This is a genomic window from Streptomyces gossypii, assembly GCF_025165795.1.
Taxonomy (GTDB): Bacteria; Actinomycetota; Actinomycetes; order Streptomycetales; family Streptomycetaceae; genus Streptomyces; species Streptomyces gossypii.
Genome location: NZ_JAJAGO010000003.1, coordinates 113,856 through 171,526, shown reverse-complemented (window position 1 = coordinate 171,526; position 57,671 = coordinate 113,856). Strand labels below are relative to the sequence as shown.

Annotated in this window: 40 protein-coding genes and 3 pseudogenes (1 of these 43 only partly in view); 17 read left to right on the top strand and 26 right to left on the bottom strand. The window is 69.2% G+C overall.

Annotated elements, in window-relative coordinates; genetic code table 11:
- Nucleotides 1-36 precede the first annotated feature (36 nt).
- From LHJ74_RS07210 to LHJ74_RS07185, 6 genes and pseudogenes are all read left to right on the top strand, one after another.
- On the top strand, nt 37-1,317 hold the full coding sequence (locus LHJ74_RS07210; RefSeq protein WP_260216708.1) for a M14 family zinc carboxypeptidase: 1,281 nt from the start codon (nt 37-39) through the stop codon (nt 1,315-1,317).
- A 42-nt stretch (nt 1,318-1,359) separates the two neighbouring features.
- Nucleotides 1,360-2,139, top strand: a pseudogene (locus tag LHJ74_RS07205) (aminotransferase class I/II-fold pyridoxal phosphate-dependent enzyme); the annotation flags it as partial.
- A 247-nt stretch (nt 2,140-2,386) separates the two neighbouring features.
- Entirely contained in the window at nt 2,387-2,578 is a 192-nt protein-coding gene (locus LHJ74_RS07200) for a hypothetical protein (protein WP_260216707.1), read from the top strand.
- A 248-nt stretch (nt 2,579-2,826) separates the two neighbouring features.
- Nucleotides 2,827-4,080 (top strand): N-6 DNA methylase, encoded by a 1,254-nt coding sequence (locus LHJ74_RS07195; RefSeq protein ID WP_260216706.1) that lies wholly within the window; start codon nt 2,827-2,829, stop codon nt 4,078-4,080.
- Nucleotides 4,080-5,393: a restriction endonuclease subunit S gene (locus LHJ74_RS07190; RefSeq protein ID WP_260216705.1), complete on the top strand. Its 1,314-nt coding sequence runs from the start codon at nt 4,080-4,082 to the stop codon at nt 5,391-5,393. The genes LHJ74_RS07195 and LHJ74_RS07190 overlap by 1 nt, the downstream gene beginning before the upstream one ends.
- 13 nt (nt 5,394-5,406) lie before the next feature.
- Entirely contained in the window at nt 5,407-6,573 is a 1,167-nt protein-coding gene (locus LHJ74_RS07185) for a pyridoxal phosphate-dependent aminotransferase (RefSeq protein WP_260216704.1), read from the top strand.
- A gap of 374 nt (nt 6,574-6,947) precedes the next feature.
- On the opposite strand, the gene LHJ74_RS07180 is transcribed toward LHJ74_RS07185, so the two are convergent.
- From LHJ74_RS07180 to LHJ74_RS07165, 4 genes are all read right to left on the bottom strand, one after another.
- The gene (locus LHJ74_RS07180; protein WP_260216703.1) at nt 6,948-7,679 is read right to left on the bottom strand and encodes a M48 family metallopeptidase; all 732 of its coding nucleotides are present in this window, start codon (nt 7,677-7,679) and stop codon (nt 6,948-6,950) included.
- Between the two features lie 48 nt (nt 7,680-7,727).
- Nucleotides 7,728-10,985 (bottom strand): type I restriction endonuclease subunit R, encoded by a 3,258-nt coding sequence (locus LHJ74_RS07175; RefSeq protein WP_260216702.1) that lies wholly within the window; start codon nt 10,983-10,985, stop codon nt 7,728-7,730.
- Between the two features lie 715 nt (nt 10,986-11,700).
- Entirely contained in the window at nt 11,701-12,921 is a 1,221-nt protein-coding gene (locus LHJ74_RS07170) for a restriction endonuclease subunit S (protein WP_260216701.1), read from the bottom strand.
- The gene (locus LHJ74_RS07165; RefSeq protein ID WP_260216700.1) at nt 12,914-15,361 is read right to left on the bottom strand and encodes a type I restriction-modification system subunit M; all 2,448 of its coding nucleotides are present in this window, start codon (nt 15,359-15,361) and stop codon (nt 12,914-12,916) included. The genes LHJ74_RS07170 and LHJ74_RS07165 overlap by 8 nt, the downstream gene beginning before the upstream one ends.
- A 115-nt stretch (nt 15,362-15,476) precedes the next feature.
- On the opposite strand from LHJ74_RS07165, the gene LHJ74_RS07160 reads away from it, so the two are divergent.
- From LHJ74_RS07160 to LHJ74_RS07150, 3 genes and pseudogenes are all read left to right on the top strand, one after another.
- Entirely contained in the window at nt 15,477-17,567 is a 2,091-nt protein-coding gene (locus tag LHJ74_RS07160; protein ID WP_260216699.1) for a 3'-5' exonuclease, read from the top strand.
- Nucleotides 17,568-17,584: 17 nt separating this feature from the next.
- The gene (locus LHJ74_RS07155; protein WP_260216698.1) at nt 17,585-19,402 is read left to right on the top strand and encodes an ATP-dependent nuclease; all 1,818 of its coding nucleotides are present in this window, start codon (nt 17,585-17,587) and stop codon (nt 19,400-19,402) included.
- A 309-nt stretch (nt 19,403-19,711) separates the two neighbouring features.
- Nucleotides 19,712-20,233, top strand: a pseudogene (locus tag LHJ74_RS07150) (glutamate--tRNA ligase family protein); the annotation flags it as partial.
- Between the two features lie 453 nt (nt 20,234-20,686).
- Here LHJ74_RS07150 and LHJ74_RS07145 read toward each other — a convergent pair.
- Nucleotides 20,687-22,129 (bottom strand): recombinase family protein, encoded by a 1,443-nt coding sequence (locus LHJ74_RS07145; protein ID WP_260216697.1) that lies wholly within the window; start codon nt 22,127-22,129, stop codon nt 20,687-20,689.
- 23 nt (nt 22,130-22,152) lie between these two features.
- On the opposite strand from LHJ74_RS07145, the pseudogene LHJ74_RS07140 reads away from it, so the two are divergent.
- A pseudogene (locus LHJ74_RS07140) lies at nt 22,153-22,605 on the top strand (aminotransferase class I/II-fold pyridoxal phosphate-dependent enzyme); the annotation flags it as partial.
- Nucleotides 22,606-22,689: 84 nt separating this feature from the next.
- On the opposite strand, the gene LHJ74_RS07135 reads toward LHJ74_RS07140, so the two are convergent.
- Together LHJ74_RS07135 and clpB are read right to left on the bottom strand one after the other, a co-directional pair.
- Nucleotides 22,690-23,262 carry a YbjN domain-containing protein gene (locus LHJ74_RS07135; protein ID WP_260216696.1) on the bottom strand — a complete coding sequence of 191 codons (573 nt, stop codon included), beginning with the start codon at nt 23,260-23,262 and terminating at the stop codon, nt 22,690-22,692.
- Nucleotides 23,263-23,604: 342 nt separating this feature from the next.
- Complete coding sequence (gene clpB, locus LHJ74_RS07130; RefSeq protein WP_260217360.1) at nt 23,605-26,250, bottom strand: ATP-dependent chaperone ClpB; 2,646 nt, start codon at nt 26,248-26,250, stop codon at nt 23,605-23,607.
- A gap of 204 nt (nt 26,251-26,454) precedes the next feature.
- Between clpB and LHJ74_RS07125 the strand changes: the two genes are divergently transcribed.
- Complete coding sequence (locus tag LHJ74_RS07125) at nt 26,455-26,895, top strand: pyridoxamine 5'-phosphate oxidase family protein (protein WP_260216695.1); 441 nt, start codon at nt 26,455-26,457, stop codon at nt 26,893-26,895.
- 249 nt (nt 26,896-27,144) lie between these two features.
- Entirely contained in the window at nt 27,145-28,158 is a 1,014-nt protein-coding gene (locus LHJ74_RS07120; protein WP_260216694.1) for a helix-turn-helix transcriptional regulator, read from the top strand.
- Nucleotides 28,159-28,183: 25 nt separating this feature from the next.
- On the opposite strand, the gene LHJ74_RS07115 is transcribed toward LHJ74_RS07120, so the two are convergent.
- From LHJ74_RS07115 to LHJ74_RS07105, 3 genes are read right to left on the bottom strand one after another with little or no spacing between them, the layout of a single operon-like run.
- Nucleotides 28,184-28,618, bottom strand: a complete 435-nt coding sequence (locus LHJ74_RS07115; protein WP_260216693.1) for a YybH family protein — start codon at nt 28,616-28,618, stop codon at nt 28,184-28,186.
- A 38-nt stretch (nt 28,619-28,656) separates the two neighbouring features.
- Nucleotides 28,657-28,965 (bottom strand): hypothetical protein, encoded by a 309-nt coding sequence (locus tag LHJ74_RS07110; protein WP_260216692.1) that lies wholly within the window; start codon nt 28,963-28,965, stop codon nt 28,657-28,659.
- Entirely contained in the window at nt 28,955-30,286 is a 1,332-nt protein-coding gene (locus LHJ74_RS07105; protein ID WP_260217359.1) for an amidohydrolase, read from the bottom strand. Before LHJ74_RS07105 ends, LHJ74_RS07110 begins: the two co-directional genes overlap by 11 nt.
- A 409-nt stretch (nt 30,287-30,695) precedes the next feature.
- Here LHJ74_RS07105 and LHJ74_RS07100 point away from each other — a divergent pair, with 409 nt between their 5' ends.
- The gene (locus tag LHJ74_RS07100) at nt 30,696-30,872 is read left to right on the top strand and encodes a thiazolylpeptide-type bacteriocin (RefSeq protein ID WP_260216691.1); all 177 of its coding nucleotides are present in this window, start codon (nt 30,696-30,698) and stop codon (nt 30,870-30,872) included.
- A gap of 280 nt (nt 30,873-31,152) precedes the next feature.
- Here the strand turns inward: LHJ74_RS07100 and LHJ74_RS07095 are convergent, their stop codons facing one another.
- The 12 genes from LHJ74_RS07095 to LHJ74_RS07040 form a co-directional block, all read right to left on the bottom strand.
- Entirely contained in the window at nt 31,153-33,195 is a 2,043-nt protein-coding gene (locus LHJ74_RS07095) for a TOMM precursor leader peptide-binding protein (protein WP_375546697.1), read from the bottom strand.
- A gap of 131 nt (nt 33,196-33,326) precedes the next feature.
- Nucleotides 33,327-34,082, bottom strand: a complete 756-nt coding sequence (locus LHJ74_RS07090) for an ABC transporter permease (RefSeq protein WP_260216689.1) — start codon at nt 34,080-34,082, stop codon at nt 33,327-33,329.
- A gap of 106 nt (nt 34,083-34,188) precedes the next feature.
- On the bottom strand, nt 34,189-35,112 hold the full coding sequence (locus LHJ74_RS07085) for an ABC transporter ATP-binding protein (protein ID WP_260216688.1): 924 nt from the start codon (nt 35,110-35,112) through the stop codon (nt 34,189-34,191).
- Between the two features lie 19 nt (nt 35,113-35,131).
- The gene (locus tag LHJ74_RS07080; RefSeq protein WP_260216687.1) at nt 35,132-36,292 is read right to left on the bottom strand and encodes a metalloprotease; all 1,161 of its coding nucleotides are present in this window, start codon (nt 36,290-36,292) and stop codon (nt 35,132-35,134) included.
- Complete coding sequence (locus LHJ74_RS07075; RefSeq protein WP_260217358.1) at nt 36,289-37,353, bottom strand: lantibiotic dehydratase C-terminal domain-containing protein; 1,065 nt, start codon at nt 37,351-37,353, stop codon at nt 36,289-36,291. The genes LHJ74_RS07080 and LHJ74_RS07075 overlap by 4 nt, the downstream gene beginning before the upstream one ends.
- 5 nt (nt 37,354-37,358) lie before the next feature.
- Entirely contained in the window at nt 37,359-40,256 is a 2,898-nt protein-coding gene (locus LHJ74_RS07070) for a lantibiotic dehydratase (RefSeq protein WP_375546680.1), read from the bottom strand.
- A gap of 166 nt (nt 40,257-40,422) precedes the next feature.
- On the bottom strand, nt 40,423-42,084 hold the full coding sequence (locus LHJ74_RS07065; protein ID WP_260216686.1) for a nitroreductase family protein: 1,662 nt from the start codon (nt 42,082-42,084) through the stop codon (nt 40,423-40,425).
- Between the two features lie 43 nt (nt 42,085-42,127).
- On the bottom strand, nt 42,128-44,134 hold the full coding sequence (locus LHJ74_RS07060) for a TOMM precursor leader peptide-binding protein (protein WP_260217356.1): 2,007 nt from the start codon (nt 44,132-44,134) through the stop codon (nt 42,128-42,130).
- Between the two features lie 85 nt (nt 44,135-44,219).
- On the bottom strand, nt 44,220-46,553 hold the full coding sequence (locus LHJ74_RS07055; RefSeq protein ID WP_260216685.1) for a TOMM precursor leader peptide-binding protein: 2,334 nt from the start codon (nt 46,551-46,553) through the stop codon (nt 44,220-44,222).
- A 4-nt stretch (nt 46,554-46,557) separates the two neighbouring features.
- Nucleotides 46,558-48,507 carry an AfsR/SARP family transcriptional regulator gene (locus tag LHJ74_RS07050; RefSeq protein ID WP_260216684.1) on the bottom strand — a complete coding sequence of 650 codons (1,950 nt, stop codon included), beginning with the start codon at nt 48,505-48,507 and terminating at the stop codon, nt 46,558-46,560.
- 5 nt (nt 48,508-48,512) lie between these two features.
- Nucleotides 48,513-48,704, bottom strand: coding sequence for a hypothetical protein (locus tag LHJ74_RS07045; protein ID WP_260216683.1), 192 nt, complete (start codon nt 48,702-48,704; stop codon nt 48,513-48,515).
- Between the two features lie 298 nt (nt 48,705-49,002).
- Nucleotides 49,003-49,503: a DUF6196 family protein gene (locus LHJ74_RS07040; RefSeq protein ID WP_260216682.1), complete on the bottom strand. Its 501-nt coding sequence runs from the start codon at nt 49,501-49,503 to the stop codon at nt 49,003-49,005.
- A gap of 118 nt (nt 49,504-49,621) precedes the next feature.
- On the opposite strand from LHJ74_RS07040, the gene LHJ74_RS07035 reads away from it, so the two are divergent.
- Nucleotides 49,622-50,218, top strand: a complete 597-nt coding sequence (locus LHJ74_RS07035; RefSeq protein ID WP_260216681.1) for a hypothetical protein — start codon at nt 49,622-49,624, stop codon at nt 50,216-50,218.
- Between the two features lie 147 nt (nt 50,219-50,365).
- Complete coding sequence (locus LHJ74_RS07030; RefSeq protein WP_260216680.1) at nt 50,366-51,085, top strand: hypothetical protein; 720 nt, start codon at nt 50,366-50,368, stop codon at nt 51,083-51,085.
- A gap of 177 nt (nt 51,086-51,262) precedes the next feature.
- Here LHJ74_RS07030 and LHJ74_RS07025 read toward each other — a convergent pair whose 3' ends face one another.
- Genes LHJ74_RS07025 through dnaK form a run of 4 tightly spaced genes read right to left on the bottom strand, consistent with a single transcriptional unit; the run spans nt 51,263 to nt 55,718 of the window.
- Complete coding sequence (locus tag LHJ74_RS07025) at nt 51,263-51,730, bottom strand: heat shock protein transcriptional repressor HspR (protein WP_260216679.1); 468 nt, start codon at nt 51,728-51,730, stop codon at nt 51,263-51,265.
- Nucleotide 51,731: 1 nt separating this feature from the next.
- The gene (dnaJ, locus tag LHJ74_RS07020; protein ID WP_260216678.1) at nt 51,732-52,955 is read right to left on the bottom strand and encodes a molecular chaperone DnaJ; all 1,224 of its coding nucleotides are present in this window, start codon (nt 52,953-52,955) and stop codon (nt 51,732-51,734) included.
- 52 nt (nt 52,956-53,007) lie between these two features.
- Nucleotides 53,008-53,829 carry a nucleotide exchange factor GrpE gene (gene grpE, locus LHJ74_RS07015; protein ID WP_260216677.1) on the bottom strand — a complete coding sequence of 274 codons (822 nt, stop codon included), beginning with the start codon at nt 53,827-53,829 and terminating at the stop codon, nt 53,008-53,010.
- Nucleotides 53,826-55,718 (bottom strand): molecular chaperone DnaK, encoded by a 1,893-nt coding sequence (gene dnaK, locus LHJ74_RS07010; RefSeq protein ID WP_260216676.1) that lies wholly within the window; start codon nt 55,716-55,718, stop codon nt 53,826-53,828. Before dnaK ends, grpE begins: the two co-directional genes overlap by 4 nt.
- A gap of 265 nt (nt 55,719-55,983) precedes the next feature.
- Between dnaK and LHJ74_RS07005 the strand changes: the two genes are divergently transcribed.
- Both LHJ74_RS07005 and LHJ74_RS07000 read left to right on the top strand, forming a co-directional pair.
- Complete coding sequence (locus LHJ74_RS07005; RefSeq protein WP_260216675.1) at nt 55,984-57,252, top strand: MFS transporter; 1,269 nt, start codon at nt 55,984-55,986, stop codon at nt 57,250-57,252.
- A gap of 71 nt (nt 57,253-57,323) precedes the next feature.
- Nucleotides 57,324-57,671 carry the 5' portion of a helix-turn-helix domain-containing protein gene (locus LHJ74_RS07000; RefSeq protein WP_260216674.1) on the top strand. 246 nt of this gene lie beyond the right edge of the window, so the window shows 348 of its 594 coding nt (coding positions 1-348); it begins with the start codon at nt 57,324-57,326; the stop codon falls past the right edge of the window.

Genomic DNA, 57,671 nt, shown 5'->3' with positions numbered 1-57,671 from the left:
CTGCTGAGCGACATCCCTGCCGAGCGCGGTTCCGCCGTGTTCGACGACTACCCCTCGGTTTCCGAAATCTACGCCACAGCACGGTTGTTGACGATCCGTCACCCGCAGTTGTGCGCCCTGCGCCGGGTGGGAGGTTCGCGTCTGGGTGAGGACCTCCTGCTGCTGTCCGTGGGGCACGGCCGGCGGAACGTCCTGGTGGTCGCCGGACCGCACGCCAACGAACGCGTCGGCGGTGCGACCGCCCTCAGTCTGGCAACCCGCATCGTCGGCGACAGCTCACTGCACGGCGGCGAGCGGGACTCCCGCTGGCACTTCCTGCTCTGCCTCGACCCCGACGGCACGCGAATGAACGAGACCTTCGTGCCCCGCGGGCACACACTCAACGAGGGCTACCGTCCGTTCTTCCGGCCGGTCGGACACGAGCAGCCGGAATGGGCGCCGTCCATTCACACGGGCACCGCCCGGCAATTGCCGGAAAGCCGCGCGCTCATCGAACTGATCGACGAGATCCGCCCCTTTCTCCAGTGCTCCCTGCATGCGAACGACGTGGGCGGAGGCTGGGTCCAGCTGACCCGGGACCTGCCCGGACTCGCCGACCCGTTCAGTAAGGCGGCTGCCGATCTGGGAATCCCGCTGGAGATCGGGAGCATTGACACGATGTTCTGGCGCAGTTCCGGACCAGGAGTATTCGTCATGCCCGAGCCGGGAATACCCGAGCGATTCGCCAGTTTCGAAGAGGACGCCGCGCGCTCCACCTGGTACAGGCCGCACCGGTACGGGGGAATGACCGCCGTCATCGAAGCGCCCATGTGGGCCAGCCACCTGGTGGACGACTCCTCCCCCGCCCACTCCCCACGGCGCGCCATGCGCCACTGCGCCCGCCTGCTGCGCCACCGGAGCCGCCGGGTCGCGGGACTGCTGGAGTCCGTGGGCGAACTGGTGGACGTCGAGCACAGCGCGGTGCTGCGCGGCGCGAGGGCGGCTGTCAGCGTATGCCCGGGACTGGCGGCCGACTGGGACCAGCTGTCCCGCGTGCCCGCCCGCGGCCCCGCACCCGTACACACCGCCGGTCATCTCGTATCGCTGGCGGGTGTGTCCTGGCGCATCCCGCTGCGCGCCGCCGCGATGGCGCTGACCGCCCTCGGCCCGCTCCCCGGCCCGCGCGCCGCGCACCTGCGCCGTGAGCTGGACGGCCTCGTCTCACAGTGGTGCGCGGCATTCGAATCCGAATTCCAGGCCCGCTGGGTCCCGGTCGACGACCAGGTCACCCTGCAGGCCCGCACCGTCCTCGCCCTCTTCGACCGCCTCACGATCTGACACGGCACCGGCCTGTTGAGGAAGACCGGTCGTTCGCCCAGGATGGCGGTCATGACCGCCACGGAACGACCGCTGCTCAACCGCCGGCTCGCGGAATTCGGTACGACGATCTTCGCCGAGATGTCAGCGCTCGCCGTACGCACCGGCGCGCTCAATCTCGGCCAGGGCTTCCCGGACACCGACGGCCCCGAGGAGGTCCGCGAGGCCGCCGTACGTGCCCTGCGGGACGGGCGCGGCAACCAGTACCCGCCCGGCCCGGGCATCCCCGAACTGCGTCAGGCGGTGGCGGCGCACCAGGAGCGCTTCTACGGCCACCTCGGCCTCGGTTACGATCCGGACGGCGAGGTGCTGGTCACCGCCGGGGCGACCGAGGCCATCGCCGCCTCACTGCTGGCCCTGGTGGAGCCGGGCGACGAGGTGATCGCGCTGGAGCCGTACTACGACTCGTACGCCGCCAGCATCGCGATGGCGGGCGGCACCCGGGTGCCCGTCACCCTGCGGCCCGCCGCCGACGGCCGCTACCACCTCGACCTGGACGAGCTGCGCGCCGCCGTCACCGACCGCACCAGGCTCATCCTGCTCAACACCCCGCACAACCCCACCGGCACAGTGCTCAGCCGCGCCGAGCTGGCCGCCGTCGCCGAACTCTGCTCTACCCGGGATCTGCTGGCGGTGACCGACGAGGTCTACGAACACCTGTCCTTCGACGGCGAGCACCTCCCACTCGCCTCCCTCCCCGGCATGCGCGACCGCACCGTGACGATTTCGTCCAGCGGGAAGACTTTTTCGTTCACCGGATGGAAGGTCGGCTGGCTCAAGGCTTGCTGACCTACCCATTCAGATTGCAGAACGCACCTCGCTCGCACCCCTTCACGAGCACACCGCCAGAAACCCCAAACAGCGTGCACTCGCTAACAGGGCGCAACGCGCGGGCGAGTTGCTCAGAAAATCCCAAACAGTGTGCACCAAGCACCGCTTGGCTTACGTCTTCTACTGTCGTCCCTGAAGCCGGGGATCACGCGACTCACTCGCCACCTGGAGATCCCCCTCGACCTCAGGAAGGAACCACGTGCAGCTGAGAGTGATGTACGTGATCATCGCGGTCCTCGCGGCGCTTGTCGTCGCGCTCGCCGGCAGCCTCGTGACCGCCGTCGAGGGAGGGCGCCCCGCTGCCACCCTCAAGACTGGAGCGTTCACCTTCGTCGGCGCCCTGACACTCCTCATCGTCGTCATGAATGCGTTGGGCGTGGTGGGCTCGTGAGTGGCAGGGAGGCCCTACGAGGACGCGTACAGGCCCCGCACCCCTCCTTGCCCGACGAGATGCTCGTGAAAGTGCGCCAACACCTCGCGCAGCTCTCGCGGGTGATGAACACCACCGACGCGACTCGGCTTCTTATCGGCCTGCTGTACCTGAGCCGAGCTCCGCGCGTCACCTCCGACCAAGGTGTACCGACGTGGTCGTGGCTGCTGAGTCAATCGGCGGGGCGAAGCCCGGGAATCCACGCTGCGGTGACCAAGTGCCTGGTCCATCACCTCCCCGCGATCGAGGATCCGGCCGCCGAAGCGGGCGCAGTGAGCCTCGTACCCGTTCCGCCCTCTGGCTCCGAAGGACCCCTGCACGCGCTCATTCAGGCCATCGGATCCACCCAGCTAGTCGGGCCGTTGCTCGACCAGTGCCTGCGGGACCTCTCGTGGGCCCAGGCCGACAGCAGCAACTACTTCACACCCGAGGACATGGCGCGTCTGATGGTCGGCGCGGTCGTCCCCCACGACGGGCACAGGGTGCTTGACCCGGCCTGCGGTTCGGGCGGGCTCCTGGTGGAGAGCCACCGCTACGTCCACGAGCGCGTCGGACTGAACCCGACCATGTCTCTGCGGGGAAGGGAACTGCATGCCCCCACATCGCAGGTGGCCCGCATGAACCTCTGGGTGCGGGGGATCAAGGCCGACGTCCTTCCACCCGGGGACAGCCTGACGCAGCCCGAACCCGAGACTTACGACATCGTCCTGGCCAACCCTTCACTCAACCAGCGGGACTGGACGCAGGAAGGAGGGACGGAGCAGCACGCTGGCCAGCCGGGCCCATCCGTCCCTCTCGATCCCCGGTGGCCGGAGGATGCCCCGCCCCGGAGCTCCGCCGACTTCGCGTGGATCCAGCACATCGCTCACGCACTGGCTCCAGCCGGCCGCGCCGTCTTCCTGATGGCCGACCGTGTGGCCGGAAGCCGACAGGCCATGCCAAGACGGCTTCGCGAACGACTGTTGCGAGGCGATCTCGTTGAGTGCGTGATCGCCCTGCCGCGCCGCGTGTACGGGCACTCCCAGTCCTCCGCCTGCCTGTGGGTGATCAACAAGGCCAAGAGCGCACGGCCCGGATGGGGCGCCCTGGACCGTCGCGGGCAGGTCCTCTTCATCAACGCGCGTCGGGCCTTCGAACAGGTTCCACAGTCGAGAGCGCGGAGACTGGGCGACAAGAACACGGCTCTGATCCTGAGCACGCTCGCAGCCTGGCGTGGTCTCCCCGGGAACGGTGCGACGGCAACGCCGTACAGCGACACCGACGGATGGTCCCGGAACTGCTCCGTGAAGGAAATCGCCAGCCGCGGGTACAGCCTGATGCCGACTTCGTACGCCGTGGAGCCGCCCGGTCCCGAACGGGACACGCGGAGCCGGATCGATCAGCTCAAGCTCGAACTGACCGAGCAGTTCGACCAGATGCGCGCCCTGGAACTCCGCTTGCTGGACGCCTTGGAGGAGATCTGATGGAAGGCGAGGCCGACCGGTTGGAGTCCAGCACGGCGGCTTGGCGGACAACCTCCATCGAGATTGAGGGAGACCAAAAGATCCGCACTACCAGCGGCTTCCTCGACGACAAGTCCGCCGACAAGACTCCCGGAGTCGTCGGTTCAACATTCGTCCGGGACGGCAGGATCCTCGCGATCCCGGCCAACGAGTGCCGGACAGGCGAATCTCCGCCCTCCCGGGCAACCCTCAGGGAGGGCGATCTGGCCGTCGTACTCGTACGACGTGTGGGCGAGTCCGCGTTGGTCACCCCCGAACACGCGGGATACACAGCGACTCGGCCCATCGGCATCATCCGGGCAGAACCGCTTATCGTGCGATGGCTGCACATCTGGCTGCAGACGCCCACGGCGAAGGCCCGGATCGAAGAGGACGTCACGGCACACGTCGAGCCGACCGTCAGCCTTGACACCCTCCGTCAGATGCTGTTCCCACTGCCCCCGCCGGATGTCATCAGCGCCTACCACCGGGCTTTCAGCCTCATCGAGGAGATGATCTCCCTCTACCGGGAGACAGCCCGCAAGTCTGTAGAACTGGCAGACGCACTTCACGACGACTGGGCCTCTTCGCATGGGCCATGGGAAACGCGCTCGCTCGGGAAGGTCGCCAAGCCGAAGACAGGCAAAGGCTCCGAGCGCTCACTCCCTTCGCCGCTCCTGGAACCCTCCGCCGATGTGATTGCTCCCAAAGATTTGTACGACCTCCCCGTCCCTCACGTCCCGAGGTTCCGTCTGAGCGGCCCGGCCGGGGCGGGCGAGTTGCATCCGCCCGGCACCATCATGTTGAGCACTCGCTCCGACGGCACACACACCGCCGTGCTGAGCCGACCGGCGACACCACTCAGAAGCGTCGTTGCCATTCGACCCGCCGAGGACGAAGACCGTTGGTGGCTTCTCCACGAGCTCAGAAGCCGAAGCGGAGACATCGCTGAGTTGGCACAAGGCCAGAACAGCCGGGAGATCTCAGCCCTTGCCCTGAGACGCCTGAAGATCACCTGGCCGGACCGGTTCTCGCGCGCCGAATTCCACAGGGCGGCGGAGCCCCTGCACGAGGCGGCGCAGCTCTTGGTCTCCAAGATCGCGACACTGCACGACCTGCAGAACTCGTTCCTGCGCGACATCTCGGCAAAGGCTGGCATCCTCCGGGAGCCGACCACGAAGTCGGCAGAGCAGAGAACTGCGGCTCCTCACCCTGCCGAGATCCCCGCGCCCAGAGTGAGCAGGACCGGCCATGAGTCAGGATGGCCCCCAGAGTATCGACGAGCACACGAGTGAGGACGGTGGAGACGTGAGCACCAGGCCGCTGCTGAACCGCAGGCTGGGCGGACTCGGGACGACCATCTTCGCGGAGATGTCGGCGCTGGCCTCCGCGACGGGAGCGATCAACCTGGGCCAGGGCTTCCCCGACACCGACGGCCCCGAGGAGATCCGCGAGGCAGCCGTCCGCGCCCTGCGGGAGGGCAAGGGCAACCAGTACCCGCCAGGACCTGGCGTCCCGGAACTGCGCGCCGCGATCGCCGAACACCAGCAGCGCTTCTACGACCTCGCCTTCGACCCCGACACCGAGGTCCTGGTCACCGCGGGCGCCACCGAGGCCATCGCCGCCGCCATGCTGGCGCTCCTGGAGCCGGGTGACGAGGTCATCGCCTTCGAACCCTTCTACGACTCATACACCGCCTGCATCGCCATGGCCGGCGCGAAACGCATTCCGCTCACCCTGCGCGCCCCGTCGTTCCGCCCGGACCTGGACGAGCTACAGGCCAAGATCACTCCACAGACCCGCCTCCTGCTCCTCAACACCCCGCACAACCCGACCGGGATGGTCCTCTCCGCCGAAGAGCAGGACGCCATCGCCGCACTCGCCATAGAGCACGACTTGCTCGTTGTCACCGACGAGGTGTATGAGCACCTTGTCTACGAGGGCACACACCACCCCATCGCGACCCTTCCCGGCATGCGCGAGCGCACCGTCTCCATCTCATCCGCCGGCAAGACCTTCTCCTTCACCGGATGGAAGGTTGGCTGGGTCACGGCAAACGGTCCGCTCGTCTCAGCGGTCCGGACTGCCAAGCAGTACCTGACCTACGTCAGCTCGGGCCCCTTCCAGTACGCGATCGCCGAGGCCCTCCGGCTGCCGGACTCGTTCTTCGACGGCTTCCGCGCGGACCTGCAACGCAAGCGCGACCTGCTCGGCGAGGGGCTGCGCGCGGCCGGGTTCGAGGTCTACCAGCCCCAGGGCACGTACTTCATCACCACAGACATCACCCCCTTCGGCGAGAAGGACGCCTCTGCCTTCTGCCGGGCCCTCCCCCGTCGCTGCGGCGTTGTCGCCGTCCCCAACTCGGTCTTCTACGACGACCCCGACGCCGGCCGCAGCCAGGTTCGCTTCACCTTCTGCAAGAAGGACGACGTTCTCCGCGAGGCCACGAGCCGTCTACAACGCTTGACGTCGTGAACTCACGGCCTCTTCGTCCCGAATGAGGTTCGGGTGGGGTCGACACTGGGTGGTCTGCTGTTTTTTGGCTGGTCAGGGCATAGAGGTGAGAAGGTCTCGGGTGATCCCGGCAGGGCTGGGAAGGCAGATTGGCTCCCAGTTGGGCTCCCAAAGGAATCCCAGCGCCACCTCGACTTGGTCGGCGGCGATGGGTGGCAATCTGTCTTCTGTCGGTGAATAGGCGGCCTCGCCGTGACACCAGTGTCACGGCACGCAAAATCGTGGCCAGCGTGGAGTCGTTGGGGGCCGACTGCGGTGCACCCGCTGGCGACGACCACCGCCGTACGGTCCAGCCGCCAGTAGGCTCGTGTCAGGATACCGAGGAAATACCGCCATTAGGTGGCGAACTTCGGTTCCGGAAGCCACAGATCGGGTCCGATTCGTCGCAACCGGTCGCGACGAGCATCACAGTCAGGCATAGCCCGCTGAACTGTCCGCCAGAATCGTTCGCTGTGATCGGGCACACGTAGATGGGCCAGCTCATGCACGAGCACGTAGTCGATCAAATCGGGCGGAAGCTGCATGGTTGCCCAATGAATATTGAGATCGCCATGGATCGAGCACGATCCCCAGCGATAGCCTAGGGGCCGGACCCGGAGTTCACTGCAAGTCACGTCCAGTCGCTTGGCCCATGGTTGGAGCCGACTGGGCAACCAGCTCGTACCACGCCGCGTGTACCAGGTGATCAAGGCCGTGGATGCATCGTGGAGCACATTCTGTCGGATCTCCAGCCGACCCCGCAGCAACCGCACATCGGTCGGTCCGGTCTCGACGACCATTAGCCGGTGGCTGCGCCCCAAATAGGGAAAGCCCTCTCCGGAGACATAATCACGTGGAGGTCTGCCCTCGCTCAGCGACTCGCGTTCGGCGAGCTTGGTGTACAGCCATTGCCGTCGGCTTCTGACCAGCTTGACCAGTTCGGTTTGCCCGGTCCCCGGGGGGACAGTGACGCTGACGGTCGAGTCGCGCTCGACCGTCAGCCTGATCCCCCGCCGTCGCTCGCTGACCCTCACTTGTACGTCGAGGTCGTCGACGCGCAGGACTTCGACGGCTGCTGAACCTTTCACAGCCACATCCTGACGCCCGTCACCGACATGTCCTACCAGGCTCGGTACTCACGGGCGTGGAATCTCGGTACGTCGGTGTCCGATCACTTCCAGCAGCTGGTCTGCCAGGGAGTCGACCTTGTCGATCGCCACCACATCCCCATTGATCAGCCACTGAACCGTCTGGTGCCGGAAGTCCTCCTGGTCTACCGGGCTCCGCCAGAAATCACGCCGATGGGTCACCTGCTGGGCGATCCGGCAGACGCCTGTGCTTATGTCGCACAACCACTGGTCGGTCTCCGGATCGACCACTCCATCCCGGGCTGTCTCCTCCAGTAGGACACCGTAGAGCGCCCTTTCGACAGGGCTGAGCGGGTCATCGGGGGCGGGGCGGTCATCTCGCAACTCGGCCACGAGGTCGGCGAGGAGCGTGGCCTGCTGTTCCCAGTTCTCGGCGTAGTCGCGCAGAATCTCTTCGAGGCGCTGGCTGAGTTGCTTGTAAAAGCGTGGATCCTTACCGCGGTTAATCTCGATGTGGTCCCGTACGGCATGCTCCATCTCCGACGCACGGGTTCGCGCACCAGGCAGTGCCGCTACCTTCTCCTCGAAGTCGTCCGCCGTCAGTGACACCGGCGGTAGCTTCTGGTCAATGCCGAGTGACAGCAGGTGATCGTCCAGCAGTTGCCGGACCTTCGCGCCGTACACGCTGGGGTCGAAGTCACCACCGTCGACTCGGAACCTGCGCTTGGCCCGCATTGCGATCTCCGCATAGAGGGTGGCGTCCTTCAGAAAGGGACGCACCGTCGGCTCAGGCAGGATGACGTCAATGGTGATGAGGAATCGCTTGAGCTCGGCCTCGAACCTGTCGAACCGGGCTCCGTCGTTCAACAGAAGCACACAGTCCTCCAGGGTTGCCCCAGAGGGGGTCACACCATGGTCGCTGAAGATCGCTTGGAGCCGACGACGCATTGGACCCAACTTGGCGACTTCCTCGTGGAGGTCGACAAGTACTCCATCGACATCGTCGGCGGCGTACGCTTTGAGCGCTTCGGTCAGATGGTTAGCGACCCCGAAGTAGTCAACAATATAGCCACACTTCTTGTCCTTTGTCGGCCGGTTGACGCGGGCCACCGCCTGCAACAGCTCGGCCTGCTTGAGTGAGCGGTCGATGTAGAGCACCTGCTCGATCGGCGCGTCGAAGCCGGTCAGCAGCATTGACTTGACGATCAGGAATGCGACCGGGTGGTCCTCCGGGCCGATTTCCGCCGGGAAGGGCTTCGTGAAGTCGTCGACCCTGCGTTCCTGTGGCTTCTGCGCGGTCCATTCAATAAAGCGCTCCTCGTCGTCGTCGGTGCCCGGAGAGATGACGGGTACGAAATCCATAGCATTGAGCAGATCGAGATTCCGATGTGCGTTGACCTGTGCGATCTGCCGGGCCGTCAGCTGGTCCTGCGGAGTGTCGAGCAACCGCGCCGGGACTTCTTCGGCCTGGCGGACCAGTTCCTCCCTCGCAGCGAGCAGAGCCTCCCGGTATCGCAGTGTCGCCTCCCGGCTGTTCGCCACCAGCTGGGCCTTGAACCCGCCGGGGATTACGGTCGTGACGTAGTGCCTGAGCAGGTGCCTGGCCTTGGCCGCGATCAGCTCTTCCGATTCGATTACATCGCCCTTGGTGGCGTACCGGCGCTGCAGGGCTTCGCGATCCTCCTCGCTCTGGTCAGCGAACAAGTCCTCGAAGACCTCGTCGAGGTCACGTCCGTCCCTGACCGCGCCCTTGACGGTGTTGCCCTCATAGAAGATCCGCACGACCGCGCCGTCGGCCTCGGCGTCGGCCAGCCGGTATGTGTCGATGATGCTGCCGAAGATCTGGGATGTCCTCTTCTGCTTGCCCATGATGATCGGGGTTCCGGTGAAGCCGATCCTGGCGCAGTTGGGCAGCGCCTCCAGCAGGTTCATGTGCAGGGTGGAGCCGTGCGACCGGTGCGCCTCGTCAATGAGGACCACGATCGCGGTGCCGTCGTTGAGCTCCCCGAGCGAGGGGACGGCCTCGCCCAGCTCGCCATCGGTGGACCGTGCCGTCACATCCTGCTGCTTCTGGATCATCACGGCGACGATGCCCGGGCCGTGGGCCGCCAGCAGCCGCTTGGCCTGCTTGACCCGCTTGGCCTCCTCGACTTCTTCACCAGTAAGCCGGAGCGTTTCCGACAACTGTTTCTGTAGCTGTGTCCGGTCGGTGACCAGCACGACCTTGACCGCGGACAGTTCCGGGATCGACCGCATGCGGCGGACGAGGAACGTCATAGTGAGGCTCTTGCCGGAGCCCTGGGTATGCCAGATGATCCCGCCCCGCCGGTCCTGGGCACCGTCCTCCTCGCGCGTATCGCCCGTCAGCAGGCGCTCCAACGTCTTCTCGACCGCGCGGTACTGCTGGTAACGCGGCGCGGCCTTGATCCGAATGCCGTTGTCCAGCGTCATGAACGTGACGTAGTCGTGGATGATCCGCAACATCCGCTCAGGGTGCAGCACAACCGCGGTGAGCCGGTTCTGTTCAGTGACCGATCGCTCGTCGCACTCAAGCGCAGCCGCGATGGTTTCGTCGATCAGCGGGTACGGGTCACGCCACGGCACGTAGTGCTCGGTGTCGGACGTGAACGTGCCCAGACGTGCCCGCTCCCCACAGGTCGCCACGGTCAGCTGGACGGTGTGGAAGAGCTTCGGATTTCCGGTGGGGATTCGGCCGCGACCCTGGCCGGCGTACCGCCTCAGCTGCGTCACAGCCGCGGCGATTGCGTCACCCTTGCTGGGTTTCTTGCACTCCACGACGACCAGGGGGATGCCGTTGACCAACAGCACCTCGTCGGGCGCGATGTGCTTCAGCCCGCTCATGCCTGGCACGTCGACCCGGAACTGGGATACGACCACGAATTCGTTGCGCTGCCAGTGCTTCCAGTCGATGAAGTGGACACGCTGGTCTCGGCCTCCGTCCCACCCCGGCAGGCCCGGCACGGTGACGCCCTTGATCAACAGCTCGGTCGTCAGCTCGTTGGCCTCCAGCAGACCTTTGGCCGTGATGCGGGTCAGCTCGCCCATCACTTGGCTGATCCGCGCGTCATCCAGCCAAGGGTCTCCATTCGGCCCTGGGTTGATGTCAAGCAGCGCCTTACGCAGCCGCGACTCCATCAGCACCTCGGCGAACGAGTCGCGCCCGGACTCCGTCGGGTCCTCCGGTTTGAACGCGCCCTCCGCCTGGCCTGGCAGATGTTCCCACCCCATCAGCATCAACTGCCGGAGCAACGGAGCCTCAACCTGTACGTACTCGGGCCCGGACACTAACGTTCCTCGTTTCACATCAGCATGCGATCGGCAACAGCCTCAATCATCGCCTGCAGAGACCGCAACACGCTACGAAGATTCCCGACCAGCCATGCAGCTCCGGAGCTAACATCCGAGTTCGCCGCTTCACGCAGGCATTGTCGTGCATGCCGCTGGACAACGATCCGATGTTCCTTGCTGCGGGCTCCCCGAAATCCGACCGACTCTCCTGCCAGAGCCCTCTTCAGTGGACCTCGCCCGCAACAAGGCCCGCCACGTCCTCATCAGCTGGGGCTAACACCGCGATCTGGTACACGACTCGATGGTCGTGATCGGCGATACCGTCACCGATGCCGTGGCCGCTACCTCTGGCCACACGATCCAACTCTGCCGCGCCATCCACCGCGACGCCTTACCTCTGAAGTGCTGGGAGACCTCCCCAGTGCTCGCCCCGCCCTCGACACCGTCGAAGTCTCACCATTGTCGCGGCCTACGCCAAAGAAGCTGGCGCCTGTTCCTAGCCCACTGGTCTAAGGGCTGTCCCGTAATCCCTGGTGGATCAGCGCGCGGCGTCAGATGCGGTGCTTCGCAAGGCGGAGGGGCGTCCTCATACCGGGCGTGTCCGGGCGTTCCGACAACGCGGCGAGGTGCCGTAGCTGACGCCGCGCGCCCGCCAGGGATCACGGGACAGCCCTTAGGCAAAGTCCTCTGGCCTCTCCTACTCATCTGAAAGTTAGAACCGAACCCGCCCCGTCAGAAGATCCTCTACCAATCCGAGACGAAGGTTCTGCAACTTCCGAAGCTCATTACCTACCCGGTCGGCGTCGCTCCTGCACGCCGAGACCATGGACAGAACGTCGTGCTGGACCGCAATCTCCGGGATCTGGACCTGCAATCCGAGCACGGTGGCGCTGCTGATCTTGACCATGCTCTCGGAAGTTCCCTGGGCATGCGCTTGGATCTGGCGACGCACTCGAGAGCTCCTCAGGACCAACTCAAGGAATTCTGGAACACATCTTCCGTTAGTGGTCAGCCTCATCATGAGATCGGGATAGATGCAGGGAGTTCCGACATCGCGGTAGATACCGACTAGGCCCACAAGATCGCGAGTGTTCGCTCTACTTACCAAAAGATCGCCGTCGGACAGCATCGCCAGAAGGTTACGGCCGTCATGCTTCGGTACATCCTTGAGTTGAACTGGCTTAAATCCCTGCCGAGTCAAGCAGCCCAAACCAAGCGCCCTTACCCCCGTCCAATGGTCTGTTTCAACTGGCGAATAGCCGTTTTTCGGTCGGCCAGCCAGATACATGGAAATCGGTTCAGATGGTCTGCCAACTTTCGAAAGTGCAGCTTCAATGAGACCGCGCTCACGCGCTTCAGCCTTCGCAAGCACCTTTCCGAACGACCTGATCTGCTCGTCTACCGCATCAAGGATCTCCACGATCCGTCGCTGCTCCACGATCGGAGGAAGAGTCAAGAGAGTCCGAAGAAGGGCCGCATTCGTGAAGTTCACCTGAGACTCAGCCATCCCAGATGTTCGTTCATCTAGGAAGTTTTGAGGAGATTCCAAAGATAGTGCGGAGGCCAGAATCCTCGGCAATACGAGCTGAGTTCGAGGACGGAGCAGAACCATCTTTCCAGAAACGATTAGGCGGGGTTGGGGGTGGTCATTAACATGAACTACCACGCCTACCCGGTGACGAGGCCCTGCCTTTGTGACCAGCACGTCATCATTGTTTACTTCGAGCGCAGGCTGGTTCCAGTAGTTCCGAGGCAGGGTCTTGTGTGCAGCAGCATCCCATCCCGCCCATGTGATCGCTGTGGTCTTTAGCAGCCCCCATTCTTGCTCACGAATCTGCCTCTCCTCGCAGGTCGGACTTGGACCCGAGGCGTGATAAGCAATTAGGTCACTGACGTAATACTGCTTCCATCCCAAAGGAACTGGATCAGACATATCCGAGCTCCTGCAGCATCTCGTCGACTCGGGTGGCCGCAGCCGCGCGCCGGGCTTCCAGTTCGGGGAGGGGGACCACATACTTGGCGGCCCAGGTGCCGTACCGGTCGATCAGGGCTCTGCGGCCGGCGGCGAGGCGGGTGTCGAGGCGGCGGCCAAGATCGGCCTTGAGGATGCGCATAACGAGGTCAGGTTCGGTCTCGGCATTGTGGATCTCGCGTACACCCGAGCCGAGTTGGTCAATGAAGGTGGCTTCCAGTTTGCGGACCTTAGACTTCGCGGCGGCGAACTGGGCACGCAAGCGCTTCAACGCGACGGGGTCGACTTCCTCGACCTCGTCGGCATCGTCATCGGAGGTCGTTGTGACAGCCTTAACCTTGGCGTCGAGTTCGGCCCGTAGGTTCTCGGCTTCCTCAAGCTCGTTGAGGTAGTCAGCGAGGACGTATGGGACCAGCGGGTGTTCCCGAGCCTTGCGTTTGGCGGCTGCCTGACGTTGGGCGTTCAGTATCGCCGCGCCGTCATCTGCAAAAGCGGTCTGGATCGTCGTCAACCAGCCTTGAACGACCCCGCTGAACTGGTGGTAGGCAAGGGTGCGGATGTCGTACTGCACGCTGCCCCACCAGGAGGCGACCACGCCAGAGAGCTGGAAGCGGTCGAGTGCGCCGAGCGGTTCGAGTTCTGCGACGAACGACTCCAGCAGCTCGGCACGGGTGGCCATGACCTTGTGGGTGTCGGGCAGTTCGGTCAGGCGCTTGCTGTGCCGGGTCCACCACTCATCAAACGCGTCCCGTACAAGCGCTTCGGCGGGCGCGGCAAGCTCCGGGATACGGTCTGTGGCCGACCGCCAGCCTTCGACGGGGAAGTCGCAGTAATCGGCGTCCCGTTCGGCAAATAGGGAGTACACGTCCACGCCGTACGCCTTGAACGCGGCCTCGTGCTGACGGACTTCGGATTTCGGAACGCCGCCGTGCAGGTGGGCCCGGACATCCTGGGGCTCCGGTCGCGGGGTGTTGTCGACGTAACGTCGAATGTTGAGGTTGAACTGATTGTCTTCGATTTCCTTGAGCGACACCACGCGGGCGAAACCAGGGATTTCGTGTGCCGGGTCGGCCAGATAAGCCCGATAGGCGGCGACGATCTTCTCGGCGTGTTCGGGTTCGAGATAGTTCTGGGCTCGGCCAGACAGGTACTCGCGGTCGGCATTGATGAACAGGACCTTGCCTTGGTGCGAGGTCGGGCGGGGGCCGGGGCCGCGCAGGATCAAGATGCACGCCGGGATACTAGTGCCGTAGAATAGATTTGAGGCGAGGCCGATGACGGCCTCCAGTCGGTCGGCCTCGGTGACCTTCCTCCGGATCGTTCGTTCCTCACCGCCACGGAACAGCACGCCGTGCGGCATGACTGTGGCGCCGATGCCGTCGGGCCTAAGCACCGAGAGCACATGCTGGGCGAACATCCAGTCGGCCTTCTTGCCGGTCTCCGGAGTCCAGCCGTATTCGAACCGGTCGGTGTGCTTCATCCCAGCGCTCACATAGCTTTGTGAGAATGGCGGATTCGTGAGCACCCGGTCGAAGAGCGTCAGCATCGAACCATCCGGCTCGAGGTGGAGCGGATTGGCGAGGGTGTCGTCGTTCTCCAAGTCGGCGTTGACAATGCCGTGCAGGATCATGTTCATCTTGGAGATGGCCCAGGTGCCGCCGTTGGCTTCCTGGCCGTACAGGCGCAGGTCCTGAGCGTCCTCGCCGGCCTCCGCGACGTACTCCTTCGACATGATCAGCATGCCGCCCGAGCCGGCGCACGGGTCGTACACTCGCATGCCTGAGTGTGGATCGGCCAGGCGCGCCATCATCCGGACGACGCCGCGCGGGGTGTAAAACTCCCCCCCCTTTTTACCCGCCGAGTCGGCGAACTCGCCGATGAGGTACTCGTAGGCGGCGCCCAGCAGATCGGGGAACTCGAAATCCTCGTTGCGCAGCCGATAGTGGTCGAAGTGCCGGATAAGCGCCCGCAGTTTCTGGTCTGAAAGCGACGTCTTGCCGACCTTGCGGTTGAAGTCGATGTGTCCAACCACGCCCTCTAGCGCCGTGGCGTTAGCGGTCTCTAGCGCAGCCAACGCCTTGTTGAGCAGATCCGCGACGCCGTTCTCAGCCGACTTGCCAAGCAGGTGTCCCCACCGGGCCGCCGTCGGCGCGAAGAAGTCGCCGCCCCGGTAGAACGCCCGGTTGTCGGAGATCTCCTTGGCCTGCGCCGGTGTCCGGCCAGCCGCAATCTGTTCGTCGCTGACGCGGGCCTGAATCGTGTCGAACTGGTCGGAGCAGCGCTTGAGGAACAACATCCCGAAGATGTATTCCTTGAACTCCGAGGCATCCATCTTGCCGCGCAGGATGTCGGCCGCGCCGAACAGATGCTCTTCCAGCTGCGGCAACGTCAGCTTCGCCACAGGCGGAGCCCCCAGTCGTCAGTCTAGGTGGGTCAGGGAACGTCTCACAATACTGCTCAGCTCAGATCATCAACGACTTACCATGAGGGTTGCCCACCCCGTCGGAGGAGTGCCCGTGCCACAGCTGGCGATCGCCAAGGAGTTCCTCTCCGAGTACGCCAAGCTGGAGAAACCGGTACAGAAGGCTGTACAGGCGGCGCTCGGCAAGTTCGCTCAGGCCACCCACGCGGGAGTGCACCTGGAAAAGCTGAACCGGTCCGAGGACCCTCGAATCAGGACAATCCGCATCAATCAGTTCTATCGCGGCGTCGTTCTGGCGCCGGCGGCGGGAGACCTCTACTGCCTGCTGCGCGTCTTGCCGCACGACGACGCAATCGCTTGGGCGACGACGAGGCTGTTCACCGTCAACCAGGTCCTTGGCGTCCTGGAGATGCGCGACGAGACACAGCTACAGAACATGACCGGCACACTGCGGCTGGCCGCCGAAACTACACCAGCCAGGCTCTTCGACCATGTCAAGGATTCGGACTTCCGCGCACTTGGCATCGATGACCAGGTGCTGCCGGTCGTTCGATTGCTGACCCGAGAAGCGCACTTGGACGCCCTCCAACACATGCTGCCGTCACTCCAGTACGACGTCCTGGTTGCGCTGGCCTCGGGGATGACGATCGAGGAAACTTGGGGAGAGGTCAGCAAGCATCTCGTCAACGCCGCCAAGCCTGACCGGGTAGAGCCGGACGATCTGTCCGCAGCTATCGGGCGGACCCCCGATCAAGTCGCGCTCATCAGTGGCCCCGAAGAGCTTGAGAAACTGCTGCGCCCCCCATTTGCACTGTGGAGGATCTTTCTCCATCCGATGCAGCGCCGGATCGCCTACCACGAGCCCTATCTCGGCTCGGTGATGATCACCGGCGGTGCTGGCACTGGTAAGACGGTGACTGCCCTGCACCGGGCTGCGCATCTCGCCAGGTCCTACGACAGCGGCGCGCCGATCCTGCTCACCACCTACAGCCGGCCGCTCACCGCCGAGTTGGCTCGCCAGCTGGACCAACTCGTCGAGAACCCTAGGGACCGCGACCGGATCGAGGTGATTGCCACTGACCAGCTTGCCTCCCGGGCTGTCAGCGAGCGGCACGGAAGTCTCCCTGTGGTGCTCACGTCGCGCGAACTGGTCAGCCTGGCCGACACCGCGCACCAGGACTATGCCGGGGAGTTCCTGGTCGATGAATGGGAGCAGGTGCTGCTCGCCCAGGACATCACCACGCTGGAGGAGTATCTGGTGGCAGCACGTGCCGGTCGAGGCCGTGGTCTGCCCCGCTCGGAGCGGTCGTCCGTCTGGGCCGCCATCGAGGCGTTGCGGGCTCAGCTGAGGGCCCTCGGACGTTGGTCGTTCCTGCAAGTAGCCGACGAGGCGGCACGAATCCTGCAACAGAAGGACGGACCCGCGGTCTACCAGCACGTCGTCGTTGACGAAGCCCAGGATCTACATCCCGCGCAGTGGCGGCTGCTCCGGGCGGCCGTCCGTCCGGCGGAGGACGATCTGTTCCTCGTGGCGGACCCGCATCAACGGATCTGGCAGCACCGGGTACCGCTGAAGAACACCGGCATCAACATCGTCGGCCGAACACAGCGGCTCACTGTCAGCTACCGCACTACCCAGGAAATCCTCACATGGGCTGTCAGGGTGCTGGGACTCGTATCCGAGGAAGACCTCGACGGCTGGCCCGACAGCCGGGAAGGCTACGAGTCGCCGATGCACGGCCGCCGGCCGATCGTCAGGCGGTTCACCGAGTGGTCCGAGGAGCGCACCGCCGTGGTCTCGCAAGTCCGGGCCTGGCTGGCTGACGGCGTCGAGCCGGGTGCGATCGCCGTTGCGGCCCGTGTCAATGCCAAGTCGGACGGCGTGGCGGAAGCTCTTCGCTCCGCGGGCATCGAGCCCGAGCCGCCGGGCCCATCCGGTGGCCGGGTTCAGGTCGGCACGATGCACAACATGAAGGGGCTGGAGTTCCAGTGCGTCGCGGTCGTCGGTGTTCAGGACAAGCTGGTTCCGCACGACAGGGCGATCGTTGCACTGGAAGTCGATAGAGCTGCCCACCGGGAGAGTGTGCAGAGGGAGCGGTGCGTGCTTTATGTCGCGTGCACTCGCGCCCGTGACCGGCTGTACGTGTCGTATTCCGGGGCTCCCAGCCCGTTCCTCCCCCGCTGACCTCGAGGAGCCTCTCCATGCGCCCCCTACGCGTGGCTGTCCAGAACATTCGCGGTGCCCTCGATGTCGAACTGCACCTGCGACCGTTCGGCGCGCTGATTGGTCCTAACAACGCGGGAAAGTCGACCCTGATGGATGCCGTCCTTCTGTTCTACGGCGCACTGGACTGGGACGAAGCCCGAGACATTCCCTGGCACGCTGAACCTGGCGGGGAATCCTGGGTGGAGATCGATTACCGCGTTGACGCCGCCGAGGCCAAGCAGATCGGCCTCGACCTCGTCGACGGCGATCTCCTCCGGATACGGCGCTGGTTTACTAGAAGTAACGATCATCTTGCCGGGTCCTACTACCTGATTCCCCAGGATGGCGGTGAACCGCAGCCGACCGGCTGGGCCAGTGCGGCCAAGCTCGGCCAGTGCGTCCACATCCCGGCGATCAGCAACATGGCCGATCACACGTCGCTTTCTGGTCCCTCGCCGTTGCGGGATGTCCTGCTCCTCGCCTTCTCCGAGCGGCACATCGAGACCATGCTCATGACCGCCAGAGCCGCCCTCGGGACCCTGAGCAACGCCTTACAGGAAGGCCCCATTACCGATCTCGAAAGCGATCTGGACGACGCGCTGACGCCTTGGGGCCTGTCTGCGAAGGTTGACGTAGGCGAGCTGTCCAATGACCTGATCATGCGTCACCTCATCGAACTGCGACTCCACCAAGAGGGTACTCACCGCCCGCTGGAAACCCAGGGATCTGGTGTTCAGCGGGCCATGATCGCCGCCCTGATCCAAGCGGCGGCACGGCTACGCGCCAAGGCTAAGGAGGGGGCGTTCCGTTGGATCCTGTTCGAGGAGCCCGAGGCGTTTCTCCACCCCTCCCAGGTGACGCGGCTCGCACACGACCTGCACCAGCTCGTCACCGCAGGCAACACGGTAGTGACAATCACCACCCACAACGCGGCCGTGCTCGCGGCAGCTGAGACTTCTCCTGAGACGATCACCCGCGTCCACCGTTCGCTCAACGGGATCGAGGTGGCGTCGCCCTCTCCTGCACTGGTGAGCAAGGTCCTCGCGGACATCCATACGCGCTCGGCCTACGCCATGGGGTCTCGCTCTTGTTTCAAGACGGCTCGCCTGACCGCGGCCGACGAAGAGCAGAACCGGGTTCTCTATGACCTGGACGCGCACCGGGCCGCCGCATTCTTCGCCGATCGGGTGATCGTCGTCGAAGGTCCCAGCGACGTGTTGTTCTTCGAATGGCTAGCCCGGCGGGGCCTCTTGGCCCAACTCGGCCCCAATGTCGGAGTTTTGAGCGCATTTGGCAAGTTCGAGCTGCATCGCGCGGCGAGCACTCTGTCCCTGTTCCGCATTCCGCACGTCGTCCTCTGGGACGAGGACGCTGTCATGGCTACCAGCCAGAACGACAGCAAGAAGAGGATGTGCCAGGACGGGGCCGCGCTCACGGCGCTGGCAGCGTCCTCCAATGATCCCGAGTCATCCTTTGTCGGCGCGGTTCGTCTCACCGGCACAATCGAGCGCTGGCTCGGCATCCCGGAAGAGAAAGACAACCCCTGGAAGGCAACGAACATCGGCGCGTCTCTCGGTTACGCCTACGCCGACCCGTCATCTCTGTTGCCCACGCGTGTCAACAACCTGCTCGGCGTGCTCACAGACCTCTTTGTGGGTCGGGAAATCGCTCCCTACCGGCAGCTGCCGGACTTTCACGACGCTCTGATCTCACCGACCCTGCCCCCGCTGACAGTGAATTTGCCATGCGAGGTTGCGGCCTTCCCGCGCCCCGTGTGCGGCTGCCCTGTACCCGCGTGGCCGCGAGGCGTCTAATAATCCAGTTCCAGTGCCCTGCTTTCTGCACGAGACTGTCGCCTTCAAGATGGCGCCATCCATCACCATCGGGCTCTGCAACGACGGGGCTCGCTCCTGACGCGTGGCGCGGGCAACGACCTGGGAAGAAATGACCAGCGGCACCGGGAGCGGTGGAAAGCGACGTACGAGCAAAAGGCTGAGGACGGACGGTTAGAAAACGTTGGCGCTGGGGTTGGCGAATTGGCCGGGACAGGTGTCCGGCGTCGGTACCCTTAAGGCATGTCTACTGCCCCGGTTCGCGTACGTTTCGCCCCGTCCCCGACCGGCATGTTCCATGTCGATGGCGCACGGTCCGCTCTCTACAACTGGGCCGTGGCACGACAGTCCGACGGCACGTTCGTCCTGCGGATCGAGGACACCGACGCGGCCCGAAACAAGCCGGAGTGGATCGACGGCATCATCAGCGCGCTCACGGCGATCGGTATTCATGGCGAGGACACCGCCTTCGAGGGGCCGTACTTTCAGTCGCACAACGCGGCCCGGCACAGCGAGGCCGCCCAGCAGCTGTACGCGGCGGGCAAGGCGTACTACTGCGACTGCACCCGGGAGCAGCTGAAGGAGCGCACCGGGTCGGAGCACCTCGGGTACGACGGATTCTGCCGTGACCGGGGGCTGACCTTCGAGGAGGGGCGGGCGCTGCGGTTCCAGACACCGGATGAGGGCGAGACCGTCGTGATCGACCTGATCCGTGGGGAGCCGGCATTCCCGAACAGCGCGATCGAGGACTTCGTGATCGCCCGCGGTGACGGCTCCCCCGTCTTCCTGATCGCGAACGTGGTCGATGACCTGGGTCGGCCATGTGCCGGTCGTCCTCGGTCCTGCCGGCGGGACGGGTGACGAGACGGCTCCGCCGGCTCCGGTCAGGCTGCCTGGGCATAGGTCGTGGTGGAGAACAGGGCCGCGAGTCGGGCAGCGCTCTGTGGGCTGATCGTCGTCGTGAACCCCGCGCACACGCGCTGGAGAAGCGGCGTCCCTCGCCGAGTCCGCCCTACTGCGAGGGGCGCGGGCTCCCTCGGGGGCGATGGCGGGCTGGATGACGGCGGGTTCGGTCTGGCATTGGAGCATGGACGTCCTCGGGCTGCTTCCGGTCGGCGGCCCCGCCTGCGTATGGCGAGGGCCGACAGGTGGGCTGGGAGCGTCAATGGTCCGGAGGATCGCCGGTTTGGGTAACCGGCGATCGTCGGCTATGTTGCGCCGCGCATCGCCTCGGCTGGCAGGTCGGATTCCAGCAGCCCCGACCCGCTACATCGGGTTCTGCTCGATGTTGATCCGGTTCCAGTCCATGTACCGGCCGAGCTTCTTCGGCTCGTCGATGACGATGCCGGAGAAGAGGAAGCGCAGCACCGCGTTGCGCCGCTCGTCCGTCATGTCCTCGGCGTCCCAAGCTGCCCGCGCGCCCGAGCCCGTGAGGCCGTCGAGAAGCACCATCGGCCGGACGACCACCCTGCGTTGGGCCTTGGCGATGCGATCGGTGATCTCTTTGCGCATCTTGCGGTACTCCGCCGTGGAGATCTCCTTCGCGGTCCACATCTGGTTCAGGTCGTCGAGTTGCCGCTGGTCGTCCTCCAGCTCCTCGGTCACGCTCTCGGAGAGGTTGGTGCTGGCGAGTCGGCCGTCCACCCGCAGCTTGCCGAGCAGCTCGACCGCGGCGTCCACGACGAAGTCCTCCAGCGTCCCGGCCATGACCGACCGGGTGCACTTCTTGTCGTCGTTCCGCCCTCGGCGGGTGCACTGGTAGACCGGCCCGGTGCCCTTGGCGGTGCCGGACATCAGCGTTCCGCACCGCCCGCACATCACCAGCCCCCGCAGCAGGTAGTAGCGCTGCGCGGGCTTGGTGAGCGCCTCCCGGTGCACCGCCGACCGGTACTCGCGCCGCGTCCGCGCCTCCGCCCACACGCCCGCGTCGATGATCGCGGGCCACGGGCCGGGGCCGATCTCCTCGCCCTGGTGCATGCGGATTCCGGCGACGTGCCGTGAGTCGAGCAGCGCGCGGACGGTGCCGCCGGTCCATGCCTTGCCACCGGCCGTACAGATGCCCCGGTCGTGCAGGTCCTTGGCGATCGGTGCCGGGCCCTCCCCCTTCAGGTAGCGGTCGAACACCTCCCGGACGATCTCGGCCTCCTCCTCGACGATCGTCATGCCGTCCTTGGCGTAACCGAACCGCCTTACGCCGCCCTGCGGCTTGCCCTCCCGCGCGCGGTCCTGCATCGCGGACTTCAATCGCCGTGAGGTGTCGTCCGAAGAGCGGCAGGCGTGCGCGACCTCGATGCGGAGGATGAAGCGGTCGTCGGGGTCGGAGAGGTCCCGCCGATTCGCCTCGCCGTGGAGGGTGATCGCGTGGTCGTCGGAGACCTGGAGCAGCTCCTCCAGGTCCCGGGGCTGCCGCATGAGCCGGTCGGGGTGGTAGGCGATGATGTGCCGGAAGCCACGGTTCCGGGCGTCCCCCAGCAGGCGGTCCCACCCCGGCCGTTTCCGCTTGCGACTCCATGCGGAGCGGCTGTTGTCCACGAAGACGTGGGCGGGATCGATGATGAGGCCACGCCGTTCGGCGATCTCTCGGCAGATGCGTTCCTGACGGTCGACACCGGTCTGGTCGTCGTCGTCCGCCTGGGATATCCGGCAGTAGATGGCGGCCGGCTCACCGGCGGTACAGGGGAGGCCCCTGGTGGGCTTGTTGCGCGACACGCAAATGAGTGTACGAACAAGGGGTGGCCTGGGTGACGGGGTCGCCGGAGCTGGTGGGGGCGGTGCGCTCGGCGAAGCAGTATCTGACCTATGTGTCGGCCGGGCCGTTCCAGTACGCCGTGGCCGAGGCGCTCGCCCTGCCGGACGCCTACTTCACCGGACTCCGTGACGACCTGCGCGCCAAGCGGGATTTGCTGACGGCGGGTCTGACGGACGCGGGCTTCACGGTCTACCGCCCCGCCGGTACGTACTTCGTCACGGCCGACATCCGCCCGCTCGGCGAACGCGACGGGCTCGCCTTCTGCCTCGCCCTGCCGGAACGCTGCGGCGTGGTCGCCGTACCCAACTCGGTCTTCTACGACGACCCGGAGGCGGGCCGCAGCCTGGTCCGCTTCGCCTTCTGCAAGCGCGAGGCCATGCTGAACGAGGCCGTCGAGAGGCTGTCCAGCCTGCGGAGAGGCGCTTCGGGGGTCTGACCCGCGCCCCCGACGCGCCCGGCCCGGGTGGGCCGGGTGGGCCGGGTGGGCCGGGCGCGTCAGGGTGCGTCAGAGCAGGAGGCCCTACTTCTCGGTGGCGGGGCCGGAGTCGGGGCCGTCCGCGTCGGGCTCGTCCGGCTTCGCGTCGGAGTCACCGTCCACGGCCTTCTCCAGGCCGAGCTGATCCACCAGCCACTTGTCGAACTCAATGGACGCGCGCACCCAGCTGACCGTGCTGGAGACGAAGTGCTCCAGCGCGACACCGGTGCCGATCATCATCTGGGCCTCGCCGATCAGCCGGACCGTGCCGTCGTCGTGCGTGTGGCTGTAAACCTTCGGCCACAGCGTGCGGCGGTTCCAGTCATCGATCGATTCAAGGAGCGAGACCTTGTCATCGATCGAGTGCGGCCGGTCGTAGAAGGTACGGACCGAGAAGACCTGCTGGTCTCCCTCACCCCGGAACATGAAGTACGTCCGGAATTCCTCCCACGGCGCGGCGAGGTCACCCTCGTCATCGACGACATACTTCAGCTCCATCTGATCGAGAAGCTGCTTAACCAGATCCTGGTCGGGGACGACGGGGCCGGAAGGACCAGTCTCCTGCGGGTCGGACTGCTGGCCCCCGAAATTCGGAATCGAGGACGGGTCGATGGTCACCGTGGATTTCCCTTCATACGGATCTGGCCATCCTCCCTCATGACGGCCCGGTCCTGGCAACCGTGTCTCCGGACGACCGGCCAGATGGTCGGAAAATCCCTCCGGTGCGCTGCCGCCTGGCGACGGCGCACGGCCGACAGACCGGCTCCGCCCGGTCAGGCACCGCCGGGCCACGATCGGGTGGCCGCGCACGGCGCCCGCACATGCCGGACAGAGCCCGGCAGGCGCACCCGCCGCCGCGGAACCCGCCCGTCGCCAGCGCGCGCAGGCCCGGGGGCCGCCCGGCACGCAGCGCGCGTGGACGGACGCCCCCGGTGCGGAGCACAGGTGGCGCGGGGCGGGTCACTCCGGGAGGGGCTCCGGCGATACCGTCAGGCCGTCCCAGCCGTCGACCCGGTCGACGCGGACCGTCTGGCCGTCGCGGATCCGGCCCGACAGGATCTCTCTGGCCAGCTGGTCACCGATTGCCGTCTGTACGAGCCGCCGCAGGGGCCGGGCACCGTACGCCGGGTCGTTGCCCTCCTCGGCGAGCCAGGTCAGGGCCTCCTGGGTGACGTCGAGGGTGAGGCGCCGCTCGGCGAGTCGCCGCTGGAGGCTGTTGAGCTGGAGTCCCGCGATCCTGGTCAGTTCTTCGCCGCTGAGTGCGGAGAAGACGACGACGTCGTCCAGCCGGTTCAGGAACTCGGGCCGGAAGACGGACCGCACCGTCTCCATGACCTTCGCCTTCTTCGTCTCCGGCTTTTCCAGCGGATCGATCAGGTGCTGGCTGCCCAGATTCGAGGTGAGCACCAGGATGGTGTTGCGGAAGTCGACCGTGCGGCCCTGCCCGTCGGTGAGCCGCCCGTCGTCCAGGACCTGGAGCAGCACGTCGAAGACGTCGTGGTGCGCCTTCTCCACCTCGTCCAGCAGTACGACGGTGTACGGGCGCCGCCGCACCGCCTCGGTCAGCTGGCCGCCCTCCTCGTAACCGACATAGCCCGGGGGCGCGCCGACGAGCCGGGCCACCGAGTGCTTCTCGCCGTACTCGCTCATGTCGACGCGGACCATCGCCCGCTCGTCGTCGAAGAGGAATTCGGCCAGCGCCTTGGCCAGCTCGGTCTTGCCGACGCCGGTCGGGCCGAGGAAGAGGAACGAGCCGGTGGGCCGGTCGGGGTCGGCGATCCCCGCTCGCGTACGGCGCACCGCGTCGGACACCGCGCGCACGGCCTCTGTCTGGCCGATCAGCCGCTTGCCCAGTTCGTCCTCCATGCGCAGCAGCTTCTGGGTCTCGCCCTCCAGCAGCCGCCCGGCGGGGATGCCCGTCCAGGAGGCGACGACGTCGGCGATGTCGTCGGGGCCGACCTCCTCCTTGACCATCGTCTGCTTGGCGGCTTCCGGCAGGCCGCCCGCCGAGGCGAGAGCTGCCGTGGAGGCCGCTTCCTCCTCGGCGGCGCTGGCCTCCTCCAGCTCGCGCTCCAGCTCTGGGATCTCGCCGTAGAGCAGTTGGGAGGCACGCTCGAAGTCGCCGTCGCGCTGGGAGCGCTCGGCACGGCCGCGCAGCTCGTCCAGCTTCTCCTTGAGTTCGCCGAGCCGGTTGAGGCCCTGTTTCTCCTTCTCCCAGCGGGCGGTGAGGCCGCGCAGCTCCTCCTCGCGGTCCGCCAGCTCGCGCCGCAGCCGCTCCAGGCGCTGTAGCGAACCGGGGTCGGTCTCGCCGGCGAGCGCCAGTTCCTCCATGCGCAGCCGGTCAACGGCGCGCTGGAGTTCGTCGATCTCCACCGGTGAGGAGTCGATCTCCATCCGGAGCCGGGAGGCTGCCTCGTCGACCAGGTCGATCGCCTTGTCGGGGAGGAAGCGGGAGGTGATGTAGCGGTCGGAGAGGGTGGCGGCGGCGACCAGTGCGCTGTCCGCGATCTGCACCTTGTGGTGCGCTTCGTACCGCCCCTTGAGCCCGCGCAGGATCGCGACGGAGTCTTCGACGGTCGGCTCCGCCACCAGCACCTGCTGGAAGCGGCGCTCGAGTGCCGGGTCCTTCTCGATCCGCTCGCGGTATTCGTCGAGCGTGGTGGCGCCGACCATCCGCAGTTCACCCCGGGCCAGCATGGGCTTGAGCATGTTCCCGGCGTCCATCGAGGAGTCGCCTCCGGCACCGGCGCCCACCACGGTGTGCAGTTCGTCGATGAAGGTGATGATCCGGCCGTCACTGGACTTGATCTCGGCCAGGACGGTCTTCAGCCGCTCCTCGAACTCGCCCCGGTACTTCGCTCCGGCCACCATGGCGCCCAGGTCCAGTGCGACGATCCGCTTGTTCTTCAGGGACTCGGGCACATCGCCCTTCACCACCCGCTGTGCCAGGCCCTCCACCACGGCCGTCTTGCCGACGCCGGGCTCGCCGATGAGCACCGGGTTGTTCTTCGTACGGCGCGAGAGCACCTGGACGACGCGGCGGATCTCCTGGTCGCGGCCGATGACCGGGTCGAGCTTGCCGTCGCGCGCGGCGGCGGTGAGGTCGGTGCCGAACTTCTCCAGCGCCTTGTAGGTGCCCTCCGGGTCCGGGGTGGTGACGCGCTGGCCGCCACGGGCCTTCTCGAACGCCTGCACCAGCTTCTTGTCGGTGACCCCCTGCTCCTGCATCAGCTCGGCGGTGGCACCGCCCTTGGCGGCGACGCCGATGAGCAGGTGCTCGGTGGAGACGAAGTCGTCGCCCAGCTCCTTGGCGCGCTGGGCGGCGTCGGAGATCACGCCCAGCACTGCGCGGTCCGGCTCCGGGCGCCCGACGGTGGAGCCCTGCATGCTGGGCAGCGCGGCGAGCTGGCGCTCGGCGCCGGAGCGGAGCGCGGCCTGGTCGGCGTCGAGTGCGGCGATCAGATCCTGGACGTTCTCGTTGTCCTCGCCCTCCAGCAGGGCGAGCAGCAGATGCGCGGGGGTGATGTCGGGGTGCCCGCCGCTCACGGCACGCTTGTTGGCCGCACTGATGGCGTCCCTGCTCTTGTTGGTCAGCTCGGCGTCCACAGTCGTACGCTCCTCCTCTTCCGCGTCGGTCACTCACGGCGTTCGTCTGTTCACCCTGGCCGCACAGATCGCTGAAGTCGCGCTGGCCGGCCAGGGCCTCAGCGAGCGTTGCCCATAGCAACCTGCACTAAGTTGAGTCTATTCCACTCAACCTCTTCCCGGTGAACTTCACGGCCACCGGATTGGTTCCCGTAGATTCGCTCCGTGACGATCACCGAGGACCCCGACTTCCGCGCCTTCTGGCGCGAGCGCCACTACTCCACTCTCACCACGTTCCGCCCGGACGGCACGCCGCACGTGGTACCCGTGAGCGTGACCTACGATCCGGCTGCCGGAGTGGCCCGGGTGGTGGCCAGCCGGAGCAGCCGCAAGGTGCGCAACATCGCGGCGGCGCCTGCCGGGAAACCCGCCGCACGGGTCGCGCTCTGCCAGGTGGACGGGCGGCGGTGGGCCACGCTGGAGGGGCGCGCGGCCATCCGTACGGACCCGGAGCTGATCACCGACGCCGAGCTGCACTACGCCGAGCGCTACGGCCGGAGCCCCCGGCCCAATCCGGAACGGGTGCTCATCGAGATCACCGTCGACCGCGCGATGGGCCGCCCGGCACCGGCGCCGTCCAGGGGCAGAGGCAGCTACCCCCGGTAACAGCTACCGGTGACAGCAATGAGTGGCAGTGCGGTCGCGGAACGCGAGCCTGCAGCGTTTTTCATCCATGGTTCACGCACGCCACCCACACAGTTACGCCCCGAAGCTCCCGCAGAGAGCCCCCAGGCTTTACGCTGCGCAGAGTGGAGAGCCGTGCACCACACGCGCTGCCATGGCTCAGACCTGCCGGACCGGCCGCACACTGGCTCCACATCCATGCAGCGGGGGGACAGCTTGGGTGCCAATGCGATGTCTGTCTTCGGAGTCTCTCCGGAGGAGGAAGAAATGTACCGTCATTTCTTGCGCAATCCCGATACGCCGGTAGAAGACATCCACCTCAGGCTGCACACCGACCGCGCGTCCGCCCAGCGGGCGCTGAGACGTCTGTACGACTTCGGGCTGCTGCGGCAGCCCACGCGGGACGGCGCGCCGGACGACAAGCCGGGCGGCGTCCTCCCGATAAGTCCCGAGATCGCCGTCTCCCGGCTGATGGACCGGCGCATGCACGAACTGCACGAGGAGCTGCTGCGCGTCACGCAGTCACGCCACGTCATAGATGCTCTACGCGCGGAGACGGGCGCACGGGTGCCGCCGCCGCAGGGGATCGAGCAACTCGGCGACCTGGCGCAGATCCGGAGCCGCATCGACGACCTCGCGTTCTTCGCCCGGGACGAGATCCTCTCCGTCGAGCCCTACACGGAGCTTTCCCCGGAGAACATCGAGCATGCCCGCCCGCTCGACATGCGCTGCCTGCGGCGCGGTATCCGCATCCGCAGCGTCGTGCTGAGCAAGGCGCTCAAGCACGCTCCGACAGCCGGCTACCTGCGCGAACTCGCCGCCCAGGGCGCCATGATCAGAGTGGCCGACGACGTCTCGGAACGCCTCCTGGTCTACGACCGCCGCACCGCCCTGGTGCCCGTCGATCCCGAACAGCCCTCCCGTGGCGCGCTGCTGGCGTACGAGAGCGGCCTGGTCGCCAACATCATCGCGCTCTTCGAGAAGATCTGGGACCAGGCCGGTGATCTGCCGGCCGCCACCGGTGACGTGCCCGTGCACCCCGCCACCGGGGATTCGGCGCTCTCCGAGATGGAGCAACGGGTGCTCCGCTCCATGGTGTCGGCGGGCAAGGACGAGGCCGGAGCGCGCGATCTGGGCATCTCCGTACGCACCTACCGAAGACACGTCGCCGACCTGATGCGGGGGCTGGGCGCCGCCAGTCGCGCCCAAGCTGCCCTGCTGGCCCGGGAACACGGCTGGATCTGACCCCGGGCATACTCGGATCACCGGTTCAGCCATCGGTGGCCGCAAAGTCGTGCAGCCCGTTCTTTCGCGTGTTGTGTGCCGCTCGGATCAGCCACGCGCCGGTGGGCTGCCGCACCAGCACGAGGGTGATGAGCCCCCGCCGGTCCTCCGGCGTCTCCGCGCCGGGCAGGCGATGCCCCGGCCAGTCCCAGGCCGTGTGGACGAGCGCGACCTCCGGAGTGACTCCCTGGATGCTCACGACCTCCTGGGAGTAGTTCTCCTTCTGGTCGAGCACCGAGCCGGGGACGTCCTTGTGCCCCGCCACGTTCTCCTGCCGCGAGGTCCACCAGATGCCGCGGTGGGTGATGAAATCCGAGTCCTCCGTGAAGAGTTCACCCCACGCATCCATCTCGTGCCGCACCCACAGGCCGGTGTAGGACGCCAGCGTCCGCCTGATTTCCCGCTCGTCTGCCTCGTTCACACCAGCAGCCTGAAACATCAACCGCGGTTGAAGTCAACTCACCGGGTGCCGCGGTCGGCGCGTTCCTCGGACCAGCCGCGCAGGGCAGGGTCCGCCAGGACGGCCGCGACGGTCTCGCGGACCGCCCCCGGCCCGTCCGTACCGGTGAGGCGGATACACAGCCGTACCCGGCCGGGTTCCACCAGCGGTGTGGATTCCCAGTGCGAGGGCAGGAGGGCGAGCAGGCGGATCACCGTGGTCTCGGGGCCGGGCGCTCCGGGCTCCCGGCGGACGGCGACGATCTCCACGATGTCGTGGGGCGGAAAGGTGTGTGAGGTCTGCGAGGCGTGCGGGGCGTTACCGCTCACGTTCCGCCTCCCCGAGAGCCCGGCCGTTCGCGAGGTGCGGGGGTTCCCCGAGCAGTTGCCGTGCCGCGCCGTGCAGCGCCGCGATGCCGGTCGGGAGGGCCGTCCGTATGTCGGGCGCGTATTCCGCCGAGTGGTTCCCCGGCACCTCCGGCACATCCGGCACATGGTCTCTCGCTCTGGCCGTCGCCCGTTCCCGGGCGGCCAGCCACTGCCGGGCGCTCGTCGTGCCGAGTATCCAGTAGACGCTCCGCACTTCCGGCATACCGTGCACGGCGGCGCCCGCCCCGCCGTACCAGCCGAAGTCCTCCGCCGCCGCCATCGCTCCGGTACCGCGTACCCGTCCCGGCCCGAACAGCGCCTGGTGCGCCTCCCGCACGGCCGCCGTGGGTCCGGCGTCCGGCAGCAGCACCGGCGACCGTGCCACGACGGTGATCTCCGGTTCGTCCGGGCAGCCGGAGGCGGCGCACTCGGCCCGTACGACGCGCTCGACGGCCGCCGTCACCCGGGAGAGGGCCGCGTCCGAGAAGGCGCGCACGCTGATGCCCAGTTCGGCGGTGTCCGGCACCACGTTGGCGCGCTCCCCCGCGTGCAGCGAGCCGACGGTGAGCACCACCTGCTCGGCCGGTGCCGTCTCGCGCGAGACCACCGCCTGGAGCCGCAGCACGGCCGCCGCCGCCGTCAGCACCGGATCGACGGTCAGCTGCGGCGCGCCCGCGTGCCCGCCCCTGCCGCGCAGGAGGACGTCCAGCGTCACGCTGCCCGCCATCAACGGGCCTTCCGCGTACGCGACCGTGCCCGCGGGCAGCGGCGCGGTGTGCTGGGCGAGGACCACCTCGGGGGTGCCGAAGCGCTCGTAGAGGCCGTCCGCCAGCATCGCCCGCGCACCGCTGAGCGTCTCCTCCGCGGGCTGTCCGTACACGAGCACCGTGCCGCGCCAGGTGTCACGGCTCCCGGCGAGCAGTCCGGCGGCCTCGGCGACGGCGGCCAGGTGCAGATCGTGCCCGCAGGCGTGCATCACTCCGGGGACCGCGCTGGCGTACGGGAGTCCGGTGCGCTCATGGAGCGGGAGTGCGTCGAGTTCGGTGCGCAGCGCCACCGTCGGGCCCTCACCGTTGCGCAGTACTCCGACGACGCCGTGGCCTCCGACACCGCGCGTCACCGTGTAGCCGTGCCGCTCCAGCCTGGCGGCCAGTACGCCCGCGGTGCGGGTCTCGGCGCCGGAGAGTTCGGGGTGGGTGTGCAGATCGAGGTAGAGCTCGACGCCGGCCCGCAGCACGTCGGGGGCAACCAGGGCGCCAGGAGCCGCGCCCGGATGCGCCATGTCCGTAACGGCATCCTCTGTGGTCGTCGTTGGGGTCACTCGACGCTCCTTCTGGCTGCTAGCGGGTGTCTTCAACGTAGCGTCGGCCACCCCGGGGGGCGGTGCCGGCGGCGGCTGGTGCGTGCGGCTGCAAGGCGGAGGAGCGGCCTCGTAGTGGGCTACGCGGGCGCTTGGGCAACGCAGCGGACGTGCGCGCCGAACGCCGGCAAGGCGGGACATTGAAGACACCCCCTAGGAGAATGCGGCACCCGCACCACAGGCGCGGGCCGTTCCGCTGACAGCGGGTGTCAGCGTTCTGGCAGTGGAATCACGGCGGATCTGGCAGTGGCCGGGGCTGGAATGAGGGAACCGCCGGGAAAGCACGACGCCGGACAGTCCGGCAGCCCGCGGAGACGAGAAGGAGTGTCTTATGGACCCCAAGACGCAGCTCGCGACCCTCGCCGACGAGATCCTCGAGCTCGAGTCGGAGACCTTCGAGATCTCGGACTACTCGGACGCCGCCGAGGTCGTGCTGGCCGGTTCGACGTCCTGCTCCTCGACGTCCACCTGCTCCAGCACCACCAGCACCACCTCCTGCAGCGCCTGATTCAGAACCTGAGTCAGAGCCTGCCAGGGCGGCGACGCCCGTCTGCCCGGTGGCCGGATTCCGGCCGCCGGGCTCGGCGCGTCCGCACCTCCCGCCGCTCAGGGACTGTCCGGTGGCTCTGCTCGGGCCCGCGTCGCCCGGTACGGACGCTCGCCGCGTTGTCTCAGGCGCCGGAGTACGCCCGGTACGAGTGCGGTCGTCCGCCTGCGGGCCGTCCCCTGCCTGGGGCGGGGAGACCCCGGCACCGGACTCCCCCCGCGCCCGGCGGCCCGGGAGGTGCTCAGGGGAACGGATGCGGTGCCGCCTTCAGCTGGCTGGCCGCCAGGTCCTCCGTACGCCGCCCCGCCCGTCTCGGGGCCGTCAGCATCCGGGGCATCAGCAGCGCCCGCTGCCGGTTCCAGCCGAAGTCCAGCGGGAGCAGCCCCGGCACCACGGCCGCGACGGTGTGCAGCCCCATCCGCCGCTGCTCCGGCGTCGTCTGGTCGACCGCGATCACATCGTGGCCCGCCGCCGCCAAGTCGTCCCGCACCCACAGCAGGTCGTCCAGCAGGTCCTCGGTGCGGGGGCGTACGGACTGCCAGTCGCGGAACGTTTCGTCCAGCGGCAGGCACCCGTCGGGCGTCAGGTACTCGCGGGCGTGCACCGCCATCTCCGGCAGCCCGTAGAGCTGCGCGTGGTCCTTGAGCTGGACCACCTTGCCGAAGTCTGCGGCCATCTCCTCCAGTTCGGTGCGGCGGTCGCGCACCTGGTAGGGCAGGTGCGGGATGTAGGTGAGGACTTCGCACAGGGCCGCGTCGACGGTGTCCTCCGGGTCGAAGCCGGCGGCGGCGCTGAAGGAGAGGGTGCCCGGTCCGCCGTCCCGCCGCACCGCCAGCGCGGTGACCACGGGGACGGACAGATCCATCCGGCCGTCGAAGGCGTGCACGTCGTAGCCGTGCAGCGCGGCACGGTCCAGCATGGTGCGGATGGTGCCGCCCCGGCCCCCGCACGAGCCCAGGTCGATCTCGGTGAGCCGGGAACTGCCGTACCAGGCGAGCAGGAAGGCGTCGCGCTCGATCAGCTCCAGCAGCCCGTAGAGGATCGCCTCGACCAGACTCCCGCCGGTGGCACAGCCGTTGGAGCATTCGAAGACGAAGTTGTCGGCCTCGACCCCGGCGCTGTAGTGCACCAGCCTGGCCGGGACGAGGACGGGCCGGTCGTCGCGCAGTGAGTGGCCCCAGACCCAGGGGATCTCCCGCTCCGGGTCGAAGGGGCGCACGCGCGGGTCGTCGCGGTAGGTCTCGGGGGCGTACAGCCCGCAGGCGGCCGGGTCCAACGCCGGTTCCCCGCGCGCGAGCAGCGCGTGGTACGAGGCGGTGACCGGCGAAGTGCCGCGTCTGCGGTGGGTGCCGGCGTAGCGCTCAAGGCCCTCCAGGAAGGCGAGCGTGCGGCTTGTCGCGTAGCTGTTGGCCTGGCCGCTCCAGGTGACGTCGTTGAGCCCCGCATAGCCGCGCACCATGTGGGTGCCCGCCACCGGCGCGGTGGTGGTGGAGGTCGGGTTGAGCCAGGTGTCGGCACCGAGCGCGCCGCAGACCGGGTTGGCCAGCGCGGCCACGGGCAGCGGGAACGAGCCGAGGGAGCGCTCCCGGTAACTGCCGGAGTCCGGCTTGCGGATGGCGGGCAGCAGCATGCGTGCCGACTCGGCCGTGTCGGGGCGCGTGGGCACGCAGTGCGGGCACAGCGGTTCGGGCAGCAGCGGGAATCCCGCGAGCGCCAGAGTGCGCAGGTCGATGCGGGCGACCTGGGGCAGCGCGCGGTCGGCCGGGGTGGGAGCGGCGGGGACGGGGACGAAGGCGGCAGCGGAGGCGTCCGGGTGCGGGGGCAGCGCGCGGTAGGCGGCCCATACCGCGTCCACCGCGAAGCCCGTGAGCAGCGGCCAGTCGGTCGCTCCCTGCGGCACGTAACCCACTTCCAGCGCCTCCCGTTCGGAGCGGCTGCGCAGCCGCTGCCAGCGGATGGCGAGGCACTGCCCGCAGCCGGACGGCTCCTCGGCGTACGGGTCGGGCTCGGCGTAGTCGGACTCGGCGTAGTCGGACTCGGCGTAGTCGGACTCGGCGTAGTCGGACTCGGCGTAGTCGGACTCGGCGTACGGGTCGGGCCGGGGTCGGCCTTCCGCCGCAGCACGCCAGGGGCCGATCAGCACCGCACGGGAGCTGAGGTGCACGGTGGCGGCCGGGCGCACCGCGGCGTATGGGTCGGGGGCCCCGCCGCCCAGCGTGTCGGCCGCGCCGAGCGGCACCACCAGCGGCGCGGGGCCGGGGTTGCCGTGCGGGGCCTCGCGCATGTGGCGGGCGGTGAGTTCCCGTTGGAGCAGCGCACGGGCCGCCTCCAGCGGTGCCCGCGGCGACTGCGGCTGGGACTGCGGCTGCGCCTGGGACTGGGACTGATCCGGGGAGGCCGGGCGGCGGGTCGTCGTCATACCTTGTCGCTCCAACGGAAGGTCTTCATCGCCAGAGCGCCGAAGATCAGGGCGAACACGGCGATCCCCCCGCAGGCGAGCGCGATGTCGGCGGCCCCCTCGTCCCCGGTGATCGCCGCGGAGATGCCGTCGTTGACGTAGCGGAGCGGCAGCACCCAGGAGAAGGTCTGCATCCAGGACGGCATCGAGTCCAGCGGGAAGAACGAGCCGGAGAGGAAGGCCATCGGGATCATCACGAAGTTCGCCACGGCCGCGACCGCCTCCGGCGTCTTCGCGTAACTGCCCACGATGACGCCCAGCACCAGGAACGCGGTGATGCCCAGCACCAGCACGGGCAGCGCCAGCGGCCAACTGCCGGACAGCGAGAGCCCGAAGAGCGGGAGCATCGCGACGGCGACGAACAGCACCGACTGCACGACGCCGATCGCCAGCGCCAGCACATAGCGGGAGCTCAGGATCGCGGTCAGCGGGGTGGGCGTCATCCGGATCAGCCGCAGCACGTCGTCGCGGCGCCACTGCATGAGCACGAAGCCGACGCCGAAGACGGCGGCGTTGCAGACACCCCAGGACAGCACGCCGGGCGCGATGTAGTTGATGTAGGGCTTCCCGCTCTCCTCCACGTCCTGGCCGCTGAAGATCAGGCCGAAGACGACGAGGAAGAGCAAAGGGAAGGCGAAGGTGAAGAAGAGCGTTGTCTTGTCCCGGGTGTAGGCCCGGTAACCTGCCTCGCTCAGTGCGGCGTATGCGCTCATGACGGTCGCTCCGTGTCTGCGGTGGTTCCGTGTCTGCGGTGGTGCCCGGCGTCCGGGCTCTGTGGTGGCGGCGCCTGGGCCCCGTTGCCGTGTCAGCTCCAGTGCCCTAGGGCGCGCCGGAACCGGTGAGTTCGAGGTAGACGTCCTCAAGGCTGGCCGTACGCGTCTGCACGCCCCGCAGTCCGGCGATCTTGTCGACCGCGGCCAGCACCGGCCCGGAGTCCAGCGTCTCCAGGACGACCATGTCGCCGTCCTCCGTCGCCCGGCGCACGCCCTCGATGCCCTCCGCCTCGGCCAGCGTCAGCCGGTCGGCCGGCACCAGCAGCCGGGTGGTCGTACTTCCGGCGGCGATGAGGCGGTTGGGGGTGTCCAGCGCCGTGATCCGGCCCCGCACCACGATCCCGACCCGGTCGCACAGCGCTTCGGCCTCGTCCAGGTGGTGGGTGGTGTAGACGATGGTGCGGCCCGCGCCCTTGAGGTCGCGCAGCACCTGCCACAGCGCGCGGCGGGCCTGCGGGTCCAGGGCGGCGGTCGGCTCGTCCAGGAAGATCAGTTCCGGCTCGTGGACCAGTGCCGCCGCGATGGCGAGGCGCTGCCGCTGCCCGCCGGAGAGGTCGTCCACCCGTACGTCCCCGTGCTCGGTGAGCCCGACCATCTCCAGGGTCCGCGCCACGGCCGCCCGGTCCGCGCCGTACAGCGCGGCGACGGTGCGCAGATGCTCGCGCGCGGTCAGCCGTACGAAGAACGGTGAGGCCTGGGTCTGTACGCCCAGGCGCGGCAGCAGCTTCACGTCCCGGGGCCAGGGGGAGTGGCCGAGCACCGAGATGGTGCCGGAGTCGGCGCGGCGCAGCCCCTCCATCATCTCCACCAGGGTGGTCTTGCCCGCGCCGTTGGGGCCCAGCAAGCCGAAGAACTCGCCGCGGGCGACGGTCAGCGAGACCCCGTCGGCGGCTCGGGTGTCGCCGTAGTGCTTGTGCACACCGTCCAGGACGACGGCGGGCCCGTCCGGCGCGCGAGGGGTGGAGGTCACAAGGGGCTCCTTCAGGGGTTCACGAGAGGGTGAGCAGTTGGTGGACGAGCAGGCCGAGGGCCGCCACCAGCGCGCACAGCACCAGCATCGAACCGATGCCGTAGCCGGTGTAGGCGACGCGTGCGCGGCGCGGGTACTGGGCGGCGGCCGGATCGCGGCGCAGCTTCAGGCCCAGATAGGCGCGGCTGGAGACGGCGAGTTCGGTGACGCCCAGCGCCTGGCCGACGATCTTGTATCCGTCCAGCGGCGGGACGGGGACCAGCATGGCCAGCGCCTGGAGGGTGCCGAGGAAGACCAGTCCGGCGAGCGCGTCGTCGGTTGCGTCGTCCAGCGGTGCGAGCAGCCAGACGGCGCCGAAGGGCAGCAGGAAGAGCAGGTTCATCGCGGCACCGGCGAGCGCGGTGGCGATCTGGTGGCGGCGCCTGGACAGGTACAGGTAGTTGTCCACCGTGCAGTACATGATCACGGACGGCAGTCGCCAGCGCAGTCCGATGTCGGTGACCCGGCCCCCGTAGTGGCGGGCGACGACGCCGTGCGCCAGTTCGTGCAGGGCGGTGCTCACCCACAGCAGGCCGGCGACGCCGGTCAGCAGCACCGGATTGCGGAACACCTCGCGGACGCCGCGCAGCAGATCGGTGAGCTGGACGAGTGCGGCGGTCTCCATGGCGAGGACGAGCACGGCCAGCGGCACCATCCAGGGGGCGGCCAGCAGGAAGCCGGTGGCGCGGTAGAGGCGCGCGACGGTGGCGTCCGCATCGGCGGTGAGCGAGATGCTGCCGCGCAGTGCGTTGTTGGGGCGCGGCGGCTCCTCGGCGGACTCCGCCCCCGAGTCCGGCTCGGAGCTCGCGGAGGCAGCCTTCGGGGAACCCGCGGAGGCGCCCGTCAGCAGGCCGCGGGCGCCGAGCTGGCCGAGCACCTGCTGCCAGTTGGCGTCCCCGAGGCGCCGCCCGTAACACCGGGCGTAGTCCGTCCCGATCTCGCCCAGGCTGCGGGTGCCGTCCATCCGGGAGATCAGGAAGTGCTCCTTGACCCCCACCTCGAACGACTTCCCGCTCTCGGTGTTCTTCACCAGATGTACGGCCCTGGCGCCGTGCAGCAGTTCACCGCTGAGCAGTACCCCGGGTCTCAACTCCGGCCGGTACTCCGCCATCCGGCCGGAGGTCGACGCGGGCGAGGTCATGCTTCTGCCTTCGCGGCGGGCTCGCGCAGGGCACGGCCCAGCACGTGCGAGAGGTATGCCTCGTCCCGGATGGTGACATGCAGCCGGTTGTTCGTCATGTGCATGTACGGAGACAGCAGCAGCGGAAGGGCGACGGCAGGGTCGGTCACCTGCTCGTCCCGGGTGCCGTCCCAGGAGCGGAAGACCAGGTCACCGTCCACGGCGAGGGCGACGGCGCGCTCCCTCAGCTCCAGGCAGTGCGCTGCCCAGCCGCGCAGGAAGCCGGGCAGCCGCTCCGCGCCGCCCGCGCCGTCCGGCGCGACGGCGTGCCGGATGGAGGCGAAACGCCGCGCCAGCCCCGGTGCCATTGCCGCGTAGTTGGTGTCGTACTCCTCGTGACCGATGAACCCGGTGTCGGGGAAGGCGCGGTGCCAGAACTCGTAGTAGCTGTCCAGATAGTCGGCGAGTTCCTGGTCGCCGGGGAGGAAGCAGCCGGACATCACCATCATCAGCTGGGCCGAGGTGCCCAGCAGCACCGTCCGCAGATGGAGGTTCTTGCTGCCGAACGCCTCGATGACCAGGTCGCTGGAGTGCCGGAAGTGCCATTCGGCGAGTTCGATCCCGGCCGGGCCGCCGTATTTGCCGTACTCGGGCTCGTACGCCTCAGCGCTGCGGGAGTTGTTGGGGCGCAGGTTCATCCGGCCGTCGGTGTCGGTGAACTCGCCGCGCTCGGCGCCGGGGAACTCGATCTCGAACAGCGAGTTGTAGAACTCGTTGAGGAAGCCGGAGTCGACCTCGTAGAGCGCGGGGCGCTCGGTGAGGAAGGCGTCGATCGCCTGCTCGGTACGGCGCCGCACCTCCGGCTCGGCGGCCGGCGTGGCGGGCTTGAGCCGCAGCCGGATGTGCGGGCCCTCCAGCCAGTAGTTGATGAAGAAGTAGTTGGCCAGCAGGCCCTCCGCCTCCAGTGCGTTCACCAGCGGGCGCACACACTGGAGCAGCAGCGGGCGGGGGTTGGCCGCGTAGAAGATGTGCGTGGCCTGCCATGCGCCGGTGGCGGTGGCGCTGTCCGTGTGGGTCCCCATGCCGTTCACGACTCGTCCTCTCCTGTTGCTGGTCGGGTGCCTGTTCCGGTTGGGGCGAAGGCGGCAGTCTCCACCGCGAGTTCGGCGACATGGCGGCCACGTGAGGAGACGGCGTGCAGGTCGTCCTCCTCGGGGAGCATCTCCCGGAAGACAACCCGGGCCTCCGCGGTGCGCAGCAGCGCCTCGAAAGCGGTGAGGGACAGATAGCTGTCGAAGTCCAGATACTGCGGTTTGGCGCCGGTGGCGCCGCGCGAGCCGCTGTCCGTGACCGTCGCGAAGACCTGTGCGGGCAGGCCGTGCAGCCGCCGCCAGCGATGCCAGCCCAGGAACCAGCCGTCGTCCGTGTCGCCGGGAGCGCGCAGCGGCAGCACGGCGGACGGTGCGCTCCAGCTGCGCCGGCTGAGCACCACGCTGCCGTGCCGTACGCGGGGCCGCCGCGTCACTCCGTTCGAGGGTTCGCTGGTGGGGACACCGGCCCAGACGTTCATCGGCGCCATCGAGGTGGGCGAGAGCAGCAGCAGCGTACGCGGGACCTCGGGGAGGGCGAGCGGTACGAGATAGCCGAGGTAGACGGGGATGACCTCGCGCTCCAGCCGGGTGGAGCGAAGCACCAGCCGGTCGGCGGCCTCGTCGTGCTCCAGATAGAGGTCTTCCAGCGGGAGTTGGGCGTCCGGCGGCAGTGTGCCGGTCTCGCCGGGGCAGACGATCTCGTAGTCGGTGAGCCGGTCGTGCAGGTTGAGGTTGCTGGTCACCGGTCCGCCGGTGACCTCGGCGAAGACCGCGCCCGGGGGCAGCAGTCCGGCCGACTCGCTCCGCAGCCGCTCGGCCATGCCGTCGAAGCAGTCGGTGAACCGGCTGAAGGGGAAGGAGAGTCCGCCGTAGGAGCGGTTCAGTACGACGAGCGGGTCGCCGTCCCGCTCGGCAAGCTGCACATGGTGGCTCTGGGGGGTGAACTGCGGCGTGACGCTCGCGAGTTGTTCTGTGACCTCGGCGAGGATTCCCGCGTCGAGCGTCAACTCGTCGGCGTCGTGCGCGCCCTCCCACTGGGTGCGCATTCCCTCGATGAAGGTCTGCCGCGCGGTGTCCAGGGCCTTCAGCTGCGGCAGGCCGAGCCAGTTCTCCTCGGGCACATAGCGGCCCTGCGCGTCGATCGGGGTGCGCTTGGAGGAAAAGCTCAGATACTGGTCGAAGAAGTCCTCATGGAAGTCGTGGACCAGTTTCAGCAGATCGTCGCAGCGCCCGCCGTGTCCGTAGCGGGCGAGGAAGAAGCCCTTGAAGGTGATCCGCTGCGGCAGGGTGAGGTCGAAAGCGGGCAGCACCCGCTCCAGCGAGCGCAGCGGCTCCGCCGCCACCCGGGACCATGCCTCCAGGTCGCACTCGGCGCCCTCGGTCGCGGCGGCGTCCTCGTACAGCACGGTCTGCGGCACGCGGGGGTGCTCGACGCCCAGCCGCTCCTGGATCTCCCGCAGTCCGCCGCGCAGTTCGCTGAGCAGTCGGCGGCGGTCGGCGGCCCCGGCTTCCGGGTAGCGGTCGACGCAGGAGGCCGGTCCGTCGAGCGCGTCGGCGAGCTCCGACGCCCAGTCGCGGTCCAGGGTGCGCAGCCCGGACTGGAAGGCGCGCAGCGGGTCGGTGTCGTGCACGCCGGTGTCGAGACCGGGCACATGCAGCATGCCGAGATCGAGCAGCGCCTCCAGATAGCGCTCGCACTCCTGCGGTGTGGGGGGCGGGGCGGTCTGCCCGGACGCTCCGCCGTGGTCGGCCGCTCCGCCGTGGTCGGCCTGCTCGGCGGCCAGCCAGTCGGTCAGTTCGCCGTAGCGGAGCGTCGGGCGCTCCTCGAACAGCGCGATCATCCGCTCCAGCGTGCCGCTGCGGCGCAGGAAGAACAGCCGGTCCTTGACGGCGTCGAAGGTCACGGCCGTGTCGTCGTCGCCGGTGGTGACCCAGCGGCGTACGTAGCGCACCCGGTCGTCGTCGCGGCCCCAGCCGGGGGCGAGTGAGACGGGCAGGTCGGCTCGGCGTGCCGGGTCCGCGAGCAGCGCCTCGGCGAGGCGGCCGACGGCGACGACGTTCAGCCGGGGGTGGCTGGTCCAGCGGTCCGCGACGCGTACGGTGCGGTCGCCTGCGCCGGGAGGGCCCTCGCTCGTGAACTCCCCGAGGGCGACTCCGGTGAAGGTGCTGAACGGGCTGGTCTTGCAGGCAGTCCGGTAGAGGTAGGAGAGCAGCGAGCGCTCGATCTTCCGCAGCTTCTTGCTCGGAGGCCCGGCGGGCTGGGCGGGCTCGGCGGGCTGGGCGGGCTGGGCGGGCTCGCCCGGTATGCCGCCGCCTTGCCGGATGAACGTGTCGAGCTGTGCGTCCAGCGAGGGTGAGGCCAGCAGCAGCCCCTTGCGCAGCCGCTCCTCGCAGGCGATCCGCCGCAGTTCGGCCCGGTTGCCGCCCAGTTCGGCGGCGAGCAGCCCCGCGCCCTCGGCCGTACGCACGGCCAGCCGCTGGCGTGCGGCCAGCCAGTCGGCGACCTCGCGTCCGGCGGCCTTGTCCAGTCCGCCCACCAGTGCGGCGGCGGCCTCTGGATTCTGGGGCAGCCGGTTGTTGAACATCTCGCGGCGCAGCTTCAGCAGCGCGCGCCGGACGGCGTCCTCCATGGTGTCGGCGTGCTGTCCGATGAGATCGTGCAGCCGGTCGCCGAGGGCCTCCCCCGCGGCCCGCAGCCGTTCCGAGCGGTCCAGCACCTCGTCCGCCCAGCGGCGGGTGCCGGGGCAGCGCAGCCCCCCGACGATCTCAATCGGCAGCCCGGCGGCCCGCAGCATGAACGGGCGGCCGAACGACCAGACGGGCGCGGCGGCCGTTGGTGTGTCGTCGGTGGAGGGCGGCTGCGGTGGCACGGCGGTGCTCCTTCGGGTGGTCATCGGCTAGTGCTGCGTCAGGCAAGGTTTGCCCGGTGGCGAGGCGTCCTGGTGCGGTCAGCGGCAAGGCGCCCGGTCGGCCTCGTAGTGGGCCTGCCCGGCCGACCGGGCCACGCGGCCGATGGCCGTGCCAGGGCAGCGAGCGGGGTAAACCTTGCCTGACGAAGCACTAGGCGATCTCGTACCGGAAGTCGGCCTGCTGGCCCCGTTCGTGACCGATCATCATGATGAGCAGGGGCGATTCGCCGGTCTCGCCGATGCCCAGCTCCTCGATGTACGAGATGTTGTCGAAGCCCAACGCCACCCCGCAGCCGAGGCCGAGGGCGGCGGAGGCGGTGTAGACCGTCTGTGCGACAGCTCCGATCGTGGCGTTGACAAGCCGGTAGCCGCGGTCGCCGACGGCGTCCAGCACCGCATGCGTGCGGATCGTGGGCACCAGGACGGCTGCCGCCTGCTCCAGGTTGTAGTTGGACAGGAAGTAGTTGCGCTGCAGGAAGTTGCCGCACGGGCCGCCGCGTACCAGGCGCAGAGCGGGGCCCTCGGAGTCGGCAGGGTCGTATGCGTACGCGCCCGGCGGCACGCCCCGTACGTGGTTGACGAAGGCGTAGAACTTCGTCAGACGCAGGGGGGACTCGCCCGCGGCCGGGTCGCCGGGCGGACCGGTGGTGTCGCCGCCGAGGAGTGCGCCCGCATCGGCGGCGGCCAGGCACGCCGCCAACTCGTCGGCCTCGATGGGGCGTTGCGCCTCAAACCGGCCGAAGCTGCTCCGCCTGCGGCGCAGCGCGGTCCGTACGTCGATGTCCAACTGCCGTGCGGGCGGCAGCTCCTGGCGGTCACTGTCCGGGTCGGCCGGCGGTGCGGCGGCCGGGACCAGCACACCGGCGGCGGGCCGCTCGGCTGCGAGACCGACGGTGGCGGTCTGCATGGCGACCAGGGAGTCGAAGGTGAGCACAGTGCGGGAGCGCTCGGAGTCCCGGTGGCGTACGGAGGCGGGGGCCGCCGACACTGCCGGGGCCGGCGGGGCCGTCGCGGGGGCCGTGCCCGTCCAGCGGAGCGGAACCACCGCGAAGACGCCCTCCTCCTCCGCCCGGACTCCCAGCAGCCGCGCCAGCCGCTCCTCGTCGAACCACATCGCGGGCTCCACCTCGAGTCCGCGCGCCCGCGCCCACATCCGCCATGTCTGCAGGCAGGCGCCCACGTCCATGCTCACTGCGTGGAAGGAGAAGCTGTTGTACTTGAAGGCGTTCTGCCAGTACTTGACGCTCAGCACGAGGTACTGGTCGGCGTCCGCCGCCGCCCCGGACGGGCCGTCCGCACCGGCACCCGCGTCCCCGCCCGTCAGCGCGTCCCGCACCTGTCCGGTCACATCGCCGGTGAGCAGCCTCTGCATCGCGTGATGGCGGGCCGAGTAGTAGTGCAGACCGGGCGGCACGGGGCCGCTCGGACCGGACACCCAGTAGACGCCGACGGGGTAGAGGCCGCCGCCGGACGCGGAACCACGCGACCAGTTGGCGAGCGGATAGAACGGCAGGGCGGGCAGGTCGGTGTTCGCCTGCACGCCGAGGCGGCGGCCGGTCAGCCCGTAGGAGTCGAGCAGCATCCCGGAGAGTGCCTCGAGATCGAACGTCCCGCCACTGGCGCCGCCACGCAGCCCCTCGTCGAGGTGCGCTTTTGCCGGGTACTCGCTCGCCGGCAGCGGCATGCTCGTCACCCCGGGGTAGAACTTGCCCTTGCGGGGCCCGTCGGACCAGTTGGGTACGAAGTCCGAGGGCTCCATAGGCACCCGGCCACGATGCATGATCGCGGTTGCGTATTCATGGGCGTAACCCATGGCGTGCTCCTTGTCCGTGCGTCGTGTGTCAGGAGAAGTCGTGTCAGGGGAAGGGGTGCGGCGCGGGGTTGAAGTCCTCGGCGGTCAGGTCGCGGTCGCGCAGTCCGGCCTGCCGCAGCCCGGTGCGCAGCCGTGGCATTCCCAGCGCGCGCTGCCTCGTCCAGCCGAAGTCGATGGGCAGCAGCCCCGGCACGAGCACGCTGACCGTCGTCAGCCCCAACTCCCTCTGCTCCGGCATCGTCTGGTCCACCACGATCACGTCGTAGCCCTCGGCGGTCACCGCGTCGACGCAGCGCATCAGGTCCTCCCGCAGGTCGTCGGAGACCGGCGGCACCGAACCGTCCCCGTACAGCTGGGCCATGGAGCGGCGGCGCGGCCGTACGGAGCCCGGCTCGCCCAGCAGGAACGCCGCGTGGTCGCCCATCTCCGGGATGCCGTACGCCAGCGGATGGTCGTGCAGCGCCTCGACCTTGTGGAAGTCGGCGGCCATGGCCCGCAGTCGGGCCTCGTCGCGTTCGGTGCGGCCCGGCAGGTTGACGGCGTCGGTGGCGATCTCGCACAGCGCGGAGGCGATTGCGGCCTCCGGGTCGAGTCCGGCTCCGGCGCCGAAGCACATCCGGCCCGGACCACCGTCCGGACGCACCGCGACGCCGGTGACCACCGGGATGGGGAAGGTGATCCGGGTGTCGAAGAACCGCGCCTCGTAGCCGTACATCTCCAGCCGGTCGACCATGTGGCGGGCGGTGGTGCCGACCGTGCGCGTGTCGATCTCCGGCAGCACGGCCCGGCCGTACCAGGTGAGCAGGAAGGCGTCCCGCTCCACGACCTCCATCAGCCCGAAGTAGGCCGCCTCCTCCAACGACCCGCCCGAAGCACAGCCGTTGGAGCTCTCCTGTACGAACCGCTGCTCCAGACCCGGCGTGTGGTAGTAGGTGAGCACCTCGGGCACCAGGACCGGCTTTCCATCCCGCAGCGAACAGCCCCACACCCAGGCGATCTCCCGGTCCGTGCGGAAGGGCGTGACATGGGGGTTGGCGCGGTGGAAGTCCGCCGAGTAGAGCCCGCACTCGCGGGGGTCGACGGCGCGTTCGCCCCGGGCGAGGAGCGTGTCCAGCGAGTCGCGGACCACCGCCTGCTTGGCCCGCGCGCGCATCCCGGCGTACCGCTCCAGGCCCTCCAGCACGCCGATCCGGACGCTGTGCGCGAAGGAGTCGGCATGGCCGCCCCAGAAGGTCTCGCGCAGGTAGTCGCCGGAGCGCATCGAGAAGCAGCCGATGGTCGCGGAGGTCGAGGTGGAGGACACGTCGTGCACCACTGACGGGCCGAGTGACCCGCACACGGGGTTGGCGTACGGCTCCAGCGGCAGGGTGTAGGCGCTGATGTCACGCACCCGGAAGGAACCGGGGCGGTGCTTGGGCGCGGGCCGCAGCTCCAGGGTGGCGGAGGCGGCCGTGTCCTCTTGGGGGCGGCCGCAGCGCGGGCACTCGGGGTCGGGGATCAGCGGGTAGTGGCGTACCCGCAGGGACTCCAGGTCCACCAGCTGGACGGTGGCGTACGGTCCGCCGGCCTGCGCGCGGGTCGCCTGCGCGCCGGTCGCCAGCACGCCGGGGGCGGGCCGGTCGCGGTGGGTCGCGGCGATCAGCCCGGCGAGCGCGGCGATGGCGAACGGCGTGACGTACGGCGACTCCCCGGCGGCCCGGGTGCCGCCCCGCGCGGCACCCGTGCCGGCACCCGTGCCGGTACGCGGCCCGGTCTCCAGCGCCTCGCGCAGCGCGACCGACCGTACGGCCTGCCAGCGCCTGGGCAGGCACTGCGGGCAGGGGCGCACTGCATGGTGCGACGGGTAGGGGCCGACGATCGCATGGCGCCCGTACAGCCGTACGGGGACGGGATGGCGGCCGTGCTCACCCGCCGAGCGCGCTGCGGGCTCGGACGGCGGTTCGAACGCGTCCGTGACGCCGAGCGCGCCGACCTCCACGGCGGTGCGGCTGCCCAGCTCGGCGAGCGCCGGTCCCAGCAGCAGGGCCAGCGCCTCGCAGGAGCGCCGCACCTCCTCGGGGTACGGCTGCGCGCGCGGGACGGATTGCTGGTCCACGGCCTGCCGCGGCGCGTGCTGCGCCTGCGGGCCGGGCTGCTCAGCGGTGCGCACCGGCACCCCCGTAGAGGTGCGGGGTGAGCAGTACGCGGCAGGTGCTGATGCCCGCGGACCGCAGCGCGGCGGGGGTGGTGGGGATGAGCAGGACGTCACGTCCGGCGGCGCGCAGCCGGTCGAGGACGGTGTCGAAGGTCGTGTCGACGGCGGTGGTGTCCGTGTCGGTGACGGTCGCTTCCGCGCGGTCGCCGCCCGCATGGGCGATCGTGCCGGGTAGCAGCTCGGCGAGCAGCGGATCACCCATGTCGACGGCCGCTGGATGCTGCCCGGGTTCCTGCCGCTCCTCCCGCTCCTCCCGCTCGTTCGCGAGCTGCACCTGCCCCAGCAGGTCGCGCAGCGCGGCACGGGCGGCGGCCGTACGGGAGAGCCCGCAGCCGGTCGCCCAGCGTCCGGCGCCCTCGCCGGTCTCCCGGGCGAGCACGACGTGGGCGCTGGAGCGTGCGCTCTCGCCCAGGTCGAGCAGCTCCGCGTGGATACCGAGGTTGTGCGCGGACTTCAGCAGGAAGGTCAGCTCCGGATCGGCCGCCGCACCCCCCGCCGTGTCGCCTGCGGCGTCCTCGTCCACATCAGCGCCCGCGTCCAGCAGGCGTACCCGGGTGCTCCCGCGCACCGCGTGCAGCAGCGCCTCGTACGCCAGCGCCGAGAGCAGCGCGCTCCCGGCCGCCTCCTGCGGCGTACCGCCCGCGCCCGTACCGGCGCTGCTGGCCGGATACTCGCCGTCACGGTTGTACGGACCGAAGGTCCGCACCGCCGCCGCCGGGACGCATACCGGCTCCTTGGTCAGCAGCGAGGTGGCCGAGACGTCGGCGGTCTCCAGCGGCACCACGTGCTCCACATGCACGCCCGCCGCCGCGTGCAGCGCCCGCGTGCGGGCGCCCGCGAGATGGTGCACGTCGAACGCGGCGATCGTGCGGCTGACTCCGTGCCCGAGCGGTACCACCAGACGGCTGATCTTCAGCGGCGTCTGAGTGAGTTCCTCGTCGTCGTAGCGGGTGAAGGTGCCGGTATGGCCGCGTACCAGCGCGCTGCTGACCGCCTGCAGCCGTTCGACGAGCTCCTCCGCTTCGCGCGCCGTCTCGACGGTCGGCACGGCGGGCAGCGCCGGGCCGTCCGCCAGCACCCGGCCGAGCTGCTCCGCGTGCTGGTCGGCGTCGGTGTCCGCGTCGGTCACCCGGTCCGGGTCCGCGCTGGCGGCGGCGGGCCGCCCGCCGGGGCAGAGCCGGCAGCGCGGGTGCGGCTGCACCGGCTCGGCCAGCACGTCCAGCGACCGCAGATCCTGAATGAGCACCTGCCGGTCGGTCTCGGCGGGCAGGGCGCCGGTGGCCAGGCGGAAGATCTCGTAACCGAGGAGGTTGCCCGTCATCGCGGCGACCGGCCCGCTCAGCGGGCCGTCCGCCGCCGGGGCGGCCGGCCCGGCACCGGCGGCGAGGGTGCTCCAGAGGTCCGCCGCCGTGCCCGCGTCCACGTTGGCGCCGAGCCGCAGCAGTGCGCAGCACCAGCAGCCCGTGGTTCCGGCGGTGTTGAGGGGGCCGGTGACGGCACGCTCGCCGAAGGTCCAGGAGGGAATCACCGTGCGGCCCTCGGGCACGCCCGCCGCCAGCAGCGCATGGGTACGGGCCGCCGCGTCAGGACCGGTGACCACGACGACGTCGTAGCCGTCCAGCCCGTCCCAGGCGCCCGCGGCATCGACGGCGCCCGCGGCGTCCACGGCGTCGATGCGCACCGGGCAGCCGTCGCCCGCCAACTCCTGCGCCTCCTCGGCGAGTCGGCCGGTACGCAGCGCGTAGGGGACGCCGATCGCTCCGCAGCCGTTGCGTACCAGGCTGAGTGCGCACCAGCGGGCGGTCTCGTCGTCGCCGAGCACCGCGACCCGGGTGTCGCGGAAGCGCTGGAAGCGGGCCGGCGCCCCGTCGGTGTAGTGGTCGACATAGGCGATCTGGGCGGCGAACCGGCCGGACACCGCGGTGTCCGGCTCGCGCGCTGCTCGCTCGGCCCCTCCGTCCGCTGCGTCCGCTTGGTCCGCTCCGTCCGGGCCGGGGATGTCGCGAGCGAAACCCCGGGCGTACAGCGTCTTGACGAGTTCCGCCGCCATCGCCTGCTGCGCCGGGCCGAAGCCGTCGCAGATCTCCCCGAGCCGGTGCTCACCCGCGAGGTGCGGAACGATCAGCGCGGCAAAGCGGTAGGCCGTACGCCCGGTGAGGTGGAAGCCGCCGTCGGCGTTGTGGAAGAGCACTCCGCCGGGGGTCTCCGTGAAGAGCACATCCCGGCGGATGCGCGGGCGGGTCCCGGCGAGAGCCTCGAACGCTCCTGCAGTCATGGATTCACACTTTCTGTCTCGGTCGGGATCGGTCGGCGACCCAACGCGCGTAGACCCGGAGCAGTTCGTGCATCCGGTACGGCCCGGGGGAGCCCTCTTCCAGCAGCCCGGCATCGGCAAGGCGGTCGAGCAGCAGCTCGGCCTCGGCGACCGGGGTTTCGGACGGAGCCCCAGGGAGGGCGAGGGAGTCGGTGGTGTCGGCAGCCTGGAACGTGTCCACCGGCAGCGTCCCGACGCACAGCAGAGCCTGCGCGAGACCGGGTTCCAGCCGCTCCAGCGCGCCGCCCAGCACCCGCTCGACGGACATTCCGGGGGCGTCGGTGAGGGAGAGCCGGGCGAGCGGGTCCTCGGTCAGCCAGCCCACCGCGTCGGCCAGCCGCAGGCCGGGGCGGGTCAGCAGCCGGGCGGTCAGGATCCGCAGCGCCAGCGGGTAGTGGCCGCAGGCGGCGGCGAGCCTGCGCGCCGCACCCGGCTCCGCCGACACCCGCTCGGTGCCCAGTACGGACAGCAGCAGCTGGTGGGACTCCTCCGGCGCGAACGTGCCGAGCCGCAGCACCCAGCCACCGTGCGTCGCGACCAGCCCCGCGAGGCCCCGGCGGCTGGTGACGATCGTGGCACCGTCGCCGACCACCGTCAGCAGCGGACGCACCTGGTCCGCGTCGACGACGTCGTCCAGCACGAGCAGTGCGCGGGTGCCGGTGGGGCCGTGCTCCCGCAGCGCCTCCGCGACAACCGCGGGGCTGCGCGGGGTCCCGTCGGGGTGGACCATCCGGACCAGGAACCGGCCGTCGGGGAAGCTCTCCCTCACCAGTTGGGCGGTGTGCAGGGCCAGCGCCGTCTTGCCGATGCCGGGCGCTCCGGAGACGAGGGTGGCGAATCCGCCGCCGCCGGCGATGCCGTGTCCTTCACCCGGCCCGTCGCCGCTGCCGTCACCCTCCGTCAACCGGGCGACGAGCGCGGCGACTTCGGCCGCCCGGCCGGTGAACGACGGCACGGGCGGCACCGGGATGACGATGTCCGGCTCCTCGGCCACCACCAGCGCCGGCGGCTCGGGCACGGAGACCGTCGTGGCGGCCCGAGCGGGCTCCAGCGCGGGCGGCGCGGACGCACCGGAGGCAGCCAGCGCACCACCGGCCGCACCGGCACCGCCCGTACGGGAGTCCACCGGGCGGCCGTGCGATGTGCCGTGCGCCGCGCCGTTCTCCGCCGCGCCCAGATCCTCACCGCGCAGGATCTGCAGCTCCAGCCGCTGCAAGGCGGGCGACGGATCGACGCCCAGCTCGTCCAGCAGGTGCCCCTTGATCCGCCGGTACTCGCCCAGCGCCTCGGACTGCCGTCCGGTGCGGTAGAGCGCCTCGATCAGCTGTTCCCAGAACCGTTCGTGGCCCGGATAGCTGCGCGTGGCGCTCCACAGCTCGACCAGTGCCTCACCGCACCGTCCCATCGACAGTTCCAGATCACAGACGCGTTCGACACTGCGCAGCCGCTCTTCGGTGAGCCGGGGCACCTCGTCCCGGTGCAGCACGCTGGAGGGAACGTTCGCCAGCACCGAGCCCTGCCACAGCCCCAGCGCGTCCTTGAGCGCGGAAAGCTCCGCCTCCGGCTCGGCGGTGAGCCCGCCCGCGGCACGTACCCGCTCCCGGAACTGGATGAGGTCGAGGGTCTGCGCCCCGGCGGTGATCCGGTAGCCGCCGGGCACCGCCTCGATGGGGGTGTCGGTCACACCGTGCTTGCTGAAGAGGCGGCGCAGCCGCAGCACACAGGTCTGGAGCGCCGCCTTGGCGGTGGCAGGCTGTTCCTCGCCCCAGACGGTGCGCAGCAGATAGCCGACGGAGACGACGGAGTTGGCGTGCAGAAGGAGTGTGGCGAGCAGGATCGTCGGCTTGGACGGCTGGAGTACGACGGCGTCGTTCCCGTCCGTCATGCTCAGCGGTCCAAGAAGCTGAAACCGCACGCCTGTTACTGCCAGCCGTTGACCAGCGTGCAGCTCTGGGCACCCGCCGCGGAACCGCCGCCCGCACACGGCTCGGCAGTGGCGGGCGCGGGCAGCCGCAGCTCCACCGCCGTGCCCCCGTCAGCGGCAGCGGCGCCGCCCGCCGACAGCGCGAAGGCGCCCAGCGCCAGCCCTGTGACGACAACAGCCCTGCTCACGCCCGCTCGGCGAACGAATCCTGCACCCATGGCTCTCCCCCGATCAAACTGCCTGGTCGCTGGTCGTTCCGACTCTGGCAGGCAGCGGGAGGCCCGCGACAGGGACAGCGCTGACAGCATGCTGCACCGGTCACGGCAGCATGCTGACAGGCCGGACTCCAGCCGTCGCGGTGACGGAGACCGGGTCACATCCCGGACAACTATGGGTGGAGAAAAGACCTTTCGCAGATCATCTCATCTGTGAGGTGTGGGAGGTACGCGGGGTGGGAAGGGGATGCGGGCAGCCCGCGGGCCGGACTCACCAGCCGCTCTCGCTGCCCTCGCTGCCCTGGCTGCCCTCGCTGCCCTGGCTGCCCTCGCCACCCTCGCTGCCCTCCGCCGCCAGACTGCGCACATGTGCCACCGCCTCACCCAGAAGTGGTGCGGGGACGAGCCAGTAGTCGTAGATGCCGCCCTGCGCCGAGTTGTAGCCGCAGAGCACGGCCACACCGGTGCCGAGACGCTCCTTGAGCTCGCCGGCCAGCCAGCCGACAAAGCCGCTGTTGTCGGCTGCCGCCGGGAAGTGGAAGGCGAAGACGCCGAAGACCTCCGCCTCATCACCGCGCGCCGGTTCAAGGACCGACCAGCTCTCGGCATCGCGCACCAGAGCCAGCGCGTCGGCGGACGGCTGCGGTACCGGACCGGCGGGGTGCTCGTGGTACGCCCAATGCCCGGACAGGATCTCGAAGGGGGCCTCCGCGAGCACCCGTCGCAGCCGCGTGCGGGTTTCCTGCGCTGTCTCGTGACTGATGCTGACCATGGAGAGCTCAACCGAGGCACCACCCCGGGCATTCCTGCCTCCGGAACGAGGGTCTGCCGTCCGGAACTTGCGCACGGGGCGGCCCGGATCGAAAGTGGTCCAGGTGCGAAGGGGGCCGATGGACGGGAAGCGGGTGCTGCGGCACCGGCCGCGATACGTGTGGTGGCTGTTCCTCGCGGCGGCGGCGCTCACGTGCGGAGTGCTGAACGTGTGGGCCTCGACGCTGGACCGCGGGCCGTTCGCCCCGAACCAGTCGGTGTCCGCAGCGGAGTACGTGATGTGGGCGTTGCTGACCGCCGGATGCCTGCGCACCGCGATGCGGCGGATCGTCATGGGCGGCGAAGAGGCGGTGCTGGTGGGGCTGGTGCGGGTACGCAGGGTGTCCTGGGCCGACGTCGCCGAGGTGGAACTGGCGCATCGCACGGGGAACACCGGGCCGGGCGGGCGGTGGCGGGTGGCACTGCGCATGCGGGACGGCACCACCCGCTGGGTGCCGTCGTTCGTGCACGGCGGGATGGGTCTCCACGAGGGCCCGGAGTTCGGCCCCGGCGACCACGGCCGGTACGGGCAGGCGTACAACGAGGCGCCGCCGCACGCTCCGAGGGAGTTGACCCGCTTGCACCGCGAGCTGCGCGCCGCGTGGCTGGACGCCGGAGGCCATCCGCTGCCTTTGCCGCCTCGCGGGGCCCGTGCGCGGCGGCAGCGGCCATGCTGACGGACAGTCACCTCGTCTGCCCGGTAGGCGCGTTCGGCCGCAACCCCGGTCAGGCCGCGCGGGCTCGGCTACGCTTCCGACGAGGCAGGCCGGGAGCCCGCTGATCCCGGAGCAACGGGGGCTCGGCCCTCGGAGGGGAGCTTTCTGGTGCGCAGACCCACACGCCGGGGCGGCGCCGCCGTCGGTACGGCGCTCGTCCTCGCCGCACTGAGCGCCTGCTCGGACGACGGCGACGGAACGGACGACGCGGGGAAGTCCCCCTCTCCCTCCGCCACGTCCACCGCGTCCCCCTCCGGATCCGCCCCGTCCTCGCCATCCGCCTCACCGTCGCCCTCCGAGGAGACACTCAAGGTGAAGGACCTGGACCAGAAATGCGCCGAGATGGGGAAGGGCGTCCCCGAGGCCGCCGAGTACAAGGGGAAGGGGCCGCACACCATGGCGGTCTTCCAGGACGACTACGAGGGCGACAGCGACCTCTCCGGCTCCTACACCTTCTGGCAGGTGCGGTTCCCCGACGTCGAGGTCGTCATGGGGCCGGAGGAAGCCGCCGAGATGGAGCTGCTCGCCTGCGGAGAGGGCAGCAAGGGCTCGCAGCAGGTCGGCTCGTGCAACTACACCAGGCTCGGTACGGATGCCACCACCTATCCGCTGTACTCCCAGACATACACCTACACCGTCTACGAACTGCGCACCGGCAAGGCCGTGCGGAGGGTCGAGGCCGCCGGCGCCGGCAGCCCCGACGGGTGCCCGGACCGGCTCAGTGGCAGCGTCGCGGGGAGCAAGAAACCCAGCAGGGTCTACGCGCAGATGACCCGGGACCAGACCGAGGATCTGCTGCGCCAGTTCGTCACCGGCCCGGCCCGGTAAGCCACTCGACGCGCGGCACGGCGCTCAGCGCTGGCGCTGGCACTGGCGCCATGGAGGGTCAACGAACGCTGGGCTGGGATTCCGCCGCGATGAGCGCGAGAGACTCTCTGACCGCGGCCAGCGCGGCTGTACGCTCCTGATCGGTCATGCGGGCCGGTCCAGCCGACGGCCACCGGCCTAGCGGCGGCGGTTCGGCCGCCAGACGACCAGGGCGTTGGACTGCTGGACGTCCTGGTACGGCACCAGGTCGCGCCGGTAGGAGGCGTGGACCTGGGCCTCGCGCTGGCGCATCGTCACGGCGGCGCCCTCCAGCGCCTGCTGGAGCTCGGCAGCGCGCGCCTGGAGCGCGGCGACCTGGTTCTCCAGCTCGATGATGCGCTTGATCCCGGCGAGGTTGATGCCCTCGTCCTGGCTCAGCTGCTGGACTTGGCGGAGCAGTTCGATGTCGCGCGCGGAGTAGCGACGGCCGCGCCCGGCCGTACGGTCCGGGGAGACCAGGCCGAGGCGGTCGTACTGGCGCAGCGTCTGCGGGTGCAGGCCGGAGAGCTGAGCGGCGACCGAGATGACGTACACCGGAGAGTCGTCCGTCAGCTCAAAGTGCTGCGCTCCCCCGAAACGGGGGCCGTGCCCACCTCGGCCGGTCATCTCAGTCTCCCTTCGCTGCCTTGAACAGCGCGGCTCTCGGGTCTTCGGTCGCGGTGGCGTCGCGGTAGGACTCCAGGGTGTCCCGCGCCTTGTCGCTCAAGTCCCTCGGTACGGCCACCTCGACGGTGACCAGCAGGTCGCCACGGGTGCCGTCCTTGCGCACCGCGCCCTTGCCCCGCGCCCGCATCGTACGGCCACCGGGGGTGCCGGGCGGCAGTTTCAGCGTCACCGGCGGGCCGCCGAGAGTCGGGACCTTGATCTCGCCGCCGAGCGCCGCCTCCGCGAAGGTGACCGGGACGGTGACGGTGAGATTGTCGCCCCGGCGGCCGAAGACCGGGTGCTTGTCCACATGCACGACCACATACAGGTCGCCTGCGGGGCCGCCACGCTCACCGGGCGCGCCCTTGCCGCGCAGCCGGATGCGCTGCCCGTCCGAAACCCCGGCCGGGATGCGCACCTGCATGGTGCGCGAACTCGTCGCCCGCCCGCTGCCCTTGCAGTTGTCGCACGGGTCCTGAGCGATCAGGCCGCGGCCCTTGCAGTCGACACAGGGGTCGGTGAGCGAGAAGCCGCCCCCGCCGCCCCGGCTGACCTGCCCCGTCCCCACGCAGGTGGGGCATACCCGGGGTGAGCCGTTCTTGTCGCCGGTGCCCGCGCAGCTCTTGCAGGCGGCCGACGAGGACATCCGCAGCGGCACCGTCGCGCCGTCCACCGCCTCGGTGAAGCTGAGCGTCACCTCGGATTCGATGTCCTGGCCACGGCGCGGTTGCGTACGTGTGGTGGTGCCGCCGCGGTTGAACAGCCCGCCGAAGACGTCGCCCAGGCCACCGCCGAAGCCGCCCGCGCCACCGGGACCGCCGGGGCCGGGACCACCCGGGCCGCCGGCGCCGGCCGGGCCGCCCTGGGTGCCGCCGAAGAGGTCGCCCAGGTCGAAGTTGAAGCCGCCCGCGCCGCCGCCCGCACCGGGCCCGGGACGGTAGCCGCCGTTCCCGAAGAGGGTGCGTGCCTCGTCGTACTCCTTGCGGCGCTTGGCGTCGCCCAGCACGTCGTACGCCTCGGAGGCGTCCTTGAAGCGCTCCTCGGCCTGGGCGTCACCGCGGTTGGCGTCCGGGTGGTTCTCGCGGGCGAGCTTCCGGTACGCCTTCTTGATCTCGGCTTCGGTCGCGTCCTTCGGGACGCCGAGAACCTTGTAGTAGTCCTTCTCGATGAAGTCCTTGGTACTCATCCTCGACGTCCCTCCTCCCGTTCATCCATCTGCTCGGCCATCCGCCCGGCGGTCAGCCGTCGTCCGTGCCATTGGTGTCCTCGTCCTCCGCGGGCTCCTCGGCCCGGGAATCCGGAGACTGCCCCGCCTGCGCGGGCTGGGCGCCCGGCTGCGGTTCCGCGACGCCGACCCTCGCGGGACGGATGGTGCGCTCGCCGATGCGATACCCCGGCTGAAGGATCTGCACGCACGTCGTCTCGGTGACATCCGGGGAGTACGAGTGCATCAGCGCCTCGTGCACCATCGGATCGAAGGGCTCGCCCTCCTTGCCGAACTGCATCAGGCCCATCTTCGCCGCGACCATCTCCAGCGATTCGGCGACGGACTTGAAGCCGCCCTGCAACTCACCGTGATCACGCGCACGGCCGATGTCGTCCAGCACGGGCAGCAGTTCCGTCAGGAGATTCGCGACCGCGATCTCCTTGACGGAGACACGGTCCCGCTCGACCCGGCGACGGTAGTTCTGGAACTCCGCCTGGAGCCGCTGCAGGTCCTGCGTCCGCTCCTGAAGTGCCGTACGCACCTGGTCGAGCTGGGCCGTCAGCGCCGCCTCCTGACCCAAGGTGCCGGCCTCGGCGCCCTGGCCGGACGGCTTCTGCCCCGGCTGATCCGGCTGGCCGGGCTGCCCCGGCTTGCCCGCGCGCTTCTGCTGCTCGGCCTCCCCGGCGCTCTGCGCTTTCTGGTTGTCCTGGGTGTCCCCGGCCCGGCCCGCCGGGCCCGCTTCCCCGGAGGGAGCGGACCCGGCGGCCTCTGCCGCGTCTTCAGGCTGCGAGTCCTGTGCGGCGTCGGCGGGGACGTCGGGCTCCTGTGGGAAGCCCGGAGTCTCCTCCGTCACACCGCACCGTCCTTCGGCTTGTCGTCGTCGACGATCTCGGCGTCGACGACGTCGTCCTCGGCGCCGCCGTCGGCCTTGGCCTGACCCTGGCCGGCGCCGGGCTGGGCGCCGTCAGGGCCGCCTGCCGCCTGGGCGGCCTGGGCGTCGGCGTAAAGCGCCTGGCCCAGCTTCTGGCTGGTGGCCGCCACCTTCTCGGAGGCTTCGCGGATGGCCGCGGTGTCCTCACCCTCGGCCGTCTCGCCGCCCTTCAGCTTCTCCTTGAGGTCGGCGAGCGAGGTCTCGACCTCGGCCTTGACGTCGGCCGGAACCTTCTCGTCGTTGTCCTTGAGGAACTTCTCGGTGGTGTAGACGAGCTGCTCGGCCTGGTTGCGGGTCTCCGCGGACTCGCGGCGCTTGGTGTCCTCGTCCGCGTACTGCTCGGCGTCGCGCATCATGCGCTCGATGTCGTCCTTCGGCAGCGCGGAGCCGCCGGTGACGGTCATCTTCTGCTCCTTGCCGGTGCCGAGGTCCTTGGCTCCGACGTGCATGATGCCGTTCGCGTCGATGTCGAAGGTGACCTCGATCTGCGGCACCCCGCGCGGGGCGGGCGGCAGGCCGGTCAGCTCGAACATCCCGAGCTTCTTGTTGTACGCCGCGATCTCGCGCTCGCCCTGGTAGACCTGGATCTGCACGGACGGCTGGTTGTCCTCGGCCGTGGTGAAGATCTCCGAGCGCTTCGTCGGAATCGTGGTGTTCCGCTCGATCAGCTTGGTCATGATGCCGCCCTTGGTCTCGATACCGAGGGACAGCGGGGTGACGTCCAGCAGCAGGACGTCCTTGACCTCACCCTTGAGCACGCCGGCCTGGAGCGAGGCGCCGATGGCCACGACCTCGTCCGGGTTGACGCCCTTGTTGGCCTCCTGGCCGCCGGTCAGCTCCTTGACCAGCTCGGCCACGGCGGGCATCCGGGTCGAGCCGCCGACCAGCACCACGTGGTCGATCTCGGACAGCTGGATACCCGCGTCCTTGATGACGTTGTGGAAGGGGGTCTTGCAGCGCTCCAGGAGATCCTGCGTGAGCTGCTGGAACTGCGCCCGGCTGAGCTTCTCGTCCAGGTGCAGCGGGCCCTCGGCGGACGCCGTGATGTAGGGCAGGTTGATCGTGGTCTCGGTCGAGCTGGACAGCTCGATCTTGGCCTTCTCCGCCGCCTCGCGCAGCCGCTGGAGCGCCATCTTGTCCTTGCCCAGGTCCACGCCGTGGCCGGACTGGAACTGCTTGACCAGGTGGTCGACCACGCGCTGGTCCCAGTCGTCACCACCGAGCTTGTTGTCGCCGTTGGTGGACTTCACCTCGACGACGCCGTCGCCGATCTCCAGCAGCGAGACGTCGAAGGTGCCACCGCCCAGGTCGAAGACCAGGATCGTCTGGTCTTCCTTCTCCAGCCCGTAGGCGAGCGCGGCGGCGGTCGGCTCGTTGACGATGCGCAGGACGTTGAGGCCCGCGATCTCACCGGCCTCCTTGGTGGCCTGGCGCTCGTGGTCGTTGAAGTACGCCGGGACGGTGATGACCGCGTCGGCCACCTTCTCGCCCAGGTAGGCCTCGGCGTCCCGCTTCAGCTTCTGGAGCACGAAGGCGCTCATCTGCTGCGGGTTGAAGTCCTTGCCGTCCAGATTGATCTTCCAGTCAGTGCCCATGTGGCGCTTGACCGAGCGGACCGTGCGGTCCACGTTTGTGACGGCCTGGCGCTTGGCGACCTCGCCGACCAGGACCTCACCGTTCTTCGCGAAGGCGACGACGGACGGCGTGGTCCTGGCGCCCTCGGCGTTGGTGATGACGGTGGGCTCACCGCCTTCGAGAACACTGACGACGGAGTTCGTCGTACCCAGGTCGATGCCGACCGCACGTGCCATTTCAGTTCCTCCAGTTAAGCCTTGAGTGGATCTGGCTCAAGAGTGCACGACCAGGTTGAGCAAGTCAAATGGCTTGAGCGTATCCCACTCAACTCTTATGCCGCCTTTACAGGCAGGGCTGACCCATCTCACATATTTGCAGGTCAGAGCGGTGACGCAGTGCGCCGCTGCACGCATCGGCGCACTCTGACGCGCCCTGACGCATCAGCAGGCTACCTCCAAATAGTTGTTTGACTGTTTGCCGACGGCAGCGCACACTCCCCGAGTGACCGATCCCGCCCCCGTGGGCCCCGCCGACCCGCCCGCCCGTGGAGCCCTGCTCCGGCCCCTGCGCCACCGCCGCTTCCGGCAGCTGGCCCTCGGCCGCGCCCTCACCTATTTCGCCAACTCCATGGCCCCGCTGGCGCTTGCCTTCGCCGTCCTCGACCTGGGCGGATCGGCCGTCGAGGTCGGCCTCGTCGTCGGTGCCCGGTCGGTCGCGAACGCCGTGCTGCTGCTGTTCGGCGGCCTCCTCGCCGACCGACTCCCGCGCGGACTCGTGCTCCAGGGAGCGAGCCTCGCCGCGGCCCTCGCCCAGGGGGCCGTCGCCGCGGCCCTGCTGCTGGACGCGGCCGACCTCACGGTGCTCGTCGTGCTCAGCGTCCTGAACGGCGCGGTGTCCGCCGTCTCGATCCCGGCCTCGGCCGCGCTGACCCCGCAGACGGTCCCCGCCGGGGAACTGCGGGGCGCCAACGCCCTCGCCCGGATGGGCCTGAACACCGGCATGATCGCCGGAACCTCGCTCGGCGGCATGATCACCGCACTGACCGGGCCGGGGTGGGGGCTCGCCTGCAACGCCCTCGCCTTCCTCGCCGCCGCAGCCGCGTACCGACAGGCGGGCTCCGGCCTGGCGTCCGCCCGTGGCGGCTCCGGGGAGCGGACGAAGCCGTGGCAGGAACTGCGCGAGGGATGGAAGGAGTTCGTCTCCCGCAGCTGGGTGTGGGTGGTCGTCCTCCAGTTCTTCGTCGTCAACGCCGTGGCGGCGGGCAGCCTCCAGGTGCTCGGCCCGACGATCGCCGACGACACCTTCGGACGTACGGCATGGGGCTTCGTGCTCGCCACCCAGATGGCCGGGGCGCTGGTGGGCGGCATCGTGGTCGCCCGCTCGAAGGCGAAGCACGCGCTGCGGATCGGCGTCGCGGTGGTGGCGCTGGACGCCCTGCCGCTCCTCGCCCTCGCCCAGTCGGCCGAACTGGCGATTTTGCTGGCCGCGATGTTCGTCAACGGGATGGCGATCGAACAGTTCGGCGTGGCCTGGGACCTCTCGCTCCAGGAGCACATCCCGCAGGAACGGCTGGCGCGCGTCTACTCGTACGACGCGCTCGGCTCGATGCTCGCGCTGCCCGCCGGCGAGATGACGGCCGGTCCGCTCGCAGAGGAGATCGGCGCCCGCGCGACGCTGCTCGGCGGTACCGGGCTGGTCGCGGTGGCCACGTGCGCCGCACTGTGCAGCAGGGAAGTCCGGTCGCTCACCGTCCGCTCAGGGGCCCGGTGACTCCCAGGGTCTCGGGCGGTGCCCAACGAGGGCTTTTGACCGCCTTCCCGGCACCGCCGCATACTGGGCCGATGCCCGAACCGCGCTCCCGCGCCGCCGTCGGCGGACTCCGGGTGCTGGCCCACCCGCTCCGGCTGCGGCTGCTCTCGCTCCTCACGGGCGCCGCCTTCAGCGCCGCCGAGGCGGCGCGGGCACTGGACGAGACCCAGGCCAACGTCAGCTACCACCTGCGCAGGCTGCACGCGGCCGGACTCGTCGAGCTGGTGGAGGAGATCGGCGTCCGTGGCGGCCGGGCCAAGCGCTACCGGCACGACCCCGGCAGCGGCGAGCACCTCGTCGCGCAGAGCCCCGAGGAGCATCTGCTGGTGGCGGCGGCACTCGGTGAGGAGCTGCGCCGCCGTTCGGCCGAACGGTCGCCG

Excerpts from the sequence above, each read along its gene's own strand:
- LHJ74_RS07190 (WP_260216705.1), top strand. The coding sequence starts at position 4,080 with ATGGAAGGCGAGGCCGACCGGTTGGAGTCCAGCACGGCGGCTTGGCGG.
- LHJ74_RS07170 (WP_260216701.1), bottom strand. The coding sequence starts at position 12,921 with ATGTCTGATCCAGTTCCTTTGGGATGGAAGCAGTATTACGTCAGTGAC.
- LHJ74_RS07155 (WP_260216698.1), top strand. The coding sequence starts at position 17,585 with ATGCGCCCCCTACGCGTGGCTGTCCAGAACATTCGCGGTGCCCTCGAT.
- LHJ74_RS07120 (WP_260216694.1), top strand. The coding sequence starts at position 27,145 with ATGTCTGTCTTCGGAGTCTCTCCGGAGGAGGAAGAAATGTACCGTCAT.
- LHJ74_RS07105 (WP_260217359.1), bottom strand. The coding sequence starts at position 30,286 with ATGGCGCATCCGGGCGCGGCTCCTGGCGCCCTGGTTGCCCCCGACGTG.
- LHJ74_RS07100 (WP_260216691.1), top strand. The coding sequence starts at position 30,696 with ATGGACCCCAAGACGCAGCTCGCGACCCTCGCCGACGAGATCCTCGAG.
- LHJ74_RS07095 (WP_375546697.1), bottom strand. The coding sequence starts at position 33,195 with ATGCGCGAGGCCCCGCACGGCAACCCCGGCCCCGCGCCGCTGGTGGTG.
- LHJ74_RS07090 (WP_260216689.1), bottom strand. The coding sequence starts at position 34,082 with ATGAGCGCATACGCCGCACTGAGCGAGGCAGGTTACCGGGCCTACACC.
- LHJ74_RS07080 (WP_260216687.1), bottom strand. The coding sequence starts at position 36,292 with ATGACCTCGCCCGCGTCGACCTCCGGCCGGATGGCGGAGTACCGGCCG.
- LHJ74_RS07075 (WP_260217358.1), bottom strand. The coding sequence starts at position 37,353 with ATGGGGACCCACACGGACAGCGCCACCGCCACCGGCGCATGGCAGGCC.
- LHJ74_RS07070 (WP_375546680.1), bottom strand. The coding sequence starts at position 40,256 with ATGACCACCCGAAGGAGCACCGCCGTGCCACCGCAGCCGCCCTCCACC.
- LHJ74_RS07065 (WP_260216686.1), bottom strand. The coding sequence starts at position 42,084 with ATGGGTTACGCCCATGAATACGCAACCGCGATCATGCATCGTGGCCGG.
- LHJ74_RS07055 (WP_260216685.1), bottom strand. The coding sequence starts at position 46,553 with ATGACTGCAGGAGCGTTCGAGGCTCTCGCCGGGACCCGCCCGCGCATC.
- LHJ74_RS07040 (WP_260216682.1), bottom strand. The coding sequence starts at position 49,503 with ATGGTCAGCATCAGTCACGAGACAGCGCAGGAAACCCGCACGCGGCTG.
- LHJ74_RS07035 (WP_260216681.1), top strand. The coding sequence starts at position 49,622 with ATGGACGGGAAGCGGGTGCTGCGGCACCGGCCGCGATACGTGTGGTGG.
- LHJ74_RS07025 (WP_260216679.1), bottom strand. The coding sequence starts at position 51,730 with ATGACCGGCCGAGGTGGGCACGGCCCCCGTTTCGGGGGAGCGCAGCAC.
- dnaJ (WP_260216678.1), bottom strand. The coding sequence starts at position 52,955 with ATGAGTACCAAGGACTTCATCGAGAAGGACTACTACAAGGTTCTCGGC.
- dnaK (WP_260216676.1), bottom strand. The coding sequence starts at position 55,718 with ATGGCACGTGCGGTCGGCATCGACCTGGGTACGACGAACTCCGTCGTC.